Source organism: Bacillus sp. B1-WWTP-T-0.5-Post-4, assembly GCF_009183795.1.
Taxonomy (GTDB): Bacteria; Bacillota; Bacilli; order Bacillales; family Bacillaceae_G; genus Bacillus_A; species Bacillus_A cereus.
The window spans coordinates 230686-288356 of the sequence record NZ_WEIJ01000006.1; the positions used below are offsets into that span (position 1 = coordinate 230686).

The window sequence follows — 57671 nt, forward strand, 5'->3', positions numbered from 1 at the left end:
TAGGGGTCCAATTACAATGCGTGAAGCATTAAAAATGTCGCGTAATATTCCTGCAATTAAAACTGCAAAAGAAGTAGGGATTAGTAAATCGAAAGAATTCTCTGAGAAACTAGGTATTACATTTAATACAGCACCGACAGAATCGACAGCGATTGGTACAAATGAAGTATCGCCAACTGAAATAGCGGGTGCTTATGCGGCATTTGGTAATGAAGGTAAATATACGAAACCGCATTTTGTTAAGAAAGTCGTTTATCCAGACGGTAAGTCACAAAGTTTTGGACAAAAACCAAAACAAGTTATGACAGATTCTACCGCATACATGATTACTGATATGCTTCGTTCTGTAGTTACATCAGGTACTGGTACATCGGCAAATGTAGGCTCTTTAGATGTAGCTGGTAAAACGGGTACGACAAACTATTCATCAAAGCAATTAGCTCAATATAAAATTCCAGAAAGTGCAACTCGTGATAGTTGGTTCGCTGGATATACACCGCAATATACGATGGCAGTATGGACTGGGTATATGAAAGATGGTAAAGACGAGTATATTAGTAGTAAAAATACGAAAATTGCACAGTTGATCTTTAAAGAAATGATGAGCGAAATGGCTACAGATAAATCACGCTTTAAAATGCCAAGTAGCGTTATTCAAGAAGGTAGTGAGCTACGTATAAAAGGTGAAAAACGTGATTCATCGCCAAATACTAGCGTGCCGGATACAACGGAGCAACCAAAACAAGATCAACAGCAAAAAACTGAAGAAGAGAAAAAGCAAGAAGAATTAAAGAAACAAGAAGAACTGAAAAAGCAAGAAGAACAAAAGAAACAAGAGGAACTTAAGAAGCAAGAAGAACAAAAGAAACTAGAAGAGCAAAAGAAACAAGAAGAACAAAATAATGGAAATGGCCAAGGAACGACACCTCCAGCAAATAATGGAGGAGGTCAAGGAAATACGACACCTCCAGCAAATAATGGAGGAGGTCAAGGAAATACGACACCTCCAGCAAATAATGGAGGAGGTCAAGGAAATACGACACCTCCAGCAAATAACGGAGGAGGTCAAGGAAATACGACACCTCCGGCAAATAATGGAGGAGGTCAAGGAAATACAACTCCACCAGCGACCACACAACCAGAGACTGGCGGTAATGCAGGAGAGACCCCTGCTAATAATGGGCAATAAGAAAAATTTATAAAAAATATTAAAAAGCACTTAAGATTTGTGAAAATTACAATCTTAAGTGCTTTTTTCGTTTAAATGTAGTAGCTATGAAATGATGTGTTTTAAATGTTAAACGTACCATAAAAATTTTGAAAATAAATTGATGGGAAATGATAAAAGACTTGAGCCTGAGGTAGTGGAGCGTGGCTAGGATGATAAAAGGTAGTGCTACTTGGATGGGCACCATGATGCCAAAATGAAGGGGTAGCTTGACCTGGTGATTGGTATTGTTGCCAAATTGCTGGAAGTTCAATGCCGACATCGGAACTTGCTGTATGAACGGTGGGGGCATGTATTTCGGGTATCGAAGGAACCGCGACAGTTACTCTTGATGATAATACCCACATAAAATAATCACTCCTAAGTTGTGATAATAAATTAGTATATTCTTTTCACACGTATAAAGGTACATATATAGGACTTTCGTTTAAAATATGCGTACAAAGTCTTAAGACTAATGTAAGCTGATGGTGGACTATTTAATATGAAAAGATACGTCTATTTGCGGAGGGAAAAGAGATAAAAAAAATATACAATGAGGGTGTTAATCGTAATATTTTACGAGTGTATGGAGGTATTTGTATGGAACGATTATGGACGAAATCATTTATTCAAATGACTTTCGCAATGTTATTTTTATTTACAGGATTTTATTTACTTGTTCCAACGCTCCCGCTCTTTATTAAAGAGATAGGTGGCAATGAATCGCAAGTTGGACTTATGATGGGGATGTTTACAATAGCTGCTGTTGTAATACGACCGATTATTGGAGGAATGTTAGATCAATATGGTAGAAGATCCTTTATTATTTTCGGACTCATCTTTTTTGGCTTAACGATGTACTCCTATAATATAGCATCGACTATTGTCCTTTTAGCTGTTTTACGTGTTATTCACGGAGTAACATGGGCTGTTTCTACAACAGCTGTTGGAACAGCAATAACGGATATTATTCCAGATTCACGCCGCGGTGAAGGTATGGGTTGGTATGGGATGGCGATGACAATTGCAATGGCGATTGGACCTATGATTGGATTATGGGTTGTGCAAAATTATTCATTTCATGGTCTATTTTTATTAGCGACGTTGTTATCTTTTATGGCAGTTGTATTATCATTAATAACGAAGATCCCATTTACGCCACAAAAAGAAAAAGGGAAAATTCAGCTATTTGAGAAATCCGTATTAACAATCACGATTGTAGTATTCTTTTTATCGTTTGCATATGGAGGAATAACAACCTTTTTACCGTTATTTGCATCATCAATTCATGTAAACCCGGGAACTTTCTTTCTTGTATATGCAATTGCATTAACAATTGTAAGACCAATTTCAGGGAAACTATTAGATAAGTATGGAGAAGTATTCATCATACTTCCAGCATTATGTATTACTATTTTAGCTATAGTTGTTTTAACTATCTCAAATGGTTTGATAGGTGTAATTATCGCAGCAACATTATACGGTATTGGATTTGGTTCAGCGCAGCCAGCTTTGCAAGCGGCAATGCTTACAATTGTCGATCCGAGTAAAAGAGGAGTTGCAAATGCTTCATTTTTTACAGCGTTTGATTTAGGAATCGGGTTAGGTGCTATTTTACTTGGAGTTGTTTCACAAATGTTTGGTTATCGTATTTTATTTTCAGGGAGTGCAATTTCAGCATTGATAGCCTTAATTATTTTCGTCTTCTTTGTAAAACAACGATTAGGAAAAAAAGAGTTTGCGTAAACTGGAGGAATAAATATGAGAATTTCAATTGATCGTAAAGCTCTGCAATGGTTCCAGGAAGAATTACGTATAAAGCACGGTGAATCTGTACGTTTTACTGTAAGGTACGGAGGGGATAGTTCAATTCAGCCCGGATATTCTTTAGGGGTTGTTGCTGAGAAACCCGATGGCGAAATAGTGTCAGTTGAGAAGGAAGGTATTATATTTTTTGTAGATTCTGATGATCTTTGGTATTTTCAAAACTATGATTTATTTGTAAGTTATCATGAGGAAATGGAAGAAATTCAATTTAATTATGTAAAATAATAACTTTATTAAAAATGAATAAATTTTATATAAAAATTATATTTAAGAGATAGTGAAATAAATATCATATAGTAACGAGCTGTATTTATGTACAGCTCGTTTTTTCTATTTCTCAAATAAAATTAGAATAATTGTATATTTGGCGGTGTTATATGAAAAATCTTTATATCTTGTTTTTGAAAATACGCAAAGAAGTCTATCCTTTCTTTATAAAATATAAGAATTATTTTCAAAAAATTGTATTGTTACAGTAAGAAAAGTGTAGGAAACTTATCATTATAAAATAAATTGAAATCTTCTAAAAACTCTGATACATTGAAATAGAAATGTAGTTTCACAATATTGTAAAGGCTTACAGTTATGTGCACGAAGATCTATTAGGATTGGAGGAAATAATGATGAAAGCTGAAGAGAAATTTTCCCCGGGATTAGATGGTATAGTGGCAGCGGAGACGAAAATCTCGTTTCTTGACACAGTAAAAGGTGAAATTGTAATTCAAGGGTATGACTTAATCGAACTCTCAAAAACAAAAGAGTATTTAGACATTGTGCACCTTTTATTGGAGGAACACCTACCGAATGAAGATGAAAAAGTAACACTTGAAAAGAAATTAAAAGAAGAATATGCAGTACCAGAAGGTGTATTCAACGTACTAAAGGCATTGCCTAAAGAGACGCATCCCATGGATGGATTACGTACAGGTGTGTCAGCGTTAGCTGGTTACGATAATGATATCGAAAACCGCTCGTTAGAAGTGAATAAAAGCCGAGGGTACAAGCTGTTAAGTAAAGTGCCAAACATTGTAGCGAATAGCTATCATATTTTAAATAATGAGGAGCCAATTGAACCTCTTAAAGAATTATCTTATAGTGCGAATTTCTTCTATATGTTAACTGGTAAAAAACCAACTGAACTTGAGGAAAAGATCTTTGATCGTTCCCTTGTTTTATATAGTGAGCATGAAATGCCAAACTCTACATTTACAGCTCGCGTTATTGCATCAACACAATCAGATTTATACGGTGCTTTAACAGGTGCAGTTGCATCTTTAAAAGGAAGTTTACATGGTGGTGCAAATGAAGCGGTTATGTACATGCTTTTAGAAGCTGGTAATGTTGAGAAATTTGAAGAGTTATTACAGAAGAAACTATATAACAAAGAAAAAATTATGGGCTTTGGACACCGTGTTTATATGAAGAAGATGGATCCAAGAGCACTTATGATGAAGGAAGCTTTAAAACAGTTATGTGATGTAAAAGGTGATTATACACTATATGAAATGTGTGAAGCTGGAGAAAAGATTATGGAAAAAGAAAAAGGAATTTATCCAAATCTTGATTATTATGCAGCTCCAGTATATTGGATGCTAGGTATTCCAATTCAACTTTACACACCAATCTTCTTTAGCTCTAGAACAGTGGGATTATGTGCGCACGTTATTGAGCAACATGCAAATAATCGTTTGTTCCGTCCTCGTGTAAATTATATTGGCGAGCGACATGTACTTAGTAAATAAGAACAACTGGGGAGTTGTTAGCGCCGCCCGCCAGATGGGTGTTTGACCGACACCCATCATTAATAATAACGAATTTTCGACAGAAAGGGAAGAATAGCATGATTAAAACAAATGAAATTAAGCAAAAAGATGCATTATTAGAAGAGATTACCGATTATGTATTAAATAAAGAGGTTACTAGTGCAGAAGCATTCAGTACAGCTCGTTACGTATTACTTGATACACTTGGATGTGGAATTTTAGCACTGCAATATCCAGAATGTACGAAATTACTAGGACCAGTTGTGCCAGGAACAATCGTGCCAAATGGTACACGTGTACCAGGTACGTCTTATGTACTAGATCCAGTAAAAGGTGCATTTAATATCGGATGTATGATCCGTTGGTTAGACTATAACGATACTTGGCTTGCAGCAGAGTGGGGACATCCATCTGATAACCTAGGCGGAATTTTAGCAGTTGCAGATTATATTAGCCGTGTTCGTATTTCAGAAGGAAAAGAAGCTTTAAAAGTACGTGAAGTATTAGAAATGATGATTAAAGCACATGAAATTCAAGGCGTGCTTGCTTTAGAAAACAGCTTAAACAGAGTTGGTCTTGACCATGTATTATATGTAAAAGTAGCAACAACTGCAGTAGTTGCGAAAATGCTTGGCGGAACACGTGAAGAAATCTTTAATGCATTATCACATGCGTGGATTGATAATTCTAGTCTTCGTACATATCGTCATGCTCCAAATACGGGCTCACGTAAATCATGGGCTGCAGGTGACGCAACGAGCCGCGGTGTTCATCTTGCAATGACTGCTCTAAAAGGTGAAATGGGTTATCCAACAGCATTATCTGCGCCAGGATGGGGATTCCAAGATGTATTATTCAATAAACAAGAATTAAAATTAGCAAGATCACTAGAGTCATATGTAATGGAAAATGTATTATTTAAAGTGTCATATCCAGCAGAATTCCATGCACAAACGGCTGCAGAATGTGCAGTGAAGTTGCATCCGGAAATTAAAGAGAGATTAGATGAAATTGACCGTATTACAATTACAACTCATGAATCAGCAATTCGTATTATTGATAAAGAAGGTCCATTAAATAACCCAGCTGATCGTGATCATTGCTTACAATACATTACGGCAATTGGTTTATTAAAAGGAGATATCGTTGCAGACGATTATGAAGATGCAGTAGCAAACGATCCACGTGTAGATGAATTACGTAATAAGATGGTTGTTGTTGAAAACAAACAGTACAGTTTAGATTACCTTGACCCGAACAAGCGCTCAATCGCCAACGCTGTTCAAGTTCACTTTAAAGATGGCACAGTAACAGAAAATGTGGAATGTGAATATCCGCTTGGTCACCGCTTCCGTAGAGACGAAGCAATTCCAAAAGTTGTTCAAAAATTCACTGCAAATATGGCAGGTCATTATTCTAGTAAGCAACAAGAACAAATTCATGAAGTTTGTTTAAATGAAGAAAAACTAGAAAATATGAATGTAAACGAATTTGTAGATCTATTCTTAATTTAATAATAGGGGGGAATTTAGAATGGCTTGGGTTGTGAAAAAGCAGTCAACACAAGAGGAGCTTGCGAATCGATTCCGAGCTTTAGTAGAAGCAAATGAAATTTTGCAAATTCCAGGTGCTCATGATGCAATGGCAGCTCTTGTTGCGAAAAATACAGGTTTTTCAGCTCTTTATTTATCAGGAGCTGCTTATACTGCAAGTAAAGGTTTACCAGATTTAGGTATCGTGACGTCTACTGAAGTGGCTGAGAGAGCAAGAGATTTAGTAAGAGCTACAGACTTACCTGTTCTTGTTGACATTGATACAGGATTTGGTGGTGTACTAAATGTGGCGAGAACAGCTGTAGAAATGGTGGAAGCGAAAGTAGCAGCTGTCCAAATTGAAGATCAGCAATTACCAAAAAAATGTGGACATTTAAATGGTAAGAAACTTGTTACTACAGAAGAATTGGTTCAAAAAATTAAAGCGATTAAAGAAGTTGCACCGAGCTTATACATTGTAGCACGTACTGATGCTCGTGGCGTTGAAGGATTAGATGAAGCAATTGAAAGAGCAAATGCATATGTAAAAGCAGGTGCAGACGCAATTTTCCCTGAAGCGCTTCAATCAGAGGAAGAATTCCGTCTATTTAATAGTAAGGTAAATGCACCTTTGCTTGCGAATATGACTGAATTCGGAAAAACTCCATATTATAGTGCAGAGGAATTTGCGAATATGGGTTTCCAAATGGTTATTTATCCTGTAACTTCACTTCGCGTTGCAGCGAAAGCGTATGAAAATGTGTTTGCTTTAATTAAAGAAACAGGTTCTCAAAAAGATGCACTTTCTAATATGCAAACGAGAAGTGAATTATACGAAACAATTTCATATCATGACTTTGAAGAGTTAGATACTGGTATTGCAAAAACAGTATTATCAGAAGATCAATAGATAAAGCAGCGAAGGCGATGAAAATACATCTTTGGCAAAATAAAATGCTTGATGTGAAAAATCATCGCCTTCTATTTTCAAAAAAGATATTCCACTCATCGTAGACGAGCATAAGCAAAAAGCTATGAAAGCCGAATGATAGGGGGATACATATGGAGAAAACGAAGTTACCATGGGATGAATTTTTTTCACTTAATAAAGATATAAATCATACTTACTTTACACCAGAAGATTTTTCAGGTGATGAAGATTTAATCGCAAAAACGACAGAACAATTCGTTAAACAAGAAATTGTTCCACAAATGGAGAATATTGAACAACATAATTATAAAGTTTCTCGTCAATTATTTGAGAAAGCTGGGGAACTTGGATTATTAGGCATTGAGGTACCAGAAGATTATGGTGGGTTCGAGTTAGGAAAGGCTGTCTCAGGTCTTGTAGCAGAGAAAATGGGTTACGCTGGTGCGTTTAGCGTTTCTTTTAATATACACGCTGGTGTCGGTACATTGCCTTACATATATTATGGAACGAAAGAGCAAAAAGAAAAATATTTACCGAAAATCGCATCGGGAGAATGGATTGGGGCTTATGCTTTAACAGAGCCAAATGCTGGTTCGGATGCATTAAGTGCAAAAACAAGCGCCGTATTGAATGAAGAGGGAACAGCTTGGAAGTTAAATGGTGAGAAGCAATGGATTACAAATGCTCATATGGCAGATGTATACGTTGTTTTTGCGAAGACAAATAAAGGAATGACAGCGTTTATTGTCGAAAGAACATGTGAAGGTGTATCTATTGGATTAGAAGAAAAGAAAATGGGGATTAAAGGTTCTTCAACAGCGACTCTTATTTTAGAAGATGTTGTCATCCCTGCTGAAAATGTTTTAGGGGAAGTTGGGAAAGGGCATCACGTAGCCCTTAATATTCTTAACTTTGCTAGACTTAAACTTGCTTTTGGAAATATTGGAACAGCAAAACAAGCAATTGGTTTGTCGGTTCAATATGGAAAAGAGCGAAAACAGTTCCAAACGGAATTAGTAGACTTTACGATGATTCAAGAGAAAATTGCAAATATGATCATTGCTACATATGGAGCCGAAAGTGCAGCTTATCGTACGGCAGGTGTAATCGATGAAGCAATTCATGAGAGCGATGAAGATCTTATGAAGAAAATGTCCCAATTTGCAATTGAATGTGCACTGAATAAAGTAAATGCTTCTGAAACACTTGCTTATATCGTAGATGAAGCTGTACAAATTCATGGTGGTTACGGTTATATGCAAGAGTATGAGGTAGAACGATTATATCGTGATGCTAGAATTAGTCGTATTTTTGAAGGAACGAACGAAATTAATAGATTAACAGTTGCTAAAATGCTAATGAAGCAAATCGAACAATTAGAAGATACTGAAGTAGAAAGTGATGTAGCAAATGTAGAAAGAAACCATCGTTACATTTTATTAGCGAAAAAATTGTTGAAACAATCTTTGAAAACGCTCTCTAAAACTCCAGGCCTAAAAATTGACCAAGAACAAGAATATTCACGTGTAATTTCAAATATGTTGACGGACGTGTACGTCATGGAATCAGCGTTTTTACGTACGAGAAAAGCGGTACGTAAAAATGGTGAGGAAAAAGAACGTACGAAGCAATTAATAACGGATGTTATTTGTGAAGAAGGATACCGTAAAGTAGAAGAAGCGACGATTTCTGTACTTTCAGCAGCTGTCACAGAAGAACAAGATAGACATGTGATTTTAGCTGAAATCCGTCAATTATTAGTGCCTTTATACACGAACGTATTTACGAAGAAGAGAGAAATTGCGAAAACCATTATAAATCGCGGGAAATATATTGTGTAAATAGGAGGAAAGCGATATGAAAAAGATTGGTTTTATCGGTTTAGGTAACATGGGCCTTCCAATGTCAAAAAATCTAGTTAAATCAGGTTACACAGTATATGGCGTGGACTTAAATAAAGAGGCGGAAGCGTCCTTTGAAAAAGAAGGCGGAATTATCGGTCTATCAATCTCAAAACTAGCAGAAACATGTGATGTAGTTTTTACAAGTTTACCTTCACCTCGCGCTGTTGAAGCGGTATATTTTGGAGCAGAAGGATTATTTGAAAATGGTCACTCGAATGTAGTTTTCATTGATACAAGTACGGTATCGCCGCAGTTAAATAAACAGTTAGAGGAAGCTGCAAAGGAAAAGAAAGTAGACTTTTTAGCAGCACCTGTGAGCGGTGGTGTAATCGGAGCCGAAAACCGTACATTAACGTTTATGGTTGGTGGATCAAAAGACGTATATGAGAAAACGGAATCTATCATGGGCGTACTAGGCGCCAACATTTTCCACGTTAGTGAGCAGATTGATAGTGGTACAACTGTTAAGTTAATTAATAACTTATTAATTGGTTTTTATACAGCTGGTGTGAGTGAAGCTTTAACATTAGCGAAAAAGAACAATATGGATTTAGATAAAATGTTTGATATTTTAAATGTAAGTTACGGTCAAAGTAGAATTTATGAACGTAATTATAAAAGTTTTATAGCACCTGAAAACTACGAGCCAGGATTTACTGTGAACTTATTGAAGAAAGATTTAGGATTTGCAGTTGACTTAGCTAAGGAAAGCGAACTCCATTTACCGGTAAGCGAAATGTTATTAAACGTATATGACGAAGCGAGTCAAGCTGGATATGGTGAAAATGATATGGCTGCTTTATATAAGAAAGTTAGCGAGCAATTAATTTCTAATCAAAAATAAATTATACAAAGGAGAGAATACAATGATTACAACTGAAATTAAACGAGTAAAAAATCACATTAACGGTGAGTGGGTTGAATCGACAGGTACGGAAGTAGAAGCAGTTCCAAATCCAGCGACTGGAAAAATTATCGCTTACGTTCCACTATCTCCAAAAGAAGATGTTGAAAAAGCTGTTGAAGCGGCAAAAGCAGCATTCGAAACATGGTCTAAAGTACCAGTTCCAAATCGTTCAAGAAATTTATATAAATATTTACAGCTATTACAAGAAAACAAAGATGAGCTTGCAAAAATCATTACGCTAGAAAATGGTAAGACGCTAACGGATGCAACAGGTGAAGTACAGCGTGGTATTGAAGCGGTAGAACTTGCAACATCTACGCCAAATTTAATGATGGGTCAAGCACTTCCGAATATCGCTAGCGGAATTGATGGATCGATTTGGCGCTACCCAATCGGAGTTGTTGCTGGCATTACACCGTTTAACTTCCCGATGATGATTCCGTTATGGATGTTCCCACTTGCAATTGCTTGCGGTAATACATTCGTATTAAAAACATCTGAAAGAACGCCACTTTTAGCGGAGCGACTTGTAGAATTATTCTATGAAGCAGGTTTCCCAAAAGGCGTATTAAATTTAGTGCAAGGCGGAAAAGATGTTGTAAATAGCATTTTAGAAAATAAAGATATTCAGGCTGTTTCGTTCGTTGGCTCTGAGCCGGTAGCTCGTTACGTATATGAAACAGGTACGAAACACGGAAAACGTGTACAAGCGTTAGCAGGTGCGAAAAACCATGCGATTGTAATGCCAGATTGCAATCTTGAGAAAACAGTACAAGGTGTAATTGGATCTGCATTTGCAAGTAGTGGAGAGCGCTGCATGGCATGCTCAGTAGTAGCAGTAGTGGATGAAATTGCTGATGAATTTATTGATGTATTAGTAGCAGAAACGAAAAAATTAAAAGTAGGCGATGGCTTTAACGAAGATAACTATGTTGGACCATTAATCCGTGAATCTCATAAAGAGCGCGTTTTAGGCTATATTAATAGCGGTGTAGCAGATGGGGCGACTTTATTAGTAGATGGCCGTAAAATTAATGAAGAAGTTGGAGAAGGTTACTTTGTAGGTGCGACAATCTTTGATGGCGTGAATCAAGAAATGAAAATTTGGCAAGATGAAATTTTTGCTCCAGTATTAAGTATTGTACGTGTTAAAGATTTAGAAGAAGGTATTAAACTAACAAATCAATCTAAATTTGCAAATGGTGCGGTTATTTATACGTCAAATGGTAAACATGCACAAACATTCCGTGATAACATCGATGCTGGTATGATTGGTGTAAACGTAAACGTTCCAGCACCAATGGCATTCTTCGCATTTGCAGGAAATAAAGCTTCATTCTTTGGTGATTTAGGTACAAATGGTACAGATGGCGTTCAATTCTATACACGTAAAAAAGTTGTAACTGAGCGCTGGTTTTAATATAGAGTAAACAACCAAATCAGTTATTAGATGAAAACCACCACTATTAATAGTGGTGGTTTTCGTCTTGTTAATTATTTTTTTCAAAAGCTAGTTTAATACCAAATCCAATTAGGACGACTCCTGTTAGCCCTTGAATATAACGTTGCGTCTTCGGTTTTTTCATAAAAGCACTAATTTTATCAATTAAAAATATATAAAATGCAAACCAAATGACTGTTAAAACGAGGTAAGTAAGGCCCATTACAAGAAGTTGAATAAATGTATTATGATTTGGATTTAAAAATTGTGGTAAAAAAGTTAAAAAGAAGACTGCTACTTTAGGATTTAATAAATTTGTAAGAAATCCTTGGCGAAAGCAAGAAGTATGTTCGTTTTCATTATTCAAAGATAGATCATTTGTATCTAAGTTTTCTTTGTTTCTTACTGCTAAAAGGGCTTTAATACCGATATATATTAAATAGAGAGCCCCAACGTACTTGAAAATAGAAAATAAAAGAGCTGACTTTACAATAAGTGCAGAAAGACCAATTACAGCAGCTAAAGTATGAATTAATAGTGCAATACATGTACCAAACACTGTTTTCACTCCACCGACTTTACCAGCAACCAATGTATTTTTCGTAGCCATTGCTGTATCTGGACCAGGTAAAATGATGAGGCAAATAGACATAATGATGAAAAGAAGATAATTTTCTATCATAGCCGTCCCTCCTTTTTATTTTTAGAATATTTGATTAAAATCAGTGTAGCACAAAAATGGATTTAATAAAATTAAATTTTATTAAAAATAATTAAATAAAAAAGACTATATAGTAGCTCTAATTACACTACTATATAGCCTCGATTTTATACCGCTATTTGCGGGTAGTAAGATTTTCACCGCACAAGATTTAGCTGAAGAAAAGAAGTTAGGTGGGGGATGAACAAAACCTCCCCTCATGACAATTTCATTTTATGCATTAAGTAAGTTAAAGAAACGATTCACATCTTCTTCTGAAACGTCACTTAACTGTTTATATTTATAATTCGGATTTTGATCTTTATCAACGACAACGGAGCGTACTCCCTCGAAGAAATCTTCATGTCTCATGAAATTTTTAGCAAGTATAAGGTCCGTAGCGAAACATTCTTCAACGGATTTATCTTTTCCATCAATAAACTGTTTTAATGTTACTTTTAGTGAAATAGGGGATTTTGATAACAGTGTTTCTTTCGTTTTTAGAGCAAAGGAACTTTCATCTTTCTCCAATGAATGGATGATTTCTTCAATTGTATCGAAAGCAAAATGTGAATTGATTACTTCTAATGAAGGAGCAAGCTCGCTTTCTAAGTTTGGAGCAGTTGCAAATGTACGAATAACTTCTTTTAAATTAGTATGTACATCATCTTCTTTATGCCAATTTACACTTTCAAGTTCAGTAAGAAACTCTGGTAATGAATCAGATGTCATAAAGTAATCAGCAGCATTAATAAATAATACGTCAGAAGCTTTTAAAATAGATGCTGTTAAAGCAACGAATCGTCCTGTATATCCAGGCGCTTTATTTAAGAAATATGCAGCTCCGACGTCTGGGAAGAAGCCGATATTCATCTCTGGCATTGCCCATTTCGTACGCTCAGTTACAATGCGATACTTCGCACCATTTGTAAGACCGACACCACCGCCCATTACAATTCCATCTAAACAAGCAATAATCGGTTTTGTATATTGATAAATATATGTATCAATTTCATACTCTTCTTCAAAAAAACGTTCTGCATGTTGCAATGCCACTTCATTGGAACGCGCTTCATAAAGAGTTTTAATGTCGCCGCCTGCACAAAAACCTTTTGTGCCAGCTCCTTTTAACACGATAAGTGCAATACGCTCATCGTGTTCCCACTCTTTAAGTTTTTGTCCGATAGGTTGTAACATGTCATAAGATAAAGAATTAAGTGCTTTTGGACGGTTTAAAGTAATTATCGCAACGCCGTTTTCACTAACAGAAAATAAAACTTGTTCAGTCATAATGCATCCTCCCTTACATATCTTCTTATTCTTAATTCTTGATATGTACTGAAATGTCCTTTATAAATTTTGTCAAAAGTTGACGGTAAATATTAATTTGGTCACTGCATATTTTGACGAGTTATCTTTGCAGGATTTCAGAGACTGAGGGGGAATATTACAACATTACTGTAAGTGTAATTATTTGAAGTTATAATGATAAAAGCGCTATTATATAGGTGTGAAATGTTCATTATCAATTCTAAAAGTGTGTTTGAAGAAAAAAGAAATCGTACAATTGTAATAAAAAATTTTACACTGAATTAGAAATAGAGAAAGGAGAAATCGGAATGCCAGGACCTTTACTATTGTCGGTTATTATTTTGTCTTTTTTAATGATAGGAATAACGCAGTATTTTCATCATACAGATACGACAGAAGAAGTGAAGGATAAAGTACGTCTCGTATTTCCGATTTTTATAATATCTATTTCATTCTGTATTTTATTAAATAAAGATGGCTACATTGTCGCAGTGTTCTCATTTTTCGTCGCAATCGTCTTAATTACCGTTTTATATTATGTAATGAAAGACTTTATACAAAAATAAAGATGTCACAATAGGCATTTTTATTTTGGGGAAAATGTAAAATTTCACATACCGTATTTTATATAAAATACATAAAGCATATAACAATAGAAAAGTGTGTACTTTGCTGTGTATGTACTTGTCAATCTTGCATAGCCACTATACTATTAAAATGTAGAGATTATAAAAAGGGGTTGTATCTATCATGAAATTTGAGATGCACACAAAAATTATTTCAAATGAAAAAGAAGTAAGATTACATATTGAAGAAAATATATTTCAATTAATATTGGATGGTTATCACTTATTTACAGTTCAAGAAATATTGCCTTTATATAAATCAAATGAAGAAAGAATTGGAAGTGCAACGATATTGAAGCTAGAGTGGGAGAACGGAAAAACTACAATAAACTATCAACTCGTTTCACTAAAATCAGTAAATTAAAAGGAGTAGAAAAATATGAAGTTATTTCATACAGCGGATTGGCATTTAGGAAAGCTTGTTCATGGCGTGTATATGACTGAAGACCAAAAGATTGTATTAGATCAGTTTGTACAGGCTGTTGAAGAAGAAAAACCAGATGCTGTAATTATTGCAGGGGATTTATATGACCGAGCAATTCCACCTACAGAAGCAGTAGACTTATTAAATGATGTGCTGCAAAAAATAGTTATTGATTTACAAACACCAGTTATTGCAGTAGCTGGTAATCATGATAGTCCGGATCGTATCCATTTTGGAAGTAGTTTAATGAAAAAACAAGGATTACATATTGCAGGTCAATTTCAATTCCCGTACGAACCTGTTGTACTAAATGATGAATATGGAGAGGTTCACTTCCATCTAATACCGTATGCAGACCCAAGCATAGTTAGACACGTGTTGAAAAATGAAGACGTACGTTCTCATGATGATGCGATGCGCATTTTTATGAATGAGCTCTCTGAAACGATGGATAAAGAAGCTAGACATGTATTTGTTGGACATGCATTTGTAACTTCTTCAGGAGAAGCGGAGGAGAATACAAGTGATGCAGAACGACCACTTTCAATTGGTGGTGCTGAATATGTAAATAGTCATTATTTTGATAAGTTTCATTACACAGCGCTTGGACATTTACATCAAGCGCATTTCGTACGTAATGAGACCATTAGATATTCAGGTTCACCACTTGCCTATTCAATTTCTGAAGAGAAACATAAAAAAGGTTATTACATTGTAGAACTGAATGAAACTGGTGAAGTAGCAATTGAAAAAAGGTTACTTTCACCACGTCGTAAAATGCGAACAGTAGAAGCGAAAATAGATGAATTATTACAGCACCCAGTAAGTGAAGATTACGTATTTGTAAAATTATTAGACGAAAACCCTGTCTTACAGCCAATGGAGAAAATACGATCTGTATATCCAAATGCAATGCACGTTGAAAGAGCGATGCAAAGGCGAGAACTCACAGATACAAATGAAGTAACGGTTTCAAGACATAAAACGGATGATTTATCTCTTTTAAAGGCTTTCTATAAAGAAATGAAAGGGTTAGATTTATCAGAAGAGAAAGAACGCCTATTTATAGATGTATTACAAACAGTGCAAGAACGGGAAGGTGAACGAGGATGAGACCGATTCAGCTTATTATGACAGCATTCGGGCCATATAAACAGAAAGAAGTAATCGATTTTGAAGATCTTGGAGAACATCGTATTTTCGCTATTTCTGGGAATACGGGAGCTGGAAAAACAACGATTTTTGATGCGATTTGTTATGTGTTATATGGTGAGGCTAGTGGAGAAGAACGTAGTGATACGAGCATGCTTCGAAGTCAATTTGCTGATGATAATGTTTATACAAGTGTTGAATTAACCTTTCAGTTAAAAGGGAAACGCTATGAAATAAAACGACAACTTGGACATAAAAAACAAGGGAATAAGACCATTACAGGACATGCAGTAGAATTATATGAAGTTATTGATGGAGAAAACATTCCAGCCGTCGATCGTTTTCATGTAACAGACGTAAACAAAAAAGTGGAAGATTTAATTGGGTTAAGTAAACATCAATTTAGCCAAATTGTTATGTTACCCCAAGGGGAATTCCGAAAACTATTAACATCTGAGACGGAAAACAAAGAAGAGATTTTACGTCGTATTTTTAAAACGGATCGTTATAAATTAATGCGTGAGTTACTTGATCAAAAGAGAAAACAATGGAAAGATGTCTTGCAAGAAAAACAAAAAGAGAGAGAGCTCTATTTCCGTAATGTTTTTAAATTACCAATCCGTGATGGAGCATTATTAGAGACATTAGTGGCACAAGAACATGTAAATACGCATCAAGTAGTAGAAGCGTTAGAACAAGAAACAACCGTGTATAAAGCAGAGGTTGAGCAATTACAAGTAGAACAAGATGTTCAAACGAAGCAATTAAAGGATGCAGAAACACGTTTTCATGCAGCAAAATCTATAAATGAGAAATTTATAGATTTACAACAAAAGAATGAGAAATATAACACTTTACAAGAGAACCGTGCAGCAATTGAAAGGAAAGAAAAATCCTTTAAACGTGCGGAACAAGCAAAGCGCTTATTACCATTTGAACAATGGTATGAAGAAGCGATGGAAAATGAGCAGAAAGTTGAAAGTTTGTTAAAACAGATAATTGTCAAACAAGAACAGATAATGAACAGCTTTGAACTTGCTAAGGAGAAGTATGAAGTAGTAAAGAATAAAGAAGCTGAACGAGAAGAGGCTAAAAAACTTGTTCAAAGATTAGAAGAGTTACAAGCAATCATTGAATCATTAGCTGAGAGAAAGCTGAATTTACAAAATGCCGAAATTCAAATAGGGAAATTAAAAGAAAGTATGCAAAAGTTAGATCAACAACTAGAAGAGCATACAAACCAAAAACAGAGAATGTCTGATGAATTGCAGCAATTAGAACAAGCACTTGAGCAATATGTAGCTAAAGTAGAAGAACTAACGAATATGCGAGAAGATGCAAAAGTTTTAAAGCAAGCATATGATGTTTGGCAAGAAAAACAAAAATTCGAGCAAGAAAAAGAAGCGGCAACTAATAAAATGCAAGTGGCAGTTCGTGCATATGAAAACATGGAGCGCCGCTGGTTAAGTGAACAAGCTGGTATATTAGCTCTTCATTTACATGACGGTGAATCTTGTCCGGTATGTGGTAGTACGAATCATCCGCAAAAAGCTACAGAGCAAAGTAATGCGATCGATGAAAAAGAGTTAAACAATTTAAGAGATAAGAAGAACATTGCTGAAAAATTACATGTGCAAGTAGAGGAGAAATGGAATTTCTATCGACTACAATATGAACAAGTGATAGAAGAAGTTGTGAAGCGCGGCTACAATTCGGAAAAATTAGCTGAAACATATAGTGCACTTGTTCAAAAAGGAAAACAATTAGCTGCAGACGTGAATACGTTAAAAGCAAGTGAAGAAACACGTAAGCAGATTGCTGCGAACATGAAAAGCGTAGAAGAAAAAATAGAAGAACTTCAGAAACAAAAACGAGAAGTGGAAACAATGCAGCACCGTACAGAAATGGAGTGTATGCAACTTCGTACGTCATATGAACATGATAAACGAAATATTCCAGAAAACTTACAAACAGTACAAGCTTGGAAAGCACAGTTTGACCAAGCTATGCAGGAACTTAGGTTAATGGAAGACGAATGGAAGAAAGTCCAGGAAGCGTATCAGCATTGGCAAAATGAAAATATACGTATTCAAGCAGAACAAAAAGGTGCTTCTAATCAATTTGAAAGTGCAAAATTAAAGAAAGAAGAGACTTTCGCACGCTTTATGAAAGAGCTAGAACAAAGTGGGTTTACAGATGAATTCACGTATAAAGAAGCCAAATTAAGCGATGCCGAGATGGAGATGTTACAAAAAGAAATTCAAGGTTATTATTCATCGCTTGAAGTGCTTGCAAAACAAATCGAAGAGTTAAACTCAGAATTAAAAGATAAAGAGTATATGGATATTACATCTTTAGGTGAACACATAAAAGAACTAGAAATTAATCTCGATATCATTAAAGAAAAACGTCAACGTGCGCAAAATGCGGTAACATATATTTCGGATTTACATGAAAACATTAGACGTATTGATGAGCAAATTCATGAGGAAGAAAAAGCTTTCCAAGAACTTGTTGACTTATATGAAGTAATGAAAGGTGATAACGAGAGCCGTATATCATTTGAACGTTACATCTTAATTGAGTATTTAGAACAAATTGTTCAAATTGCAAACGAACGATTACGTAAATTATCAAACGGACAATTTTATTTAAAACGAAGTGAACGAGTTGAAAAAAGAAACCGTCAAAGTGGATTAGGTTTAGATGTGTACGATGCATACACTGGCCAAACGCGCGATGTAAAAACATTATCCGGCGGAGAGAAATTTAACGCATCACTTTGCTTAGCTCTAGGAATGGCAGATGTCATTCAAGCATATGAAGGTGGTATTTCCATCGAAACGATGTTTATTGATGAAGGATTCGGTTCATTAGATGAAGAATCATTAACGAAAGCGGTAGACGCCTTAATTGACTTACAAAAATCAGGACGATTTATCGGTGTCATTTCACACGTTCAAGAGCTGAAAAACGCAATGCCAGCTGTATTAGAAGTAACGAAGCAGAAGGATGGGTGTAGTCAGACGCGGTTTGTGGTGAAGTAAGCTTAAAAAATGGAGTAGGGAATCTACCGATACTTTTAGTGTCATATGTATGAATAATAAAACGTCGTCTCTTCATATTGGAGGCGACGTTTTATTTTATAAAATATCTATGAATTATCTGTAGAAGGCGGCGTATTCTCCAAACGATTATAAGCTTTAAAAGCTGAAATTGCTGAGATAACCCCGCCTACTAAAAATAAAGTCGATCCTCCCACTAAGATGATACGACTGACATATGTTTCCCGTGCTTCTTCGACTTCTTCTTGTAACGCTGTAGGCATATGAATCCTCCCTTTATAAAAGTTGTTTTATAAATAGTATATACAAACGCCTAAAATGTGTTAAAATAACTGATGATTTTATGCAGTGGGTAATTAGATGAGTAGGATGCGAGTGGCTAAGTAAATCTTCATCACAAATTTATGTGAACTTCACATAGAGCACATATTAACATTGTATTATGTATATGTACCAAATAAATAAATAAATAAAGTAAATGTAAGTTCTGTTTTCAAAAATTTAAAATCCTTTTATTTCTATATGAAAGTTTTAATCAAGGGTTTTAAAAAATTTGGAAATAGATCTTATGAATATGGAATTCATATAAAAGGGGAATGTCTTATGACAACATATACGAGTGAAATGAGAAAAACTTTAGTTTCAGAAGAAGATGTAGATATTTTAAAAATTATGGCGCATCCAATCCGACTGCAAATTGTAAATGAATTAAGTACGAGAAAAACTTGTAATGTAACACAATTAACAGAGTTACTGAATATTCCGCAATCTACTGTTTCACAACATCTATCAAAAATGAAGGGTAAAGTGTTACGAGCAGAGAGAAGAGGTTTAGAAATTTATTATCATATTAACAATTTAAAAGCGAGTAAGATTGTTAATGTTTTAGGGTATATAAACTAGTGAAATATTTTTATATAAAATAGCCCCTGCTGTTGAGCAGGGGCTATTTTGTGTTGTTTTATGTATTTGTATTTAAAACTTTATAGTTTTTATGATTTACAATTGTTCGATCAAATTCAAAAGTACCACCGCTTACATTTGTAATTTCAACTAAGACCGATTCAGTATAAAGTTTTAATACAGATCCTGTAATCTTTAAATTATTTCGTTGAAAAAGTATAGTATCCCCTACGTTTGCTTTCATAGTACCTCCTCATTAAAGACAGAAATATTTTTTTATTATATATATTAAACCACGGATAGATATATTAGTGAATATTTAGTTTTATTTATTGGAAAAAAATTTGTTCTCTAATTGAAGAGTATAAAGTACTCCTGTGTTAAAAGTTATATTTTATTTAAGTTTATCCCGCTATTTGCTGGGCAGTAAGACCCCCGCCTCAAAATTCAGTGGAAGCAAAGAAGTTAGGCGAGGGCTGATTAAAGTTTCACTGTATTATAAGCAAAGTAAATTGTTTTCAGCATTAGCGAAACTAAATACTGCAGAGAAACAAATTATTCAAAAGACAGACACTATGTAGCACAAAACGTAAAGTAGATAAGTAAAGTTTTTTTCAGGAGTATAAGAAAAATATACGTTTATTAATAAGATCTCTAATTGGTAAAATTCCAATTAAAAACATAGAAAAACTTTAATATAAAAAGGTAATCAATTACAAATGTAGAAGTAATATATACGAAAGGAAAGATTTATATGTCTAAAGGGAAAAAACAAGTTAGTCAACTTAGTTTTCTGGTGAATTTTATGAACGACAAGGGGAGTCTTGTGAAAATTTAATAGTATTATAGTATCCCCTTGTGAAAAAATGGTTGGGGGAATATATAAATGATAACAGAAATGAATATTAAAGTAGTTTGTGAAGAATCGTTTTCAAAAAGAGAAATAAAAATTTTAGAGACGTTTCTTTCAACTTTATCGGGACATTCTAATGCTCTCGTTACAAAAGAGGGGATGTTTTTAAACCCATTAAGTAAAGAGAAGAGTGTGATTTATTATCACAACTTTGTATTTGTAAAATCACTTACAGAACAAATGTGTGCAGAATTAAAAGAAGTTTTAACAAGACGTATTAAAAATGCTTTCATTATGATGGAATTTGTAGAGCCAATTGTTACATTTGAAGAAACAATTATAAACGTATAAAGAAAGTCAGGCTTATGAATTGACCCAATAAAACCGTCTCTTTAATAAATAGTAAAGAGACGGTTTTATTGTTTCACTTTTTAAAAAGGGTTCAAAAACAAATGTAAATCGAGCTTATACAAAAACTACTTATTAAATAACTGTTACGTATTTAATAAGTAGTTTTTGTATTTCATCCTTCGTTTTTTGTAACTGATTCTACGTTTTTGACGCTCCGCCTTGTAAGTGCTTACATAAACGAAAACATCTTATACAATGAAGGTGTCAAATCAAAAGAGGTGACCAAAATGAACATAAAAAAAGTAAATTTAGCGAATAGCATTGAAATAGAAAGAGGAGGCGGAAAGGTATGAAAAAATCAACTGTTAATCCATGGCTTGTTGTCCTTGGCACAGTTATAGTACAAATGGGGCTTGGGACGATATATACATGGAGTTTATTCAATCAGCCTTTAGTTAGTAAATACGGTTGGAGTCTTAACGCTGTTGCGATAACTTTCTCAATTACTAGTCTTTCTTTAGCATTTTCAACTTTATTTGCGAGTAAATTGCAAGAAAAATGGGGACTTCGTAAACTTATTATGATAGCTGGATTAGCATTAGGACTAGGATTAATACTTAGCTCACAAGCATCCTCATTAATATTACTTTATGTACTAGCGGGAGTTGTTGTAGGTTATGCAGATGGTACAGCATATATCACTTCACTATCAAATTTAATAAAGTGGTTTCCAGAGCGTAAAGGTTTAATTGCTGGTATTTCTGTCTCTGCATATGGTTCAGGTAGCTTAATCTTTAAATACGTTAACGCACAGTTGATTGAATCAGTTGGTGTATCGCAAGCATTTATATACTGGGGTTTAATTGTTACAGCTATGATTGTAATTGGTGCTTGTTTAATCCATCAAGCTGCAGATCAAGGAGCAGTTCATGAAACAAAAACTAAGGAATACACAACGAAAGAAATGTTAGGCACAAAACAAGTATACTTATTATTTATCATGTTATTTACATCATGTATGAGTGGCTTATACTTAATTGGTATGGTAAAAGACATTGGTGTTCAACTTGTAGGACTTAGCGCAGCAACAGCAGCTAATGCGGTGGCTATGGTTGCAATCTTCAATACATTAGGTCGTATCATTTTAGGACCATTATCGGATAAAATTGGGCGTTTAAAAATCGTTACTGGTACTTTTGTTGTTATGGCGAGTTCAGTCTTAGTTCTAAGTTTTGTAGATTTAAATTATGGTATTTACTTCGTATGTGTAGCAAGTGTAGCGTTTTGCTTTGGTGGAAATATCACTATTTTCCCAGCTATTGTTGGTGATTTCTTCGGTATGAAAAACCATAGTAAGAACTACGGAATTGTGTATCAAGGATTTGGATTTGGGGCGCTTGCAGGTTCCTTTATCGGTGCACTTCTAGGTGGATTCAAACCAACGTTCATGGTGATCGGTGTATTATGTGTCGTGTCATTCATTATCGCAATTTTAATTCAAGCACCTAAACAGAAAAAAGAAAAAGAAGAAGAGTATCGCAGCGTAGCATAAGTATATAAATCTTCTATAACAATATGATTACGAAAAAGCATCCTATTCTATTAATTAGGATGCTTTTTTATGAGTTATTTTAACAAGGTTAAATTACTTTTGTGATTTTCATAGATGTAAAAGTGAGTGAAATGCCGATTTGGATTATATTGAAATATAATAAATCGATACATCGTATTCGAAATATATATTAAATCTTAAATGACAAAAAAGACATTCATTAGTATTTGTAAGATATATTTTCAGAAAAATATTGAGAAAATATATACTTGAGTTTTTCATAAAGCATTTTAAATGAACGTATCTCTAGTTTAGCTTCTTCAATTTTAAAAAGAGGACTTTGAATTTTATTTATAATATAAGTACTTTTAATGCGTTTACATATGATTTTATTAAGAAGCATTAAAATACTTTATCTGAAAAATAAAAAAAGATTGACAAGTTTATTGAGAAACATTATCATTTCGGTGTAAGATAGTAAATGAAAAACATTATCAATAAAATGGATTTTAAAGTAATGCGCACTTGACCAATTAGTTTAGTAAGTGTATTATTTTTTACGACACAACTGATAATGAAAATCAATATCATTTGTGTCACTTAATGAAATTAATGTTTATGTGAAAGGATAGAGAAAATGAACTTAGGGGAATTTGATGGGCAAACAGTTTTAGTAACAGGTGCAGCACAAGGCATAGGCAGTGTTGTTGCCAAAATGTTTTTAGAAAGAGGAGCCACAGTTATTGCGGTTGATCAAAATGAAGAGGGGTTAAATGTACTCTTAAATCAAAATGAATTAAATAAAACACGTATGAAAACGTTTCGTTTAGATGTGAGTAATAGCGCTGCTGTTGAAGACATGGTAAATCATATTGCAAATGAAATAGCGCCAATAGATATTTTAATAAATGTTGCAGGGGTTTTACGTATGGGACCAATTCATTCGTTAAGTGATGAAGATTGGAATAAAACATTCTCTGTAAATACTACAGGGGTTTTCAATATGTCCCGAGCGGTAAGTAAAAATATGATGTTAAGAAAATCAGGGGCAATTGTTACAGTCGGTTCAAATGCGGCAAATACGCCGAGAATGGAGATGGCTGCGTATGCTGCGTCAAAGGCTGCAACGACGATGTTTATGAAATGTTTAGGACTAGAGCTTGCGGCATACAATATACGCTGCAACTTAGTTTCTCCAGGTTCTACTGAAACTGAGATGCAAAGATTACTATGGGCTGATGAGAATGGAGCTAAAAATATAATTGCTGGTTCTCAAAATACATATAGACTCGGAATTCCATTACAAAAAATTGCACAACCTTCAGAAGTTGCTGAAGCCGTGTTATTTTTAGCCTCAGATAGAGCAAGTCATATTACAATGCACAATTTATGTGTCGATGGCGGTGCTACGTTAGGAGTTTAATAAAAATTCAGGAGGTTATTATATTATGAATGAACATATAGCTGTAAAGGAATTGTCAGAAAAACTTTTAGAAGATTATAAGACTGAATCTTCATTCTTTTTCGCTTCACCAACTCGAACTATATTAGCAGAAGGAGAGTTTACTACAGTAAAGCATCGTGAAATTGAAAATTTCCCAGAGCTTGTGCAAGCGACATTAAGTAATGCGAAACAAGCTGGAAATCCAAATCCTATCGTTGTGGGTGCTTTGCCATTTGATCGTAGAAAAGAAGTCCAACTTATCGTACCAGAATATAGTAGGATTTCTGAGCGTTTACAATTGGATACAACAAATCAGCTTGAAACAAATGAGAACGTAACATTTGAAATGACGCCAATGCCAGACCCTGAAGTTTATATGAATGGTGTGAAGCAAGGAATTAAAAAAATACAGGACGGTGATTTAAAGAAAATCGTTCTATCCAGATCGTTAGATGTTAAATCTTCCGAAAAGATTGATAAGCAAAAACTTCTGCGAGAATTAGCAGAACATAATAAGCATGGTTATACATTTGCTGTGAATTTACCGAAAGATGAAAAAGAGAACAGTAAGACGCTAATTGGAGCAAGTCCTGAATTACTTGTTTCACGTAATGGTATGCAAGTTATTTCTAATCCGTTAGCTGGTTCAAGGCCACGTAGTGAGGACCCAGTAGAAGATAAAAGAAGAGCAGAGGAATTACTTTCTTCTCCAAAAGATTTACATGAACATGCGGTAGTAGTTGAAGCGGTTGCCGCTGCACTTCGTCCGTATTGTCATACATTACATGTTCCAGAAAAGCCATCAGTTATTCATAGTGAAGCGATGTGGCATTTGTCTACAGAAGTGAAAGGTGAACTGAAGGATCCAAATACTTCTTCTTTACAATTAGCAATTGCCCTTCATCCTACGCCAGCAGTTTGCGGAACTCCGATGGAAAAAGCAAGAGAGGCTATACAGCATATTGAGCCATTTGACCGCGAGTTCTTTACAGGAATGCTAGGATGGAGCGATTTAAATGGAGATGGAGAATGGATTGTTACAATTCGTTGTGCTGAAGTACAAGAAAATACACTGCGTTTATATGCAGGAGCTGGAGTTGTTGCTGAGTCAAAACCAGAAGATGAGTTAGCAGAAACATCAGCTAAGTTCCAAACAATGCTAAAAGCTTTAGGGCTAAGAGATAGTTCACTTAATGAAAAATAGGGGGAAGAAAGAATGCTAGTAGGTTATACAGAATGGCCAAAAGAATTTGCCGATCGTTACCGAGAAGAAGGATGTTGGCTTGGTGAAACATTTGGAGGAGTGTTAAGAGAGCGGGCTGAGAAATATGGAGATCAAATCGCGGTTGTAAGTGGTAAGAAGCATATAACATATAGTGAACTTAATAAAAAGGTAGATCGTTTAGCAGCAGGTTTACTAAATTTAGGAATAAAGAAAGAGGACAGAGTTGTAATCCAGTTACCTAACATTATCGAGTTTTTCGAAATATGTTTTGCACTATTTCGAATTGGAGCGCTTCCTGTCTTTGCACTGCCGTCACATCGAAGCAGTGAAATTAGTTATTTTTGTGATTTTGGCGAGGCGAGCGCTTACGTTATTTCAGATAAGGCTCTCGGTTTTGATTATCGAAAACTAGCAAGAGAAGTGAAAGAGAAAGTGCCAACTTTACAACATGTAATTGTAGTGGGAGAAGAAGAAGAGTTTGTGAACATAAATGATCTGTATATGGATCCCGTCTCATTACCAGAAGTTCAGCCAAGTGATGTTGCGTTTCTCCAATTATCAGGAGGCACAACAGGTCTTTCTAAATTAATTCCTAGAACACATGATGACTATATTTATAGTTTACGTGTTAGCGCTGAAATTTGTAATTTGAATGCAGAAAGCGTCTATATGGCAGTTCTTCCAGTAGCACACAATTACCCAATGAGTTCTCCAGGGACATTTGGAACTTTCTATGCGGGTGGAAAAGTGGTATTGGCAACTGGTGGTAGTCCAGATGAGGCCTTTGCTCTTATTGAAAAAGAAAAAGTTACAATTACAGCGCTCGTTCCGCCATTAGCAATGATTTGGCTTGATGCTGCATCTTCTCGTAATGCCGATTTATCGAGCTTAGAGGTTATTCAAGTAGGTGGTGCTAAGTTTAGCGCTGAGGTTGCAAGACGTATACGCCCTACATTTGGATGTACGTTACAGCAAGTATTCGGTATGGCGGAAGGATTAGTGAACTATACAAGATTAGACGATCCGGAAGAAATTATTATTCATACACAAGGTAGACCAATGTCTGCACTCGATGAAGTACGAGTTGTTGATGAAAATGACAACGATGTACAACCGGGCGAAGTAGGTAGTTTATTAACACGAGGTCCATATACAATTCGTGGTTACTATAAAGCCGAAGAGCATAATGCACGATCATTTACAAAGGATGGGTTTTATCGCACAGGTGATCTTGTAAAAGTAAATGAACAAGGATACATCATTGTAGAAGGAAGAGATAAAGATCAAATTAACCGTGGTGGTGAGAAAGTTGCTGCGGAAGAAGTTGAAAATCATCTATTAGCACACGATGCGATCCATGACGTAGCAATCGTATCTATGCCTGACGATTATTTAGGTGAACGCACCTGTGCTTTTGTTATAGTTCGCGGACAAGTTCCGGCAGTAAGTGAATTAAAAATGTTTTTAAGAGAACGTGGTATAGCGGCTTATAAAATTCCAGATCGAATTGAATTTATTGAAGCATTCCCGCAAACAGGAGTCGGAAAAGTCAGCAAAAAAGAACTACGTAAAGTCATTGCTGAAAAGCTTATTACAGTAAAACAATAATAAAAATCGGAAGGAAGTGATTAGATGGCTATCCCATCTATTTCAGTATATAAAATGCCAATTGAATCAGAACTACCAAAAAATAAAGTGAATTGGACACCAGATCCGAAACGTGCAGTACTTTTAATTCATGACATGCAAGAATACTTTCTTGATGCATATAGCGATAAAGAATCACCAAAAGTAGAACTTATTTCAAATATTAAAATGATAAGAGAAAAATGTAAGGAACTTGGTATACCAGTTGTTTATACAGCACAACCTGGTGGGCAAACGTTAGAACAACGAGGTTTATTACAAGACTTTTGGGGTGACGGTATACCTGCTGGACCAGATAAAAAGAAAATTGTTGATGAACTTACTCCTGATGAGGATGATATATTCATAACAAAATGGAGATATAGTGCATTTAAAAAGACAAATCTATTAGAAATTTTAAATGAACAAGGAAGAGATCAACTCATTATTTGCGGTATTTATGCGCATATTGGCTGTCTTTTAACAGCTTGTGAAGCATTTATGGATGGTATAGAGCCGTTCTTTGTAGCAGATGCAGTTGCTGATTTTTCACTAGAGCATCATAAACAAGCATTGGAGTATGCATCTAATAGATGTGCAGTAACGACATCAACAAACCTACTGTTAAACGATTTACAAAGTGTAAAAGATGATGAGAGTGAAGGAATCACTATACAGGAAGTGCATGAACTAGTTGCACAACTACTTCGTGAGCCAGTAGAGAGTATTGATATTGATGAGGACTTATTAAATAGAGGGCTTGATTCGGTCAGAATTATGAGTTTAGTAGAGAAGTGGCGTCGTGAAGGGAAAGAAATCACTTTTGCAGATTTAGCAGAACATCCAACTGTTGCAGGTTGGTACAGTTTACTATCTTCACAAACAGCACAGGTGCTGTAACAAATAGACTACATAATAAAGGGGTAGTAAAGAATGCCTAACAGTCAAAAGATTCGTCATTCGTTATCATCTGCGCAGTCTGGTATGTGGTTTGCGCAACAATTAGATCCGCTTAATCCAATTTATAATACTGGGGAATATGTAGAAATAAACGGAAATATTCATCAAGACATTTTTGAATTAGCTGTACGTAAAGTTGTAATGGAAACAGAAGCACTTCATGTTCGCTTCGAAGAGGATGAAATTGGCCTATGGCAAGTTATTGAAGAATCACAGTTTCATATGCATTTTATTGACGTTCGTAAAGAAGAAAATCCTGAAGAAGCTGCTAAAGTATGGATGAAAAATGATTTATCTATACCAGTCAATTTGAAAAAAGATACATTATTTACTGAAGCACTTATTCAAGTTGAAAATAATCGTTTCTTTTGGTATCAGCGCATCCATCACATTGTGATGGATGGCTATGGATTTTCACTTCTTAGCCAAAAGGTAGCGAATGAGTATACATCACTTATAGAAGAAACAAACAAGAATGAAAAACCATTTGGTTCTCTTGCAAAAGTCGTGCAAGAAGATATTGAGTATCGTGAGTCTAAACAATTTCAGGAAGATCGTATTTTTTGGTTAGAAAAGTATGCAGATGAACCAGAAGTTGTAAGTTTGGCAGAACGAGCACCGAGAACATCAAATGGATTTTCACGAGAAACAGCTTATTTATCTAGTTCTAGCACGAAAACTTTACTAGAAGATATCAATATTTCGTTAACAAGTTGGCCGGAATTCATTGTCGCTATAACAAGTATTTATATGCATAAATTAACAGGTGAAAATGATATTGTTTTAGGTTTACCGATGATGGGACGTCTAGGTTCTGTATCTATTCATACACCAAGTATGGTAATGAATTTAGTTCCACTTCGTATTACAGTAACTCCAAATATAACTCTTGCAGAATTATTGCAACAAGTTTCTAAAGAAATCCGAGATGTACGTCGCCATTATAAATACCGTCATGAGGAATTAAGAAGAGACTTAAAGTTACTAGGTGAAAATCAAAGGTTGTTTGGACCGTTAGTGAATGTTATGCCTTTTGATTACGGGCTTAACTTTGCTGGAAATCGTGGTATTACGCATAACTTATCAGCAGGACCTGTCGATGATTTATCAATAAATGTATATAAACGTTTTGATCAAAATGAGCTAATGATTCATTTTGATGCGAATCCCGAAGTATATAATGGCGCGGAGCTAGCATTGCATAAAGAAAGATTTATGAATCTATTTGAATTAGTAGTAAATAATTATGAGAAAAACGAGTCGATTGGAAAAATAAACATTACTCTGCCTGAAGAAAATCATAAAGTTTTATTGGAATGGAATGAAACGAAGGAAGACGATGAGTTAATCAGTCTGCCTATATCATTTGAAAAACAAGTGCAAAAAAATCCCAATAAACTAGCGATTACTTGTGACGGTGTAAACCTTACGTATAAAGAGCTAAATGAACGAGCGAATGAACTAGCACATTATTTAGTAGAAGAAGGAATACGACCAAACCAGTTTGTAGCTTTAGTATTCCCTAGATCAATAGAAATGGTAGTTAGTATGCTAGCAGTCTTAAAGGCTGGTGCAGCGTATTTACCAATAGATCCAGAATACCCAGCAGATAGAGTTACTTATATAGTAAATGATGCAAAACCAGTTTGTATCATAACACATTCATCTGTTTCATCTAAGTTAGTTATAGAAAAGGATATGAAAAAAATTGTATTAGATGACGAAGAAACGAAACTAGCGTTACATACATACTCTCGTATGAATATAGCATGTAAGAATGATGTATCACTGTTAAACCCAGCCTATACAATATATACTTCAGGCTCAACAGGAAACCCAAAAGGTGTAATTGTTCCTATGAGAGGTTTAAGTAACTTTTTAATGGCTATGCAACAAAAGTTTTCATTAAATGAAAATGATCATTTATTAGCAGTTACAACGTTTGCATTTGATATTTCTGCACTAGAAATTTATTTACCTCTTATTAGTGGTGCAAGTTTAACAATTGCGCAAAAAGAAGACATACAAGAGCCTTCTGCATTAACGACACTTTTACATGAAGAAAGAGTGACCATTATGCAGGCTACACCGACGCTTTGGCAGGCGTTAGTAACTGATTATCCAGAGAAGCTACAAGGGCTAAGCATACTTGTTGGTGGTGAAGCTCTTCCAGCGCATTTAGCAAATAAATTACGAGAATTAGGTTGCTCAATAACTAATTTATATGGACCAACTGAAACGACGATTTGGTCTACTTTCATGAACATTGATGAAGGTGAAAAGGGTATACCTCCTATTGGAAAACCAATTTGCAATACAGAAGTGTATGTATTGGATGCAGGGTTACAACCAGTTCCACCTGGAGCTATTGGTGAATTATATATTGCAGGGGAAGGACTTGCAAGCGGATATTTAGGAAAACCTGAGTTAACAGCTGAACGGTTTGTTGCAAATCCTTATGGAGAATCAGGGAAGCGCATGTACCGTACAGGAGATCTTGTGAAATGGCGTAGTGATGGTGCGTTAGAGTACATTAGTCGCGCAGATCATCAAATTAAAATTCGTGGATTCCGAATTGAATTAGCTGAAATTGAAACGGTATTACAACGACATAAAAATATTCAACAAGCGGTAGTAATGGTACGAGAAGATCATGCAAATGATAAACGCATCATTGCGTATATCGTTGCAGAAGAAAAGGAACCGATTAATCTTTCAGAAATTCGTTCTTATGTTTCAGAAAGTTTAGCGAATTACATGATACCATCAGCATTTGTTGTGCTAGAAGAATTACCATTAACGCCAAATGGTAAGGTGGATAGAAAGAAATTACCTGCTCCTGATTTTAATGGAATGAACAATGAGAGAGTTGCTAGAAATCCGAAAGAAGAAATATTATGTGATTTATTTGCAGAAGTACTTGGTGTCTCTCGAATTAGCATTGATGATAATTTCTTTGAAATGGGTGGACATTCACTTCTCGCATCTCGTTTAATGGCTAGAATTCGTGAAACGTTAAGTGTGGAATTAGGAATTGGGAAACTATTTGAATCACCAACTGTTGCCGAACTGGCGAAACAATTAAACCATGCAAAAAGCGCAAGACCAGCTATTCAGAAAGCAAGTAGGCCAAATGAAGTTCCACTTTCATTTGCACAGCGCAGGTTATGGTTCTTAAATTGTTTAGAAGGTCCAAGTCCTACTTATAATATTCCGCTAGTCATTCGTATGAATGGAATATTGAATCGGGAAGCATTACAAGGTGCTTTTTATGATGTAGTTGAGAAACATGAAACACTTAGAACAATTTTCCCTAACGTATTAGGTAGTTCCTATCAGAAAATTTTAGATATGGAAAACTTAAATCTAGAAATGGTTATAACTAATACATGTAAAGATGAATTAGAAAGTGTACTTTCAGAGGCGGTAAGATATAGCTTTAACCTCGATTTTGAGCCGGCAGTTCGTTTACAACTTTTTACAGTGAGTGAAAACGAACATGTATTATTAATTCTATTACATCATATTGTAGGTGATGGCTGGTCATTACAGCCGTTAACGAGAGATTTTACAGCGGCGTATAAAGCGCGATGTCAAGGGGACAGAATTCAGCTGGAGTCACTTCCAGTTCAATACGCAGATTATGCACTTTGGCAACAGCAATTGCTAGGTGATGAAACGACACCAGAGAGTCTTATTTCAACACAATTAGATTTTTGGAAAGAAGAACTTAAAGGTTTACCAGACCAAATGGAGTTACCTACAGATTTCCAGCGTCCAATTGAGACGAGTTACCGCGGGGAAACAATTCATTTTCATATAGATGAAGGTATGCATAGTAGGTTAGTAGAGCTTGCACGTGAGAATGGAGTTAGTTTGTTTATGGTATTGCAAGCAGGGCTTAGTGCACTATTTACAAGATTAGGTGCAGGCACTGATATACCCATTGGAAGTCCGATTGCTGGAAGAAATGATGATGTACTTTCAGATATTGTTGGTTTATTTGTAAATACATTAGTGTTACGTACAAATACTTCAGGAGATCCAAGTTTTAAAGAATTATTAAATAGAGTGAAGCAGGTAAACCTTGCAGCTTATGAAAATCAAGATGTTCCATTTGAAAGGCTTGTTGAAGTATTAAATCCAGTACGTACTCGAAACAGCCACCCGTTGTTTCAAGTTATGTTAGCTTTTCAAAATACACCAGAAGCAACGTTTCATGTACCAGATTTAGAAGCGAGCCTTGAAATTCAAAGCGTCGGTTCTGCAAAATTTGATTTAACATTTGAAATTAGTGAGAATAACGGAGTTGATGGTACTCCGAACGGTTTACATGGATTACTAGAGTTTAGTACCGATTTATATAAACGTGAAACGGTTCAAAAACTAATAGAACGATTCATTTTGTTATTAGATGATGCAGCTACAAATCCGGATCGATCAATTGGCACATTAGAAATATTAGCTGTAGCAGAGAAAAATACAGTGTTAGAAAAGTGGAATGGTGGTTTTCAAATTGCACCAGAAATGACATTGCCACAATTGTTTGAAAAGCAGGTTCATATAAATCCAAATTCTATTGCTGTTGTCTTTGAAGATAAGAAATTAACTTATGAAGAGTTAAATAGAAAAGCAAATAAAATAGCTCGATTCCTAATAGCAAAAGGGATTGGTCCTGATCAACTCGTTGCTTTAGCGATGCCAAGATCATTAAACATGGTTGTAAGCTTATTAGCTGTTCTTAAAGCTGGTGCTGGATACCTTCCGTTAGATCCAGATTACCCAGCAGACCGTATTTCATTTATGCTACACGATGCGAAACCATCACGTGTTTTAACGAATTCAGAAGTGGAAATTGAATGTGATGAGGCACTAAAAGTTTTAGTTGATGATGTGAAAGTACTAGCAGAAGTTGAGAAATATAGTGAAGAAAATATTGATGAAGTGGAACGAATTAAGCCATTATCTCCATCACATATTGCTTACGTTATTTATACGTCAGGCTCAACGGGTAGACCGAAAGGCGTTATGATACCTCATCAAAATGTAGTAAGACTTTTAGGAGCAACTGATCATTGGTTCCAGTTTGACGGAAACGATGTTTGGACGATGTTCCATTCATACGCTTTTGATTTCTCGGTTTGGGAAATTTGGGGACCTTTATTATACGGAGGGCGTTTAGTTGTAGTTCCACATACTGTAAGTCGCTCGCCGAAAGAATTTTTACAGCTTCTTGTTAAAGAAAAGGTTACGGTTTTAAACCAAACTCCATCAGCGTTCTATCAATTGATGCAAGCAGATCGTGAAAATGAAGAGATCGGCCAAAAATTATCTTTACGATATGTTGTTTTTGGAGGAGAAGCACTTGAGCTAAGTCGCTTAGAAGATTGGTATAGTCGACATCCTCATAACGCACCAAAGCTTATTAATATGTACGGTATTACGGAGACGACAGTGCATGTTAGTTATATTGAATTAGATGAAACTATCGTCTCTTTACGAGCAAATAGTTTAATTGGGTGCAGTATACCTGACCTTAAAGTGTATGTGTTAGACAACTATTTACAACCAGTCCCACCTGGAGTAGTTGGAGAAATGTATGTTGCAGGTGCAGGACTTGCGCGTGGATATTTAGGAAGAGCAGGATTAACGGCTGAACGCTTTATCGCAGATCCATTTAGCAAGCCAGGTACAAGAATGTATCGTACAGGAGACTTAGCTCGCTGGCGTAATGATGGGACGCTAGATTATATAGGACGTGCAGATCATCAAATCAAAATTCGTGGATTCCGAATTGAATTAGGAGAAATAGAAGCAGTCATAATGAAGCACCCTAAAGTTGAGCAAGTAGCCGTTATTGTACGTGAAGATCAACCAGGGGATAAACGGTTAGTTTCTTATATCGTTGCATCAAATAATGAAGCAATTGATACGAATGAAATGCGTCAGTTTGCTAGTGGTAGTTTACCAGATTATATGGTTCCATACGCTTTTGTAGTAGTAAATGAGTTACCTTTAACTCCAAACGGTAAATTAGATAGAAAGGCATTGCCAGCTCCAGAATTTATCGCATCATCTTCTAGTCGTGGTCCAAGAACACCGCAAGAAGAAATGTTATGTGACTTGTTTACAGAAGTGCTAAGTGTACCTCAAATTGGAATTGATGACGGATTCTTTGATCTTGGTGGTCATTCACTCCTTGCAGTGCAGCTTATGAGCCGCATGAAAGAGGCGCTTGGAGTGGAACTAAACATTGGTACTTTATTTGCAGCACCGACTGTTGCAGGGTTAGCTGAAAGACTTGAGATGGGGAATGGTCAAAGTGCACTTGATGTGTTGCTTCCATTACGAGCAAGCGGGGATCAATTACCACTATTTTGTGTACATCCAGCAGGTGGATTAAGTTGGTGCTATGCAGGACTTATGAAATCTTTAGGAACAGATTATCCAATCTATGGTGTACAAGCACGTGGTATTGCTAAAAATGAAGAACTTCCAAAAAGTTTAGAGGAGATGGCGGCGGATTACTTGAAACATGTTCGTGAAGTACAGCCTTATGGACCATATCGTTTATTAGGTTGGTCGCTTGGAGGAAATGTTGTGCATGCAATGGCGGCGCAACTACAAAATGAAGGGGAAGAAGTAGAATTACTCGTTATGCTTGATTCTTATCCTGGACACTTCTTACCAAATACGGAAGCGCCTACTGAAGAGGAAGCGTTAATTGCATTACTTGCTTTAGGCGGATATGATCCAGATAACATGGATGGTAAACCCCTTACAATGGAAAGTGCAGTTGAAATCCTTCGTAAAGATGGAAGTGCATTAGCAAGTCTTGAAGAAGAGACTATATTGAACTTGAAAGAAACATATGTAAATTCAGTAGGGTTGTTAGGGAAATATGTACCGAAAGTTTATAACGGAGATATCTTATTCTTTAGATCTACTGTTATACCAGACTGGTTTGATCCTATTTCTCCAAATACGTGGCTAAATTATTTAGACGGGCAAATTGTGCAGCACGATATTGATTGTAGACATAAAGATCTATGTCAGCCAGGTCCACTTACGGAAATTGGGCAAGTATTAGCGAAATATTTGCAGAATAAGAAAGGGGTAAGTAGAGTATGACGAATCCATTTGAAAATGATAATTACACATATAAAGTATTAATAAATGAGGAGGGCCAGTATTCTCTCTGGCCTGCTTTTCTCGATGTACCTATTGGCTGGAATGTCGTATATGAAGAAGCTAGTAGGCAGAGCTGCTTAGAATATGTTGAATATAACTGGAAAGATTTGAATCCACAAGGTAATCAAGTTCGCGAAAAAACATTAGTAGGAAAACGATAATGAAAGAAAAACTAAATCCAAAAGTAGTTGTAAGTATCGTTTATATAACTGCGATGTTTATGGCTGCGATGGACGCAACGATTGTAAATGTAGCACTGCAAACGATAAGTAGGGAACTACAAGTACCTGCATCTGCAATGGGGACGGTGAATGTTGGGTATTTAGTTAGTTTAGCTGTTTTCCTTCCGATTTCTGGTTGGTTAGGAGATCGTTTTGGTACGAAAAGAGTATTTTTAATTGCTCTTTTCGTATTTACAATTGCCTCTGCTTTATGCGGAATGGCTAACGATATTACTTCATTGAATATTTTCCGTATCATTCAAGGTGCTGGTGGAGGGCTTTTAACACCGGTCGGAATGGCGATGTTATTCCGAACATTTTCACCAGAGGAAAGACCGAAGATTTCCCGGTTCATTGTACTGCCAATTGCTGTAGCACCAGCAGTTGGTCCTATCATCGGTGGTTTCTTTGTAGATCAAATGTCTTGGCGTTGGGTATTTTATATTAATCTACCGTTTGGAATCGTTGCATTGCTCTTTGGACTTCTATTTTTAGCAGAGCATGTTGAAAAATCAGCTGGTCGCTTTGATTCGCTCGGCTTTATTTTATCAGCACCAGGATTTGCGATGCTCATATATGCACTCAGCCAGGGACCGTCAAAAGGATGGATTTCTCCAGAAATTATGAGTACCGGGGTAGCTGGGGGTGTATTCATTACGTTGTTTATAATCGTAGAACTGAAAGTAAAGCAACCGATGTTAGATTTACGCTTATTAAAAGAACCAGTCTTTAGAAAGATGAGCCTTATATCATTATTTTCATCAGCCGGTTTATTAGGAATGTTATTTGTTTTTCCACTTATGTATCAAAATGTGATAGGAGTTTCCGCGCTAGAATCAGGACTTACGACATTTCCAGAGGCGATTGGATTAATGATTTCTTCACAAATTGTGCCATGGTCATATAAGAAATTAGGAGCTCGAAAGGTAATTTCTATTGGATTAATATGTACGGCGGTTATATTTGTTTTATTGAGTTTTGTAAATCACGATACGAATCCGTGGCAAATCCGCGCATTATTGTTTGGTATCGGTATTTTCTTAGGTCAATCTGTCGGTGCGGTTCAATTTTCTGCCTTTAACAATATCACGCCGCCTTCTATGGGGAGAGCTACTACTATATTCAATGTGCAAAATCGACTAGGTTCAGCAATAGGAGTAGCTGTTTTAGCTAGTATACTAGCCGGTTTTGGAAGTAATAACGTTCAATTCGATTTTTTACCATATCAAGCAGCACTAATTGGATCAGCAATATTTTTGCTCATAGCACTACTATTTTCTTTACGTATTTCCGATAAAGAGGTAATGTCAAAGAAGAAAGAAAAAACATTATCTGTATCAGAAAAAGAGAAAGTACTTGTCAATGAATAACAATATACGCATGCTTTCTTATGAAAATTGATATTCGTTGAATAAAGGAGAGTTTACATGATAGAAAGTAAAGTTGTAGATTCTATTCCAACTTTGAATGAGAATGATTGTCAAATATGGTGGGCAAGAATTTCAGATTTACAATCATGGCATTACAATTTACTAAATGATATAGAGCGAGAGAAAGCAAATTCGTATCACCATTCGGCAGATCGAGCTCGTTTTATAATAGGTTGCGTAATAAGTAGATTAGTTCTCGGTAAGATACTTTCTATGTCACCAGTCCAAGTACCAATTGATCGAATGTGCTCAGTATGTAAATTGCAGCATGGAAGACCACAATTACCAGAAGGTATGCCGCAATTATCCGTTTCACATTCAGGTGAGTGGGTTGTCGTTGCTTTTACAAAATCTGCACCTGTTGGCATAGATGTAGAACAAATGAATCCAAATGTAGATGTTATGAAAATGGCAGAAGGTGTATTAACAGACATTGAAATAGCGCAAGTTATGAAACTGCCAAATGAACAGAAAATAGAAGGGTTTTTAACATATTGGACTCGAAAAGAAGCGGTGCTGAAAGCGACAGGTGAAGGACTAATGATTCCGCCAGTACATATTACAGTATCAGCTCCAAATGATCCTCCAAACTTGTTGGTTTTTAAGGATAGACAAGAGTTATTAAATAATACAATGATGGAAGATGTAAAGCCTAGTTTAGATTATAGGGCCTCTGTTGCAATATTCAGTAAGGAAGTAACTGAAATTACGCAATTAGATGCGGCAGCACTTTTAAATCTTAAATAAAAAAATTATAGAAGAGGTGTTCCTCATGTTAGTAGCGGAAAATAGAAAGAATGAATTCACTTATAACGTACAAGCAATTAAAAATATTTTATTTTCTGGAGATACATCATCCATTCATGCTTTAGAAAAGCTTTTAAATGATACAGTTCAGTTTGATGTTCTTGAACAAGAGGCACTTGGTAGACAGTACATTCCGAAAGAAGCAAAGAATTTCTTTGATAAAGATGGAACATTTCTTTACCGTGTATCTAATGTTAGTTATAAAGGCAAGGTGTTATCTGAAAATCTAATTTTTGCAGACACTTCGTTTTTACCGGACGCAATAAAGAGTGAATTAGAGAGTGGAAATATTCCTGTTGAAAAGCTTATAGAAAAGATGGAAGTAAGAAGAAATGTATTATATGAAGGATATCAGCCATCTGGAAATATTATTGAATTGTTTGATGGATGTTCTGTTACAGCGAATGTGTATCCAACTAGAAAGTATCAAATTGTAAGTAAATGCAAATGTGTATTTTATATTTGTGAAGTGTATCATGCAGAGAATATAAAGCAATTACTTAAATAAAAACAAGAAACCAGCCTATAAAATGGCTGGTTTCTTGTTTATTTAACAGCTTCTTTTAATTCTTTACCTGCTTTAAATGCAGGAACTTTACCAGCGGCGATTTGAATTTCTTCGCCAGTTTGCGGATTACGTCCTGTACGAGCAGATCTTTCGCGCACTTCAAAAGTTCCAAAACCGATTAGTTGAACTTTATCTCCAGATTGTAATGCATTAGCAATTGTGTCAAATACGGATTGTACAGCTGCAGAAGCGTCCTTTTGAGAAATATCAGCTGATTGAGCTACGTTTTTAATTAATTCTGTTTTGTTCATGTTTTCACCTCATAAAAAAATTTTTGGAATGAATGTTTTAGTATAATAGATAGTAAAGATAAAGCTATCACTATGATTAGATAGAATACTATATAATTATGTTAATTTCGTTGCAAGAGACTGAATCCCTTCTATTATTTAGGGATTAATTAAGAATCGATGCATATAAAAAGCTTTAATATGAGGATGAGGGGGAGTATATGAATGATTTTTCGTGAAAAAAATGAGAAGGAAAGTATATTAATTCGTCAACATGATCATGGTTTTTTAGCTGGAGAGATTGCAAAACATATAAAAGAAGACTTTTTTGAAAGTAAAACATATTTAAAAGAAACAGTTGATGCAATATATGAGCATGACAGAGGATGGATAGAGCTTGATAAAGTACCAATTTTGAATGATGCTAAAAATATTCCATATACATTTATGGATTGTCCAAGCCCATTACGTTTTGTTTTTTATACGATTGGTTTGAATGAAATTGAAAATTCTAATCCATACGGGGCATTGCTTTGTAGTAAACATTTTTTATCATTTCCACTAAACGAGGAAGATGAAGAGATGATGTCATTTTATAAACATGAATTAGAACGACAAAAAAGAATTTTGAAAACGTTAACAAAGGAACAGTTTGCGATGTTCGATAAACATTATAGATTATTAAAGTTTTGTGATGAACTTTCTTTATACGTATGTATGAATAAGCCTGGTGTCAAAAAGAAAGATGAAATTGACTTATTTAAAGATGGTTTTGAAGGAACAGAAATGTTTAATAGTAAAGAGGAGAAACTTATTCAAGCTGAATGGGTGGACGAGGAAACGATTCGGATTACACCATTTCCATTTCAAACGGAATTTTATACGTATGTAAAATATAAAACGATAAATAAGCATGAAATGAAAGAAAAAGGGATTGCAAAGGCTGATAGAGAATCAGAAATGAAGAAACAAACCATTCGTTTCATACAATAAGGAGGTAATATAAGTTGAAAGATTATATATTAAAACAGTGTGATTACCATGCTTGGGCTAATACTAGATTATTCAATCGATTAAAAGAGTTACCAAACTATGAGACGATTTTTAATGAGCAGATACAGAGTGTATTCCCATCCATTAAGGATACTTTTGTGCATATTTATATTACAGATCAAGTGTGGTTACATATATTGCATGGTAAAAGTATGGATGAAGCAATACAAGACCGAGAAGATTTACGAAAACAAATTGAAACTAAATCGTTACATGAATTAGAAAAAATGTTTGAAAACATGGCAAATCAATATAAAGAGTTTTTAATTACAATACAAGATGTGAATGCTGTATTTGTTATTGAGAATCCATATGTAGGGAAATTAGAAACTTCGATTTTAGAATTAGTGCAACATGTCGTAAATCATGGTACATATCATAGAGGAAATATAACAGCGATGATCCGTCAACTTGGTCATTCGTCAACAATGATGGATTTTGTACTGTATTTACATATGGTTAAAAAGCAGGGAGAGTAATATAGTTTGTAAAAAGGAGAGGCTTTAATTGTAGAAGTCTCTCCTTCTATTTTATCCGGCATTAATGGTAGATCGACTGATTAAAATTTTACTTTATTTATTAAGAAGCTTTATTTTCTTGTAATTGCTTAGCGTATTGTACAGCCTTATATGCATTGACTCTACCGTTTTTCCAGTACGTACCTGTACCACTAATTTTATCAGTAGTAGACTCAATAATTTGGCGGATTTGTGTATTGCTATATCCTTGATTTGCTAAAAGAGCTGCGACTCCTGCAACATGAGGTGTTGCCATAGATGTACCACTTAATGATTGATACGTACTTCCTTTATATGTTGAATATATATTTGAACCTGGTGCTGCAACATCTACCCAGCTACCATAAGTAGAGAATGAAGATTTTCTATCTGATTGATCTGTAGAAGCAACTGCAATTACTTCGCTGTAATAAGCAGGGTAATTAGCTTTTGTATTTCCAGCATTTCCAGCAGCTGCAACTATAACAGAGCCTTTATTCCATGCATATTGAACGGCTTGTTGTAATGCAGTACCACCATTTGGAGCTCCTAAACTTAAACTAATTACTTTTGCACCCGAATCAGCAGCTTCTCGAATACCTTGCGCTACAGCATCAAGAGTACCACTTCCTTGATTATCTAATACGCGGACAGCATAAATTGAAGTTTGTGGGGCAACACCAGCAATTCCGACGCTGTTATTCGTAAGTGCTCCAGTAATTCCAGCGCAATGTGTACCATGACCATTACCATCATCAGATGTATTGTCGTTATCAACATAGTCATGCCCGTAAATTACTTTCGAAGCCAAATCAGGGTGTGAGCCTTGAACTCCTGTATCAATAATAGCTACTTTTACACCAGGATCACTTCGTTGGCTATCCCAAGCTTGTGGAGCTTGAATCTTTTGTAATCCATATTGATGATTAAAATATGGGTCGTTTGGAGTCCAAAAGGCGTGAACGTAATAATTCGGTTCTGCATATTCCACATCTGGATTATTTTTATAACTCTTTATTTTTTCTTTTACAGTACCTTTTGAAAATTGTACGACTTCAAAACCTAACTTATCATCTTTAGATAAGACATTAGCTCCGACAGATTTATGAAAAGATTGCACATTACTTAAAGATGCATTTTGTTTGAACTTAACGATTAATTGGTTAGGAACGTAATCAGTAGATGATGTTTCAGCACTTGAAGTATTCGTGTTAAAGAAGAAACCACCAATAATAAATGATAAAACAGATAGGAAAACAATGATTTTGTTTTTCAAAAGATTTTTCCTCCCTTTTCTTGGATGAGTTTTTCAGCGACACTTTAATGTCGCATTCCTTTTCAACTATATAGTTAGACCATACGATTTATGACATTTATGTGAAAAACTTTTGGAGGAATAAAAAGGAGTAAATATTGATATAAATATATTTTTAATGATAGTAATTGAGTAAAAGAGGGGATGAAAAAAGGAATGCTCATCATGTATGAGTCATTCCTTTTTTCATAGATTAACTTGCCTGTTTTTTATTATTTTCTTTCAATTTCTCTGCTTGTAAAAAACGATTCGTTTCAGCAACAACAATACTACTTAATCCAATTAGACCAATCAAGTTTGGAATTGCCATAAGTCCATTTGCAATATCAGCAAATGTCCATACGATTCCTAGCTTTAAATTAGCACCAATTGCAATCATGACAATAAAGATTGCTTTATAATATTTAACTGCACTTTCTCCGAATAAATAAGCTACACATTTTTCTCCATAATACGACCAACCTAAAATAGTAGAGTAGGCAAATAAAATAATTGCGATACCGAGAATCATACTACCAGCAGTACCAAATACAGATTGGAATGCAAGTGTTGTAGCTTCAACGCCAGTTTTACCAGATTTCCAAGCGCCTGTAGTGATTAATACTAGTCCTGTAATTGTACATACAATAAACGTATCTAGAAAAGTACCAGTCATTGAAACTAAAGCTTGCTTTGCAGGCGAATCAGTTTTTGCAGCCGCAGCAGCAATTGGTGCACTCCCTAAACCAGCTTCGTTCGCAAATACACCACGCGCCATTCCGATTTGGATAGCTGATGCAACTGTTGCCCCGATAAAACCACCAGCAGCTGCTGTACCATTAAATGCACCAGAAAAAATAAGTGAAAATGCTTCTGGAATTTGGTCGTAGTGATAGAAAATAATGATAAGACCAGCAATTATATAAAAGAAAGCTTTAATAGGAACGACATATCCCGTCACTTTCCCGATTTTTTTTACACCGCCTAAAATAACAATTGCGATTAAAAATGACATTACTATACCAGTTAAAGCAGGAGGGAAAGAGAAATTAATTCGCATTGCCTCTGCAACTGAATTAGATTGCACCATATTACCAATACCGAAAGAAGCAGTTGTACCAAATATAGCGAATAATATAGCAAGCCATTTCTTACCTAAACCACGCTCTAAATAATACATTGGTCCACCTGAATATTCACCATTTTCATTACTAACACGGTATTTCACTGCAAGTATTGCCTCTGCATACTTTGTTGCCATACCGAATAAAGCGGTAATCCACATCCAAAATATTGCACCAGGACCACCAATTGTAACAGCTGTTGCAACACCGGCTATATTTCCCATACCAATCGTTGCGGCCATAGCTGTCATAAGTGCTTGGAAGTGACTAATATCTCCAGAAGAAGAGGCATCTTCTGATTTTTTAAATGCTAGTTTGTGAGCGTATAATAGTTTACTAAACTGTAAACCTTTTAAACGCACTGTGAGAATGATACCTGTTCCAACGAGTAGCAACAAAGTTGGTAATCCCCACACGTATTGATTTAGTTGTTCTAATACTTTACTTACTGTCTCCATCTTTATTCTCCTTTTTTAGAAAAAATAAAAACCACTTCAAGTAAATGAAATGGTCTCTGGAGAAACAAGGGATAGAAAAATAAACCGATACAATCGGCTTTTTCTTTCGCTTGTCTCTGTCCTTTTACCTGAGAGATTATCCGCTAAAGTAGCGGATTTGCTCCTTCGGTGCTCGTTTTCCTCCGCGCTCTATGAAAGCGAGAGGGAGTCTCTCCAGAGATTCGTCCCCATGCAGTTCTACTTGTAACCAAGACCTGAGAGTTTCAAAGTTGGTATAACAACTTTTTGCCCCGTCGGTAGATCAATAGACCTTCTCCTGAATGGTTCATCCGAATTATAAAATTTATAAACACATTGATTGTAAATCAATAAAAACATTATAGACATACAAATTGTGAATTGCAATCATTTTTTATTTTAAAATAGTAAATAGTTTTATTTTTTTGTAAGTCCTAATTTATCTTCAACTTCATTTAAAGTAGATAAAGCGATGACAATATGTTGATCCGCAAGTCCTAAAGCTTGTTTTGTTTTTTCAATAGTTTCATTGGTTGGAGTAGAGTTATTTGCTCCGTCTATAATTAAATTTGCTGCATTTTTCATGAAATTTGATGCGGATTTAAACTGAGTTGTGAATTGAAGTAGTTGTTTTTGTATATCTATATCTGTTATGTTTTCTTCAATTTTAAGCGTGTCTATTTCGTTCATAATTGTTTCGTACTGTTTGGAAACAGCACTCATTGTAACTAATAGTTTATTTCGATCTACTGAATCTCCATTCGTGTTAATCTCTTCCCAGGCAGGTAACCAATCTTTTTCGATGATGTCATTATAATGAGTAGTCAATTCATTAATTTTAGGTTGTAATTTCGTTTTGAAAGTTTTTGTCTCCGCTGTTTCTACAGTTGCTTTTTCGCTGTTATTATTAACATTAGTAACGTAGAAAATTGTACCAAAAATGATGAAAATAGAAATAACAACTGTCCATTTAGTAAAAAGTAATTTCTGCAATATGTAACGCCTCCAAAATTTAAAAACTTATAATTATAATATATAACAATAATGTTGTTTAAAGTAGAGAAAATAGGTTAGAAATAATTTAAATTATGTCTTTTCTATACGTGAATAATTAAATTTAGTAAAATGACGAAAGTTATATGCGAGAAAAGAGGGTTTTTAGTGAAAATGAATAGAAGAAAACTGGTTTTAAGTATTTCAATGGCTATGTTATTAGTTGGTTTATTTGCACTCATATATGTAGACAAAGAATCTAAAATTAAAGATTTTCCAGTGCCAATGTCAGCAATCCATATTAACGATGATAATGAAGAGGACTATCAATATACAAGTGTAATGCCTATTACAAAGGCAAATGGATGGGAGAACTTAGGGGAAAACGGGCATACTGTTAGTTTTAAAAAAGAGGAGCGGAAGGTAACTGTATTACATTATCCAGGAGAAATTACGTATTATTTATTTGAAAAATAATTGATGATAAGAGAGATAGGGAGTAGATGATAATGTAGGATTGTTTACTTTCTATCTTTTTTGGATTTTAATTCTGAATTGTTTGAATTTAAAATAGTATGCGTATAGAATAAAATAGTATATTTTATTGAATGATATAAATAGTAATACATAATTATATTATGTAAACTATAACTGGGATAAGAAAACAAAGTAAGAGATTTTAATTTTTATATTTTAGATGTATTTTTACACGGTAAGTATTCTCGTAATCAACTTACAACATTTACGGAGGGCATCAAATTTTGATTAAGTAATGGAGTTGATAACAAAAAATTAATGTTTGTGTATATGGAAAAATAGAAAGTATGGCGAGTGGGAAATGGATTGGATCATAAGGGGGAATTAAAAATGCTACTAAAAACAATCTACTGTAAGGTGGAAGAAGAGAAAAAGGAATTGTTTTCAAATGCGCAAGGAAAATGGCGTGATATACGGCACCTAGATGGGTTTCATGGACAATTTGGTGGATGGTATGAAGATGAGGCATGTGTATTTACTTTATGGGAAGATAGAAGTACATATCAATCATTTATGAATGGTGCTCACGATACAATTTATTTAAATAGTAATCAAGAGGATACGTTTCTTTCATGTGAAATTGAATTATTTCAAACGTTGTATGATATAACTGATACGCATTTGAAAGACGTTGTTACAGAAGGATCATTCGTAAGAATTGCTATATGTGATGTAAAGGTGGAAAAGGAAAATCATTTTTTACAGAAGCAAGAAACAATTTGGAATAAAGGAATGGAAAAAGCAAAAGGAATGTTAGGTGGAGTAGTTGGGAAGTCTTTAAAAAATGAAAATCGTTACATAGTGTTAACGTATTGGAAAGATGAAAAGACGCATCAACATTATGTGGAAGAGATTTTCCCAGGTTTATATAAATTAGCTAATATTCATGAAGAGATAGAAGAGATAAAAGGAAAACAAGCTGTATGTAAGGAAGAATGGCTTGTATATTAAACGCTGAAAAAGTGCATAAATGAATGTATAATAAAGATATTTTCTTATAAACAAGTAATTAATAGAAGACGTTATATACCCTTTCATGTTAATATATTTAAGTTATAATAGGAGGCTTACCCTTTTGTATTGTACGGTAGAAGCAGTGTGAGCTTGAAATTTTTTTTAGAAAAGGATGTGCCTAATTTGCGTATCAATAAATTTATTAGTGAAGCTGGAAAAGCGTCTCGACGTGGAGCGGATAAACTAATTAATGAGAGAAGAGTAATTATTAACGGTAAGGTTGCAAAAATTGGTGACCAAGTGAACCCAGGTGATGATGTACGAGTAAATGGAGAGCAGCTTCGAATTGCTCGAGATCACGTATATATCGCTTTAAATAAACCAGTAGGTATTACATGTACGAGTGAAAAATCAGTAAAAGGTAATATTATCGATTTAGTGAACCATCCTTTACGAATTAGTCACATTGGACGTCTTGATAAAGACTCAGACGGTTTAATTTTGTTAACGAATGATGGTGATATTGTTAATGAAATTTTACGTGCTGAAAACAAACATGAGAAAGAATATATCGTTTCAGTAGATAAGCCAATTACACCTGATTTCTTAGAGAAAATGGCAGCGGGTGTTAAAATTTTAGGAACAAAAACGCTTCCTTGTGAGGTTACACAGTTATCAAAATATGAGTTCCAAATTATTTTAACACAAGGGCTAAATCGTCAAATTCGCCGTATGTGTGAAGCTTTAGGTTATCAAGTATACACGTTAAAACGTACGAGAATTATGAATATCGAATTGAATAATTTACCAGTTGGGCAGTGGAGAGATTTAACGAAGAAAGAGAAAAGACGTCTATTTGCAGACTTAAATTACGAACCACAAGATTGGTAAAATTGTGAAGTGAAACCAAAAAAAATTGGTTTCACTTTTTTAAATTAAATAAATAATTTTTTTAAACACTTGCAAAAATAAAATGAATAAGATATATTAAATAACAATAAATGGATGTTTTACAAAAAGCAAAGAAAAGGACACGAGTTATTTTCCCCGGTTATACAGAGAAGGAAGGAAAGCTGAGAACTTCCTAACGCAGAAAAATAACTTACCACCTTAGAGCTGCACTAGGGAAATGAAGTATCTAGTGCCGTGTATGCGACGTTATCGCAAAAGAAGCCATTATGTTTTTTGTGATGGGAATCTGGGTGGAACCACGGATATAAGCATATTCGTCCCTATATTTAGGGATGAATATGCTTTTTTGCATTCAATTTCATAATAAGCGAAGAAAAGGACACGAGTTATTTTCCCCGGTTATACAGAGAAGGAAGGAAAGCTGAGAACTTCCTAACGCAGAAAAATAACTTACCACCTTAGAGCTGCACTAGGGAAATGAAGTATCTAGTGCCGTGTAAACGACGTTACCGTAAACGAAGCCATTGTATATTTACAATGGGAATCTGGGTGGAACCACGGGTAAAAGCACGCTCGTCCCTATTTTAGGGATGAGTGTGCTTTTTATTATGAAATGGAGAGATGAAAAATGAAAGAACAAATGATTGAAATTAAATTTCCAGATGGTAGCGTTAAAGAATTTGTAAATGGAGTTACTTTAGAAGAAATTGCTGGATCCATTAGCAGTAGTTTGAAAAAGAAAGCAGTCGCGGGGAAAGTAAATGATGGATTATATGATTTACGCCGAAATATTGAAGAAAATGCGGAAGTGGAAATCATTACTATAGATTCAAATGAAGGGGTAGAAATTGCAAGACACTCCGCGGCACATATTTTAGCGCAAGCTGTAAAAAGATTGTATGGTGATATAAATCTTGGAGTAGGACCTGTTATTGAAAATGGATTTTATTATGATATGGATCTTCCAAGTAGTGTAAACATAGAAGATTTACGGAGAATCGAAAAAGAAATGAAAAAGATCATAAATGAAAATATAAAGATAGAACGAGTTGAGGTTTCTCGAGAAGAAGCAGCTAAACTGTTTCAAGAAATGAACGACCGCTTGAAATTAGAACTTTTAGAAGCAATTCCTAGTGGGGAAAGTGTAACACTATATAAACAAGGTGAATTTGTAGATTTATGTAGAGGACCACATTTACCATCTACAGGTTATTTGAAAGCATTTCAATTAACTCACGTTTCCGGTGCATATTGGCGAGGTGATAGTAATAACCAAGTGCTTCAGCGCATATATGGTGTTGCATTCTCTTCTCAAAAAGAATTAGAAGAGTATTTACATTTCGTTGAAGAAGCAGCAAAAAGAAATCATCGTAAGTTAGGCAGTGAGCTTGAGTTATTTATGTTTTCTGAAGAGGCTCCGGGAATGCCGTTTTATTTACCGAAAGGACAAATGATTCGTAACGAATTGGAAGCATTTTTAAGAGAAATTCAAAAAGAGTACAATTATCAAGAAGTACGCACTCCGTTCATGATGAACCAAGAAGTATGGGAGAGATCAGGGCACTGGGGACATTATAAAGATAATATGTATTTCTCTGAAGTAGATAATAAAAGTTTTGCATTAAAACCGATGAACTGTCCAGGACACATGCTTATGTTTAAAAATAAATTGCATTCTTATCGTGAATTACCGATTCGTATGTGTGAATTTGGTCAAGTACATCGTCATGAATTTAGTGGTGCGTTAAACGGATTATTAAGAGTACGTACTTTCTGCCAAGATGATGCACATTTATTTGTAACTCCAAAACAAATTGAAGATGAAATCAAATCCGTAATGGCGCAAATTGATTACGTATATAAAACTTTTGGATTCGAGTATGAAGTAGAGCTTTCTACTCGTCCAGAAGATTCAATGGGTGATGATAAATTATGGGAGCAAGCAGAAGCGGCATTAGAAAATGTATTACAATCGCTAAATTATAAATATAGACTAAATGAAGGTGATGGCGCATTTTACGGGCCGAAAATTGATTTTCATATTAAAGATGCTTTAAATAGAAGTCACCAGTGCGGAACAATCCAGCTTGATTTCCAAATGCCAGAGAAATTTGATTTAAATTATATAGATGAAAATAATGAAAAGAAAAGACCAGTTGTTATTCACAGGGCAGTTTTAGGGTCATTAGATCGCTTCTTAGCAATATTAATTGAGCACTTTGGAGGTGCGTTCCCGGCATGGGTGGCACCAGTTCAAGTGAAAGTAATTCCAGTTTCAAATGCAGTACATGAACAATATGCCAATGAGATTGCACATAAATTAGCACAAGCTGGAGTTCGTGTTGAACAAGATGCACGAGATGAAAAATTAGGATATAAAATAAGAGAAGCACAAATGCAAAAAGTACCGTATGTTCTTGTTATTGGGGATAAGGAAATGGAAAACGGAGCTGTAAATGTACGTAAATATGGGGAAGAGAAGTCAGAAGTTATTGCGCTAGATGTATTTGTGGCAAGTATTGAAGAAGAAATAAAGAATAGAAAATATTGATTGTAAAGAAAACACACTATTAGAAATTAGTGTGTTTTCTTTTTTATCTTACAAAAATGTAAGGTAAATGTAAGCGAAATCGAGGGAACGAGTTGTAGAAAAATGAGAATATGAAGTAGGAAAAAGGTTCATGTTACAGGTGTAACTCTTCTTAAATGAATAATTAAAAAATTCTTAAGGATTCACATGACAAAATAATAAGAAATATGTGAGAAATTAATTTTATACAAAAGGGATGGAGTGAAAGAGATGTCAACAAATGTAGTTACTGTAGAAAGTGTAGAAAAAACGTATGGGAAAAGAAATGAGAATCAGTCAAAAGCATTAAGGGGTGTATCGTTAAGTATTAAAGAAGGAGAATTTGTCGGGATCATGGGACCTTCTGGGTCTGGAAAAACGACTTTACTTAATGTGATAAGTACACTTGACCAAGCGACAGGTGGTAGTGTGACGATAGCTGGTACAAATATTACTTCTATGAAGGGCAATGCGTTATCTGATTTTCGCTCTCAAAAATTAGGTTTCATTTTTCAAGATTTTAATCTTCTAGAAAACTTATCAATTTATGAAAATATAGCTTTACCACTTTCTTTGCAAGGCGTACCGTCAAGTGAGATTACTGGAAAGGTAAATGACGTTGCGAAGAAATTAGGCATCACCGAAATTTTAACAAAATATCCGACGGCTGTTTCTGGAGGACAAAAGCAAAGAACAGCGGCGGCCAGAGCTTTAGTACATAATCCAGCAATTGTATTAGCAGATGAACCGACAGGTGCGCTTGATAGTAAAAACGCAAAAAGTTTATTAGAAGCGATGCAAGATTTACATGAAAATCACAATGTAAGTATTTTGATGGTTACACACGATGCATTTAGTGCAAGTTATTGTGAGCGTATTTTATTTATTCAAGATGGTCTTCTTTATAAAGAATTAAATCGTCAAGGCACTAGAGAGAATTTCTATCAAGACATTTTAGGTGTGCTCGCTCATATGGGCTCAGCTGCTGAGTCTAAGTAGGGGGCGAAACTATGTTATTTAAATTATCACGTCATAGTATGAAAAAGATGTTAAAAGATTATATGGTTTTACTTATTGGTCTCGTTATTAGCATTAGTATTTTTTACATGTTCCAAACGATGGCGATGAATAGTGAATTTACGAAGGATAATAGTCTTATTAGTAGTATTAGACTCGTATTCTGGGTAGGTGCAATACTATTATCTTTCATTACTGTATTTTATATTATATATGCCAACTCTTTCTTACTCACATTAAGAAGAAAAGAACTCGGTATGTACATGATGCTTGGTGCAAAAAAGAAAAAAGTAGCACAGTTATTATTTATTGAAACATTCGGTATGGGGATTGTCAGTATTATTATCGGTATTTTAGTAGGGATGTTACTTGCAAGTGTAGCAGGAAACTTTTTAATGAATGGAATGGAAATTTCAGCAAAAGGTAGTTATGCATCTGTATACACACCAGCAATTTTAGTTACAGCTATTTTCTTCTTAATACTATTTTTCATTACTGGCTTAATGAACAGTGTCCGATTGTTACGTAAAACTGAACTAGAGTTAATTCGTGAAGATGAAACACTAGATGAAGTGAAGAAAAGTAAAACTCGCATTATTATAATGACAGTACTTGGTGTATTACTAGTAAGTATAGGGTACTATTTTATGATCAATGTAAAAATATATGCTGAATTAGGTTTTATTATAGCAACCATCGTTACAACACTTGGAACATATTTTATCTTTAGTTCATTACTCCCATTTTTTGTGATGAAAATTAAGGGGAATAAAAAACGAAATGAAACTGGTCTAAATAGTTTTACATATGCACAGCTACGCTTTCGAGTAAATAGTTTATCGAGAGTATTAGGTACTGTAGCGATGTTAATTGCATTAGGGGCAGGTGCGATGACGGCAGGTATGGCTTTCCAAAAAAATGTAGGTATTATGACAGACTTTTCTCGTGTATATGATGTTGTAATTCATGATCCGAATGATCAAGACAAAGCTGCCTTGAAAGAAATGGAAATTGTTGAAGAAAGCAAGTACAAATATAAAGTAGATGGAGAAGCGGTTTATTATTTACGTAACGACTTAACTGCGAAACCACCACTTGTTTCAGACCATTTTGATACAAAAACGTTAAAAGAACCTGTTCGTAAACGTGTGACTGAACCTTTAACAGAACCTATATATTCAGCTTTAGAGGCTCCTGAATTAGTAAAATTCCCTCGTATGCCAAAGGATTGGGAAGACGCAGTTGTAAGAGAGATACAAATTACGCATAATCAATTTAACGGAAAACCAGTAAGAATTGCAGACGAAGAGCATTATAAAGGAATTCAAGGAACAGAACACACTGTAACATTAGCAAAAGTAGATGATATGAAAAAATATAAACTGTTATTGATCGAAATAGACAAGAGACAAAAAGCACAAATTGAAAAAGTAACAGGTGAAAAGGTAGACTTATTTACGAAAATGACAATTTATCAGTTTATGAACAGCTTCATGAGCGGAACAATGTTTATGGGATTTTTCCTCGGAATTGCCTTTTTAGCAATGATGGCGAGTTCCCTTATGTTCAAAATATTAACAGGTGCTTCTCGTGATGTACGCCGTTATGAAATGTTACGAAAAATCGGTGTAAGACGTAGCATGTTAACGAAAAGTATATATAAAGAAATTTCATATTTATTTATCTTCCCAGCGATCATTGGCATTTCTCACGTTTTAGTAGGGCTTAACTTATTCAGCTTTATATTAGTTGACCCGTTTGTAAAAGTGTGGGTGCCAATAGGAATTTTCTTAGTCATTTATTTCATTTATTACTGGATAACTGTTCAACTTTATAAAGGTATGGTAATGCCGAAAGAAGAGGTAGCTAAATAGTTTATGAAAAGAGTCCTTGTGTTGAGAATAAGGGCTCTTTTTTTTTGTTTTTTATTAAGAAGGAAAAGATTGGATAATGGTCGAAAAATATAATGTAACTTCCAATAAATGACTAAAACAATACTATTTTGTCGAGAGAAAGGATACGAAGTATGAAAGAAATGCTACAGTTATTTCGCAACAAAGTGTATGCACGTTTTTTTCTAGCAAATATTTTAGAGCGACTCGGTTCTATGATTGCTGGAATTTCTTTAATGTTTTATTTGCTAGATCAATACGGAAAACAACCAGTTTACGCAACGATGACACAAATTATGATTGCATTACCTGCATTAATCTTTTTTCTATTAGTAGGGACAGTAGTGAATCGTTTTGATAGACAACGTATATGTACAGTAAGTAACATATGTTGTTCGCTCTGTAATATTGGAATCCTAATTTCGCTTTATTACGGGATGATTATACTTGTCTTTATATTTTTATTTTTGGAAAATGCATGTATACAATTTTTCTCTCCATCAGAACAATCGATGATACAGGGAGTAGTTGAATCAGACCAATACGGTGCAGCAGCGGGTATTAATCAAATGGTAAATAGTTTGTATGCTTTGTTTGGTGTAGGAATTGCAACGATGGTGTACTGGACTTTTGGAATTTATGGGAGCATTTTAGTAAATACACTTACTTTTATTACGAGTGGTATTTTGATTCAAACGATCTCCATTCCAGAAAAAGTTCGTTTACCAAATGGTAGAACAAAATGGAAAGAAGTTAATTTGAAGATGTTAATAACAGAGTTTAAAGAAGGGATTAGGTATATATACCAAAATGAAACTTTAAAAAAATTACTTTTGGGATTTATCGTGTTTGGTTGATTATTTTTTGTTACGTGTTTATTCCAAGCTATTTTACTAAGTGGGAAAAAGCGAATTCAAGGTATGGTTGAAGATGTTTGTTTTTTCTGAATATTCTTTTTTGAAGGGGTAATAGTTATGTTGATGCGAACTGCTAAGTGGTGTGGGATTACTTGTTTACAATTATTCGCTGCAATTCTATGTATAATCTGTTTAGGTGCGCTCCCTCGATTATTTAAGGGATTACAAATTGATTTAATTGGTTTTTGGAACACGATTGTGTTTATTGGAGGAAAGTTACTCCAACCTTGGGAAATTACATATGGATTTCGAGATTCGAGGAAATTATTTCCGCAAATATGGATTCATTATTTAGAGACAATGTTTGTATTTATTTCGGCATTTTTACTGTCATTACTTATTGCGTATGTTCTCGTTGTGTGGGTATTACAACGGTCTCAATCAAAGCAACGAATGTGGAATGGGATTTTTGTTGTACTTGAAAGCATCCCAGATATTTTAATAATTTTATTATCGCAACTTCTAGTCGTAATAATCTTTCAAAAGACAGGCTTTATGCCAGTAAAACTAGCGGGGATTGGGGAGGAAAGGGCTCGCCTATTGCCAATAATATGTCTAACTTTGCCTACAACACTATTATTTATTAAGCTACTACTATTACGTTTCAGAGAAGAATTAGAGAAAGATTATAGTATATTTGCTAAAAGTAAAGGGCTTAGTTTACGACATATTTTAACAAATCATATTTCAAGAAATGTTTTGTTAACAACAATCTATTATGCAAAAACAAATATTTTATTTATGTTATCAAATTTATATATTATTGAATGGATATTTAATACGTACGGTATGTTTGTTTTTGTAAAAGAAAATTCGAAATTAGAAATATTTACAGTAAGTTTAATTATATTATACGTACCGCTTTTTATACTATTTCGTTTATTACATACGTTTTTACAAAATGTAATAAAGGAGCGTGTTTAGCATGTGGCAAGTTGTAAAAAGAGATGTGAGATTTTGGTTTGGTGTTACTTTTTTAAGCGTACTTATGATTGTTAGTATTGGAAATACTTTATTTTTCGATGGGAATATCCGTGAACTTACGATGATGTATAACGAAAAAGGAGAACTAGAGGCTGCTCCATTTTCACCGTCGAATAAATTTTGGTTCGGTAGTGATGAGAAAGGACGCGATCTTTTCCAGCTAATAATAGAAGGAGCGAAATGGACAGTTGGTGCGAGCGTAATTATAGCGATTCTACGAGTTATAGTTGGAGGAGGTATTGGTTTGCTTCTTGGTATGTATAGCAAACGTTCTTTTCCAGTTATAGCATCTTTTTTTGATCCGTTCAGCATTGTACCTATGGTTATGATTTCTTTTTTTGTGTTAAAGGAAGTTTTAGTGTTTGAAAATGGGACAGTACCAGAGCCGTTTCATTTAAGGGTAATATTTCAAATGGTTATCCTTACGTGTTTAGCGGTACCAACAATTATGTTATATACAGCGCAGGAAGTCCGTCGGATAAAAAGAGAAGAATTTATGATGGCAGCAACTGTGCTTGGGGGCAGTAAATGGCATAGAGTGAAAAATCACGTATGGCCACACGTATTACCATCATTTTTTTTACTTGTTGCTCAACAATTTGTGAGTACTTTATTACTTCTCTTGCATCTTGGCTTGTTAGAGTTATTTTTTGGTGGAACAATTATCTTTGGTACAGAGGCAGATAGTGTAACAAAAGAATGGACCGGCCTAATTGGTCAAAACTTCCGTCATTTAACTACTCATACATGGATTGTACTTATACCGATTGCTTTTTATAGTATGACAATTTTAGCTGGAAATCTAATTAGTAATAGCATGCAAGATGCGATTAAGTTAGGAAATGTGAGAAAGCTAGAGAGGGAAAGTAAAGAATTACAAGTAGAGAAACAAGTACAACCAACTATGAATGACTTTTCTTTTTATAGAGAGATACAAAAATAAAAAAGATAGCTGAAGACAAATTGTTTTCAGCTATCTTTTTTCGTTTAAAGTGGAGGTAAATCAATCTTACCTTCTTCAAATAATTCTTTTATCATATGCTTCGTATAACCAGCGGCTTGACCAAATGTGATTTTTGCTGGCATTGGTGCTTCGTTAGCATCTACAACTACATCAATAATACACGGTTTATTTTGTTTTACTGCATTTTCGAAAGCGGGAAGGAGTTCATCTAAATTCTCAACACGGTATCCAATACCTCCACACGCCTCTGCATATTTTGCAAAATCAGGGTTCGTTAAATCTGTTTCGAATTCGATATTACCCATAACTTCTTGCTCGAATTTAATCATCGCAATTTTATTATTGTTTAATACGACGACAACGATTGGCAATTTATATTTTACAGCTGTTACGAAGTCATTCATCGTCATTCCAAATCCGCCATCACCACAAACTGCAAATACTTGTTTATCCGGGAATGCAATTTTTCCAGCAAGAGCACCAGGTAAACCGCAACCAAGTGTTGCGAGCCAGCTAGAAATGACAAATTGCTGGTTTGTCATACGGAAGTGTCTTGCGGTCCATACTGTTACATTTCCGACATCGACTGATAGAATTGCGTCATCCTGTGCTACTTGCTGCAGAGCATGCATAACGCGTTGTGGTTTAATTGGAATGGAAGAGTCTTCTTCTTGATCGTGTAATTTTTCTTCCCACTTTTTCATCATTTCTTGGTGATGTTCTAAGAAGGAATGGTCTGTGTGTTCTTCAACATTTTCAATTAACCATCGTAATGTTTTATCAGCATCACCAGCTAAACCAATATCTGTCGCATAACGTTTCCCGATTTGGGCAGGATCTGTATCGATATGAATTGTTTTTGCTTTTTCAGGTAAGAAGCCGGTGAACGGATAAGAAGTACCGACCATAATTAAAGTATCTGCATGCTTCATTGCTTCATAAGAAGGTTTCGTTCCAATTAATCCTAATCCACCAATACAAAGAGGGTGTTCATCAGGAATAATTCCTTTAGCTGGTAATGTAAGTACGATTGGAGCACCAATATGTTCTGCCAATGCAAGTAAAGATTCTCTCGCATGTTTTGTTCCTTTTCCAGCTAAAATCACAGGCCTTTTCGCTTCATTTATTGCGAGTTTCGCTGCATCTAAATCGTTTTTTTGTGGAAACAACTCAGGCAAAGTAAAAGAAGTATTTGTAACACGGGCACCATTTTTTACTTCGAATTTAGGGACATCATCTGGAATTGTAAGAACGGATACACCTTTTTTCGTATAAGCCATTCGAATTGCTTGATTCACTACGGCAGGTAGTTGCTCTGCTGACATAATACGCTGGTTATAAACCGCAACATCATCAAACATTCTTTCTAAATTTACTTCTTGGAAAAAGTCCGTTCCAAGTAAATCGGTTTCTACTTGACCTGAAATTGCTAGAACAGGGGCTTTATCGAGTTTCGCATCATATAAACCATTTAATAAATGAATAGCACCAGGTCCTGCAATTGCCATACAAACGCCAAGTTTTCCTGTTAATTTCGCATAGGCAGCCGCTGCTAATGCACCAGCTTCTTCATGGCGAACTTGAATGAATTTAATTTTATCTTGTTTTTTTCTTAAAGCTTCAATGATAGAATTAATGGAATCTCCAGGCATGCCGTATATGTGTTCTATTCCCCAGTCAATTAATAAATCAACTAATGCTTCACCGGCTGTTTTCCCAAACATAATTGTTCCTCCTTATAATAGGTAGATAACATTATGTTTTGGAAAAATAGGAAAAATATACAAATAAGAAAATTTATCTGGTTATTTGTAATCCAAGAATCAGTGTGGGAGGAACAAAAGTTTCACTTTAGCAACTTTAATGATGACCAGCGAATAAAGTGAACACTGTTATTAGTAAAAAACCACTAGTTGCCCACATTAGAAATGTAAGGAAAGAGAGCTGTTTCTTAGCTTTCCAAAGCATTTCATGAATTGTGACATATCCAAGTGAACCAATAGCACTTCCCATAATGAGGCCTTGCAGGTGAAGAGCTTTTCCTTCCATCAAAATGCCAAAAACTGTGCCAGTACCGAGAATAAGAGAAAGTAATAAAGTTGTTAATAAAAAGGAAATATATTTATGTTTTGTAAAAAGAAATGGAATAATTAAAGCTAATCCTTCTGGAATATGGTGAACGACGATTGCTATTAAAAAGGGAATGGCAGAGTCATTATGATTTATAAAAGCTGTACCTAACGCAAATCCACTCGGTATATTATGAATAAATATAGCGAAAGAGAGAAAAAGAAAGGTTTGCCATGCTTGTTGATCTTTTTTATGTATCATTGGATGGTGACAATAGTTATCTAATAAGCCCATAACTAAAATACCGATAGCTATACCAAGTATAGGTCCAATCATTTCATAGCTTGAAAATGTTTCAGGAATAATTTCAAGTGACAATAACCCAAACAAAATACCGCCACATAATGCGTATAAACGATGCATCTTTTCTTCAATGAGTTGGCGTGTTGCTACTCCAACAGCACCGCCTAATAGCAATCCACCGAACGAAAAAAATGTTACAATCATTGGGATCCATAAACGTTCCATAGTATCACACTCCGATTCTATTCCCTTATTTTTAGCTTACGAAAAGAAAAGTTAGATTAGTCCAAGTAATTGTGTTTGAGTATAGAGAAAAAAGTAGTGATTCGTTATAATCTATATATTAAACTTAAGTGAGGAAATGAAAAGGGGAATTGGTTATGCAACAAATTAAAAAAATAGGAAACTCATTTTGGTATATGACACCTGTTTCTGAAACAGATAGACCTATATTAGGAATGGTTGTTGGAAAAGAAAAAACGTTAATGATCGATGCAGGGAATTCAGAAGAACATGCGCAATTATTTTTAGAAATGTTAAAAGAACAAAATGTATCAAATCCTGATTTTGTAGCACTAACGCATTGGCATTGGGATCATATTTTTGGATTATCTGTATTACGGAATGCATTAACTATTTCGCACGCTGAAACGAAAAAAGAAATGCAGACAATAGTATCTTATGAATGGACAGATGAAGCGTTGGATGCACGCGTAAAAGAGGGTACTGAAATTGAATTTTGTGCGGATTGCATCAAGAAAGAGTTTGAAAAAAAAGCGAGAAATATTAACATTATTCCTCCGGCCTTAACGTTCCAGGATCAAATGGAATTAGATCTTGGTGAGGTGACATGCGTGTTAAAACATGTGGGCGGAGATCATGCATATGATTCAGTTGTTATGTACATAAAAGAAGAAAAGATATTGTTTTTAGGGGACTGTATATATGCAGATATTTTTTC

General features: G+C 34.9%; 47 protein-coding genes, 1 pseudogene, 1 riboswitch and 2 other annotated features (2 of these 51 only partly in view). Of the genes and pseudogenes, 37 read left to right on the plus strand and 11 right to left on the minus strand.

Translation table 11 applies throughout. The features are described 5' to 3' along the window. Positions 1-1189 carry the 3' portion of a PBP1A family penicillin-binding protein gene (locus GBN91_RS19695; RefSeq protein ID WP_152122054.1) on the plus strand. It extends 1304 nt beyond the left edge of the window, so the window shows 1189 of its 2493 coding nt (coding positions 1305-2493); its start codon lies off the left edge, out of view; the stop codon is at positions 1187-1189. A 101-nt stretch (positions 1190-1290) separates the two neighbouring features. On the opposite strand, the gene GBN91_RS19700 is transcribed toward GBN91_RS19695, so the two are convergent. Beyond that, positions 1291-1575: a hypothetical protein gene (locus GBN91_RS19700; protein ID WP_088362672.1), complete on the minus strand. Its 285-nt coding sequence runs from the start codon at positions 1573-1575 to the stop codon at positions 1291-1293. A gap of 235 nt (positions 1576-1810) precedes the next feature. Here GBN91_RS19700 and GBN91_RS19705 point away from each other — a divergent pair, with 235 nt between their 5' ends. The 8 genes from GBN91_RS19705 to GBN91_RS19740 all read left to right on the plus strand — a co-directional run bounded on the left by GBN91_RS19705 (position 1811) and on the right by GBN91_RS19740 (position 11494). Next, positions 1811-2956: an MFS transporter gene (locus GBN91_RS19705; protein ID WP_152122056.1), complete on the plus strand. Its 1146-nt coding sequence runs from the start codon at positions 1811-1813 to the stop codon at positions 2954-2956. A gap of 15 nt (positions 2957-2971) precedes the next feature. After that, on the plus strand, positions 2972-3262 hold the full coding sequence (locus GBN91_RS19710; protein ID WP_001222842.1) for a HesB/YadR/YfhF family protein: 291 nt from the start codon (positions 2972-2974) through the stop codon (positions 3260-3262). A 395-nt stretch (positions 3263-3657) separates the two neighbouring features. After that, positions 3658-4779, plus strand: a complete 1122-nt coding sequence (gene mmgD, locus GBN91_RS19715; RefSeq protein ID WP_002041090.1) for a citrate synthase — start codon at positions 3658-3660, stop codon at positions 4777-4779. A gap of 98 nt (positions 4780-4877) precedes the next feature. Continuing rightward, positions 4878-6314, plus strand: a complete 1437-nt coding sequence (prpD, locus tag GBN91_RS19720) for a 2-methylcitrate dehydratase (RefSeq protein ID WP_152122058.1) — start codon at positions 4878-4880, stop codon at positions 6312-6314. A gap of 19 nt (positions 6315-6333) precedes the next feature. Beyond that, positions 6334-7242, plus strand: coding sequence for a methylisocitrate lyase (prpB, locus tag GBN91_RS19725; protein WP_000312639.1), 909 nt, complete (start codon positions 6334-6336; stop codon positions 7240-7242). Positions 7243-7394: 152 nt separating this feature from the next. Continuing rightward, positions 7395-9104 carry an acyl-CoA dehydrogenase family protein gene (locus tag GBN91_RS19730; RefSeq protein WP_006918546.1) on the plus strand — a complete coding sequence of 570 codons (1710 nt, stop codon included), beginning with the start codon at positions 7395-7397 and terminating at the stop codon, positions 9102-9104. A gap of 16 nt (positions 9105-9120) precedes the next feature. Continuing rightward, entirely contained in the window at positions 9121-10011 is an 891-nt protein-coding gene (locus GBN91_RS19735) for an NAD(P)-dependent oxidoreductase (RefSeq protein ID WP_000719409.1), read from the plus strand. A 22-nt stretch (positions 10012-10033) separates the two neighbouring features. Next, positions 10034-11494 carry a CoA-acylating methylmalonate-semialdehyde dehydrogenase gene (locus tag GBN91_RS19740; protein WP_000633344.1) on the plus strand — a complete coding sequence of 487 codons (1461 nt, stop codon included), beginning with the start codon at positions 10034-10036 and terminating at the stop codon, positions 11492-11494. A 70-nt stretch (positions 11495-11564) separates the two neighbouring features. Here the strand turns inward: GBN91_RS19740 and GBN91_RS19745 are convergent, their stop codons facing one another. Then, on the minus strand, positions 11565-12197 hold the full coding sequence (locus GBN91_RS19745) for a LysE family translocator (RefSeq protein ID WP_000572360.1): 633 nt from the start codon (positions 12195-12197) through the stop codon (positions 11565-11567). A gap of 252 nt (positions 12198-12449) precedes the next feature. Then, entirely contained in the window at positions 12450-13505 is a 1056-nt protein-coding gene (locus tag GBN91_RS19750) for an enoyl-CoA hydratase/isomerase family protein (RefSeq protein ID WP_152122060.1), read from the minus strand. A 329-nt stretch (positions 13506-13834) separates the two neighbouring features. Between GBN91_RS19750 and GBN91_RS19755 the strand changes: the two genes are divergently transcribed. The 4 genes from GBN91_RS19755 (at position 13835) to GBN91_RS19770 (ending at position 18775) form a co-directional block, all read left to right on the plus strand. After that, positions 13835-14092 carry a hypothetical protein gene (locus GBN91_RS19755; RefSeq protein ID WP_001119404.1) on the plus strand — a complete coding sequence of 86 codons (258 nt, stop codon included), beginning with the start codon at positions 13835-13837 and terminating at the stop codon, positions 14090-14092. 184 nt (positions 14093-14276) lie between these two features. Continuing rightward, positions 14277-14516, plus strand: coding sequence for a DUF2584 family protein (locus GBN91_RS19760; RefSeq protein WP_000667346.1), 240 nt, complete (start codon positions 14277-14279; stop codon positions 14514-14516). A gap of 15 nt (positions 14517-14531) precedes the next feature. After that, the gene (locus GBN91_RS19765) at positions 14532-15689 is read left to right on the plus strand and encodes an exonuclease SbcCD subunit D (RefSeq protein ID WP_000765150.1); all 1158 of its coding nucleotides are present in this window, start codon (positions 14532-14534) and stop codon (positions 15687-15689) included. After that, entirely contained in the window at positions 15686-18775 is a 3090-nt protein-coding gene (locus tag GBN91_RS19770; protein WP_152122062.1) for an AAA family ATPase, read from the plus strand. The genes GBN91_RS19765 and GBN91_RS19770 overlap by 4 nt, the downstream gene beginning before the upstream one ends. Before the next feature lie 107 nt (positions 18776-18882). Here the strand turns inward: GBN91_RS19770 and GBN91_RS28925 are convergent, their stop codons facing one another. Then, on the minus strand, positions 18883-19056 hold the full coding sequence (locus GBN91_RS28925; RefSeq protein WP_001141668.1) for a hypothetical protein: 174 nt from the start codon (positions 19054-19056) through the stop codon (positions 18883-18885). A gap of 340 nt (positions 19057-19396) precedes the next feature. Between GBN91_RS28925 and GBN91_RS19775 the strand changes: the two genes are divergently transcribed. Then, positions 19397-19696 (plus strand): ArsR/SmtB family transcription factor, encoded by a 300-nt coding sequence (locus GBN91_RS19775; RefSeq protein WP_000214801.1) that lies wholly within the window; start codon positions 19397-19399, stop codon positions 19694-19696. A 58-nt stretch (positions 19697-19754) separates the two neighbouring features. Here the strand turns inward: GBN91_RS19775 and GBN91_RS19780 are convergent, their stop codons facing one another. Next, positions 19755-19940, minus strand: coding sequence for a YkvS family protein (locus tag GBN91_RS19780; protein ID WP_000646793.1), 186 nt, complete (start codon positions 19938-19940; stop codon positions 19755-19757). Positions 19941-20582: 642 nt separating this feature from the next. On the opposite strand from GBN91_RS19780, the gene GBN91_RS19790 reads away from it, so the two are divergent. The 11 genes from GBN91_RS19790 (at position 20583) to GBN91_RS19840 (ending at position 37864) form a co-directional block, all read left to right on the plus strand. Then, positions 20583-20900: a hypothetical protein gene (locus tag GBN91_RS19790; RefSeq protein WP_000627304.1), complete on the plus strand. Its 318-nt coding sequence runs from the start codon at positions 20583-20585 to the stop codon at positions 20898-20900. Positions 20901-21249: 349 nt separating this feature from the next. Continuing rightward, positions 21250-22452, plus strand: a complete 1203-nt coding sequence (locus tag GBN91_RS19795; RefSeq protein WP_006918566.1) for an L-lactate MFS transporter — start codon at positions 21250-21252, stop codon at positions 22450-22452. 637 nt (positions 22453-23089) lie between these two features. After that, a complete protein-coding gene (dhbA, locus tag GBN91_RS19800) occupies positions 23090-23875 on the plus strand; it encodes a 2,3-dihydro-2,3-dihydroxybenzoate dehydrogenase (RefSeq protein WP_001048437.1) in 786 nt (261 codons plus the stop codon). Positions 23876-23900: 25 nt separating this feature from the next. After that, positions 23901-25100 (plus strand): isochorismate synthase DhbC, encoded by a 1200-nt coding sequence (dhbC, locus tag GBN91_RS19805; protein ID WP_001002068.1) that lies wholly within the window; start codon positions 23901-23903, stop codon positions 25098-25100. Between the two features lie 12 nt (positions 25101-25112). Next, positions 25113-26729, plus strand: a complete 1617-nt coding sequence (locus GBN91_RS19810) for a (2,3-dihydroxybenzoyl)adenylate synthase (protein WP_006918568.1) — start codon at positions 25113-25115, stop codon at positions 26727-26729. Between the two features lie 24 nt (positions 26730-26753). Beyond that, positions 26754-27647 (plus strand): isochorismatase family protein, encoded by an 894-nt coding sequence (locus GBN91_RS19815; protein WP_006918577.1) that lies wholly within the window; start codon positions 26754-26756, stop codon positions 27645-27647. Positions 27648-27680: 33 nt separating this feature from the next. Then, a complete protein-coding gene (locus GBN91_RS19820) occupies positions 27681-34838 on the plus strand; it encodes an amino acid adenylation domain-containing protein (RefSeq protein ID WP_152122064.1) in 7158 nt (2385 codons plus the stop codon). Beyond that, positions 34835-35059 carry an MbtH family protein gene (locus GBN91_RS19825; protein ID WP_000184059.1) on the plus strand — a complete coding sequence of 75 codons (225 nt, stop codon included), beginning with the start codon at positions 34835-34837 and terminating at the stop codon, positions 35057-35059. Before GBN91_RS19820 ends, GBN91_RS19825 begins: the two co-directional genes overlap by 4 nt. After that, on the plus strand, positions 35059-36489 hold the full coding sequence (locus GBN91_RS19830) for an MDR family MFS transporter (RefSeq protein ID WP_006918579.1): 1431 nt from the start codon (positions 35059-35061) through the stop codon (positions 36487-36489). The genes GBN91_RS19825 and GBN91_RS19830 overlap by 1 nt, the downstream gene beginning before the upstream one ends. A gap of 57 nt (positions 36490-36546) precedes the next feature. After that, entirely contained in the window at positions 36547-37296 is a 750-nt protein-coding gene (gene sfp, locus GBN91_RS19835; protein WP_006918580.1) for a 4'-phosphopantetheinyl transferase Sfp, read from the plus strand. Positions 37297-37321: 25 nt separating this feature from the next. Beyond that, entirely contained in the window at positions 37322-37864 is a 543-nt protein-coding gene (locus tag GBN91_RS19840; protein WP_000959125.1) for a hypothetical protein, read from the plus strand. A gap of 38 nt (positions 37865-37902) precedes the next feature. Here GBN91_RS19840 and GBN91_RS19845 read toward each other — a convergent pair whose 3' ends face one another. Then, the gene (locus GBN91_RS19845) at positions 37903-38175 is read right to left on the minus strand and encodes an HU family DNA-binding protein (protein ID WP_001043905.1); all 273 of its coding nucleotides are present in this window, start codon (positions 38173-38175) and stop codon (positions 37903-37905) included. 204 nt (positions 38176-38379) lie between these two features. Between GBN91_RS19845 and GBN91_RS19850 the strand changes: the two genes are divergently transcribed. Together GBN91_RS19850 and GBN91_RS19855 are read left to right on the plus strand one after the other, a co-directional pair. Further along, entirely contained in the window at positions 38380-39147 is a 768-nt protein-coding gene (locus GBN91_RS19850; RefSeq protein WP_006918586.1) for a DUF3891 family protein, read from the plus strand. Between the two features lie 14 nt (positions 39148-39161). Next, positions 39162-39686, plus strand: a complete 525-nt coding sequence (locus tag GBN91_RS19855) for a DinB family protein (protein ID WP_016122462.1) — start codon at positions 39162-39164, stop codon at positions 39684-39686. Between the two features lie 100 nt (positions 39687-39786). On the opposite strand, the gene GBN91_RS19860 is transcribed toward GBN91_RS19855, so the two are convergent. From GBN91_RS19860 to GBN91_RS19870, 3 genes are all read right to left on the minus strand, one after another. Next, positions 39787-40980, minus strand: coding sequence for a S8 family peptidase (locus tag GBN91_RS19860; RefSeq protein WP_152122066.1), 1194 nt, complete (start codon positions 40978-40980; stop codon positions 39787-39789). Between the two features lie 232 nt (positions 40981-41212). Further along, positions 41213-42580 carry an alanine/glycine:cation symporter family protein gene (locus GBN91_RS19865; protein WP_000451035.1) on the minus strand — a complete coding sequence of 456 codons (1368 nt, stop codon included), beginning with the start codon at positions 42578-42580 and terminating at the stop codon, positions 41213-41215. A 106-nt stretch (positions 42581-42686) separates the two neighbouring features. Continuing rightward, a riboswitch (glycine riboswitch) is annotated at positions 42687-42807 on the minus strand. Between the two features lie 208 nt (positions 42808-43015). Continuing rightward, positions 43016-43591 (minus strand): hypothetical protein, encoded by a 576-nt coding sequence (locus GBN91_RS19870; protein WP_001170892.1) that lies wholly within the window; start codon positions 43589-43591, stop codon positions 43016-43018. Between the two features lie 132 nt (positions 43592-43723). Here GBN91_RS19870 and GBN91_RS19875 point away from each other — a divergent pair, with 132 nt between their 5' ends. The 9 genes and pseudogenes from GBN91_RS19875 to GBN91_RS19915 all read left to right on the plus strand — a co-directional run bounded on the left by GBN91_RS19875 (position 43724) and on the right by GBN91_RS19915 (position 54316). Continuing rightward, positions 43724-44068, plus strand: a complete 345-nt coding sequence (locus GBN91_RS19875) for a hypothetical protein (RefSeq protein WP_050566488.1) — start codon at positions 43724-43726, stop codon at positions 44066-44068. Positions 44069-44458: 390 nt separating this feature from the next. After that, on the plus strand, positions 44459-45079 hold the full coding sequence (locus tag GBN91_RS19880) for a DUF4937 domain-containing protein (RefSeq protein WP_000925169.1): 621 nt from the start codon (positions 44459-44461) through the stop codon (positions 45077-45079). 186 nt (positions 45080-45265) lie between these two features. Further along, entirely contained in the window at positions 45266-45973 is a 708-nt protein-coding gene (gene rluF / locus GBN91_RS19885; RefSeq protein WP_001222171.1) for a 23S rRNA pseudouridine(2604) synthase RluF, read from the plus strand. A 122-nt stretch (positions 45974-46095) separates the two neighbouring features. After that, positions 46096-46319: a binding site (T-box leader), on the plus strand. A gap of 36 nt (positions 46320-46355) precedes the next feature. Beyond that, positions 46356-46578, plus strand: a binding site (T-box leader). 44 nt (positions 46579-46622) lie between these two features. Then, a complete protein-coding gene (gene thrS, locus GBN91_RS19890; RefSeq protein WP_000663097.1) occupies positions 46623-48545 on the plus strand; it encodes a threonine--tRNA ligase in 1923 nt (640 codons plus the stop codon). A gap of 249 nt (positions 48546-48794) precedes the next feature. Further along, positions 48795-49562 (plus strand): ABC transporter ATP-binding protein, encoded by a 768-nt coding sequence (locus tag GBN91_RS19895; RefSeq protein ID WP_000106426.1) that lies wholly within the window; start codon positions 48795-48797, stop codon positions 49560-49562. Positions 49563-49573: 11 nt separating this feature from the next. Next, positions 49574-51454, plus strand: coding sequence for an FtsX-like permease family protein (locus tag GBN91_RS19900; protein WP_006918597.1), 1881 nt, complete (start codon positions 49574-49576; stop codon positions 51452-51454). A gap of 143 nt (positions 51455-51597) precedes the next feature. Then, positions 51598-52326, plus strand: a pseudogene (locus GBN91_RS19905) (MFS transporter); the annotation flags it as partial. Positions 52327-52446: 120 nt separating this feature from the next. Beyond that, positions 52447-53313 (plus strand): ABC transporter permease subunit, encoded by an 867-nt coding sequence (locus GBN91_RS19910; protein WP_000929104.1) that lies wholly within the window; start codon positions 52447-52449, stop codon positions 53311-53313. A 1-nt stretch (position 53314) separates the two neighbouring features. Then, entirely contained in the window at positions 53315-54316 is a 1002-nt protein-coding gene (locus tag GBN91_RS19915; protein ID WP_000267878.1) for an ABC transporter permease subunit, read from the plus strand. Between the two features lie 44 nt (positions 54317-54360). Here the strand turns inward: GBN91_RS19915 and GBN91_RS19920 are convergent, their stop codons facing one another. Together GBN91_RS19920 and GBN91_RS19925 are read right to left on the minus strand one after the other, a co-directional pair. Beyond that, positions 54361-56061 (minus strand): pyruvate oxidase, encoded by a 1701-nt coding sequence (locus tag GBN91_RS19920; RefSeq protein ID WP_152122068.1) that lies wholly within the window; start codon positions 56059-56061, stop codon positions 54361-54363. Between the two features lie 136 nt (positions 56062-56197). Then, positions 56198-56935, minus strand: coding sequence for a ZIP family metal transporter (locus GBN91_RS19925; protein ID WP_000440615.1), 738 nt, complete (start codon positions 56933-56935; stop codon positions 56198-56200). Positions 56936-57090: 155 nt separating this feature from the next. Between GBN91_RS19925 and GBN91_RS19930 the strand changes: the two genes are divergently transcribed. Continuing rightward, on the plus strand, positions 57091-57671 hold the 5' portion of the coding sequence (locus GBN91_RS19930) for an MBL fold metallo-hydrolase (RefSeq protein WP_006918609.1). Its footprint extends 286 nt past the window's final position; 581 of the gene's 867 nt are visible here — the first part of the coding sequence; its start codon is at positions 57091-57093; its stop codon lies beyond the right edge, outside the window.

What these genes read in the sequence shown, in the direction of transcription:
- GBN91_RS19700 (WP_088362672.1), bottom strand. Translation starts at nt 1,575, where the DNA reads ATGTGGGTATTATCATCAAGAGTAACTGTCGCGGTTCCTTCGATACCC.
- GBN91_RS19705 (WP_152122056.1), top strand. Translation starts at nt 1,811, where the DNA reads ATGGAACGATTATGGACGAAATCATTTATTCAAATGACTTTCGCAATG.
- GBN91_RS19710 (WP_001222842.1), top strand. Translation starts at nt 2,972, where the DNA reads ATGAGAATTTCAATTGATCGTAAAGCTCTGCAATGGTTCCAGGAAGAA.
- mmgD (WP_002041090.1), top strand. Translation starts at nt 3,658, where the DNA reads ATGATGAAAGCTGAAGAGAAATTTTCCCCGGGATTAGATGGTATAGTG.
- prpD (WP_152122058.1), top strand. Translation starts at nt 4,878, where the DNA reads ATGATTAAAACAAATGAAATTAAGCAAAAAGATGCATTATTAGAAGAG.
- prpB (WP_000312639.1), top strand. Translation starts at nt 6,334, where the DNA reads ATGGCTTGGGTTGTGAAAAAGCAGTCAACACAAGAGGAGCTTGCGAAT.
- GBN91_RS19730 (WP_006918546.1), top strand. Translation starts at nt 7,395, where the DNA reads ATGGAGAAAACGAAGTTACCATGGGATGAATTTTTTTCACTTAATAAA.
- GBN91_RS19735 (WP_000719409.1), top strand. Translation starts at nt 9,121, where the DNA reads ATGAAAAAGATTGGTTTTATCGGTTTAGGTAACATGGGCCTTCCAATG.
- GBN91_RS19740 (WP_000633344.1), top strand. Translation starts at nt 10,034, where the DNA reads ATGATTACAACTGAAATTAAACGAGTAAAAAATCACATTAACGGTGAG.
- GBN91_RS19745 (WP_000572360.1), bottom strand. Translation starts at nt 12,197, where the DNA reads ATGATAGAAAATTATCTTCTTTTCATCATTATGTCTATTTGCCTCATC.
- GBN91_RS19750 (WP_152122060.1), bottom strand. Translation starts at nt 13,505, where the DNA reads ATGACTGAACAAGTTTTATTTTCTGTTAGTGAAAACGGCGTTGCGATA.
- GBN91_RS19755 (WP_001119404.1), top strand. Translation starts at nt 13,835, where the DNA reads ATGCCAGGACCTTTACTATTGTCGGTTATTATTTTGTCTTTTTTAATG.
- GBN91_RS19760 (WP_000667346.1), top strand. Translation starts at nt 14,277, where the DNA reads ATGAAATTTGAGATGCACACAAAAATTATTTCAAATGAAAAAGAAGTA.
- GBN91_RS19765 (WP_000765150.1), top strand. Translation starts at nt 14,532, where the DNA reads ATGAAGTTATTTCATACAGCGGATTGGCATTTAGGAAAGCTTGTTCAT.
- GBN91_RS19770 (WP_152122062.1), top strand. Translation starts at nt 15,686, where the DNA reads ATGAGACCGATTCAGCTTATTATGACAGCATTCGGGCCATATAAACAG.
- GBN91_RS28925 (WP_001141668.1), bottom strand. Translation starts at nt 19,056, where the DNA reads ATGCCTACAGCGTTACAAGAAGAAGTCGAAGAAGCACGGGAAACATAT.
- GBN91_RS19775 (WP_000214801.1), top strand. Translation starts at nt 19,397, where the DNA reads ATGACAACATATACGAGTGAAATGAGAAAAACTTTAGTTTCAGAAGAA.
- GBN91_RS19780 (WP_000646793.1), bottom strand. Translation starts at nt 19,940, where the DNA reads ATGAAAGCAAACGTAGGGGATACTATACTTTTTCAACGAAATAATTTA.
- GBN91_RS19790 (WP_000627304.1), top strand. Translation starts at nt 20,583, where the DNA reads ATGATAACAGAAATGAATATTAAAGTAGTTTGTGAAGAATCGTTTTCA.
- GBN91_RS19795 (WP_006918566.1), top strand. Translation starts at nt 21,250, where the DNA reads ATGAAAAAATCAACTGTTAATCCATGGCTTGTTGTCCTTGGCACAGTT.
- dhbA (WP_001048437.1), top strand. Translation starts at nt 23,090, where the DNA reads ATGAACTTAGGGGAATTTGATGGGCAAACAGTTTTAGTAACAGGTGCA.
- dhbC (WP_001002068.1), top strand. Translation starts at nt 23,901, where the DNA reads ATGAATGAACATATAGCTGTAAAGGAATTGTCAGAAAAACTTTTAGAA.
- GBN91_RS19810 (WP_006918568.1), top strand. Translation starts at nt 25,113, where the DNA reads ATGCTAGTAGGTTATACAGAATGGCCAAAAGAATTTGCCGATCGTTAC.
- GBN91_RS19815 (WP_006918577.1), top strand. Translation starts at nt 26,754, where the DNA reads ATGGCTATCCCATCTATTTCAGTATATAAAATGCCAATTGAATCAGAA.
- GBN91_RS19820 (WP_152122064.1), top strand. Translation starts at nt 27,681, where the DNA reads ATGCCTAACAGTCAAAAGATTCGTCATTCGTTATCATCTGCGCAGTCT.
- GBN91_RS19825 (WP_000184059.1), top strand. Translation starts at nt 34,835, where the DNA reads ATGACGAATCCATTTGAAAATGATAATTACACATATAAAGTATTAATA.
- GBN91_RS19830 (WP_006918579.1), top strand. Translation starts at nt 35,059, where the DNA reads ATGAAAGAAAAACTAAATCCAAAAGTAGTTGTAAGTATCGTTTATATA.
- sfp (WP_006918580.1), top strand. Translation starts at nt 36,547, where the DNA reads ATGATAGAAAGTAAAGTTGTAGATTCTATTCCAACTTTGAATGAGAAT.
- GBN91_RS19840 (WP_000959125.1), top strand. Translation starts at nt 37,322, where the DNA reads ATGTTAGTAGCGGAAAATAGAAAGAATGAATTCACTTATAACGTACAA.
- GBN91_RS19845 (WP_001043905.1), bottom strand. Translation starts at nt 38,175, where the DNA reads ATGAACAAAACAGAATTAATTAAAAACGTAGCTCAATCAGCTGATATT.
- GBN91_RS19850 (WP_006918586.1), top strand. Translation starts at nt 38,380, where the DNA reads ATGATTTTTCGTGAAAAAAATGAGAAGGAAAGTATATTAATTCGTCAA.
- GBN91_RS19865 (WP_000451035.1), bottom strand. Translation starts at nt 42,580, where the DNA reads ATGGAGACAGTAAGTAAAGTATTAGAACAACTAAATCAATACGTGTGG.
- GBN91_RS19875 (WP_050566488.1), top strand. Translation starts at nt 43,724, where the DNA reads ATGACGAAAGTTATATGCGAGAAAAGAGGGTTTTTAGTGAAAATGAAT.
- GBN91_RS19880 (WP_000925169.1), top strand. Translation starts at nt 44,459, where the DNA reads ATGCTACTAAAAACAATCTACTGTAAGGTGGAAGAAGAGAAAAAGGAA.
- thrS (WP_000663097.1), top strand. Translation starts at nt 46,623, where the DNA reads ATGAAAGAACAAATGATTGAAATTAAATTTCCAGATGGTAGCGTTAAA.
- GBN91_RS19895 (WP_000106426.1), top strand. Translation starts at nt 48,795, where the DNA reads ATGTCAACAAATGTAGTTACTGTAGAAAGTGTAGAAAAAACGTATGGG.
- GBN91_RS19900 (WP_006918597.1), top strand. Translation starts at nt 49,574, where the DNA reads ATGTTATTTAAATTATCACGTCATAGTATGAAAAAGATGTTAAAAGAT.
- GBN91_RS19910 (WP_000929104.1), top strand. Translation starts at nt 52,447, where the DNA reads ATGTTGATGCGAACTGCTAAGTGGTGTGGGATTACTTGTTTACAATTA.
- GBN91_RS19915 (WP_000267878.1), top strand. Translation starts at nt 53,315, where the DNA reads ATGTGGCAAGTTGTAAAAAGAGATGTGAGATTTTGGTTTGGTGTTACT.
- GBN91_RS19920 (WP_152122068.1), bottom strand. Translation starts at nt 56,061, where the DNA reads ATGTTTGGGAAAACAGCCGGTGAAGCATTAGTTGATTTATTAATTGAC.
- GBN91_RS19925 (WP_000440615.1), bottom strand. Translation starts at nt 56,935, where the DNA reads ATGGAACGTTTATGGATCCCAATGATTGTAACATTTTTTTCGTTCGGT.